58 protein-coding genes (2 of these 58 cut by a window edge) are annotated in these 53,986 nt (G+C 65.7%); 27 read left to right on the top strand and 31 right to left on the bottom strand.

Annotated features, from left to right (window positions below):
• From AC1DUN_RS14550 to trhO, 4 genes are all read right to left on the bottom strand, one after another.
• Positions 1-650, bottom strand: partial view of an alpha/beta fold hydrolase gene (locus AC1DUN_RS14550; RefSeq protein ID WP_477714565.1) — the 5' portion only. 172 nt of this gene lie to the left of the window's left edge; the window shows 650 of its 822 coding nt (coding positions 1-650); its start codon is at positions 648-650; the stop codon falls past the left edge of the window.
• Positions 651-676: 26 nt separating this feature from the next.
• On the bottom strand, positions 677-1,123 hold the full coding sequence (locus AC1DUN_RS14545; protein WP_477714564.1) for a DUF2628 domain-containing protein: 447 nt from the start codon (positions 1,121-1,123) through the stop codon (positions 677-679).
• Positions 1,124-1,204: 81 nt separating this feature from the next.
• Positions 1,205-1,870, bottom strand: coding sequence for a glutathione S-transferase (locus tag AC1DUN_RS14540; RefSeq protein WP_477714563.1), 666 nt, complete (start codon positions 1,868-1,870; stop codon positions 1,205-1,207).
• A gap of 8 nt (positions 1,871-1,878) precedes the next feature.
• Positions 1,879-2,826 carry an oxygen-dependent tRNA uridine(34) hydroxylase TrhO gene (gene trhO, locus AC1DUN_RS14535; protein WP_477714562.1) on the bottom strand — a complete coding sequence of 316 codons (948 nt, stop codon included), beginning with the start codon at positions 2,824-2,826 and terminating at the stop codon, positions 1,879-1,881.
• Positions 2,827-3,099: 273 nt separating this feature from the next.
• Here trhO and AC1DUN_RS14530 point away from each other — a divergent pair, with 273 nt between their 5' ends.
• A complete protein-coding gene (locus AC1DUN_RS14530; protein WP_477714561.1) occupies positions 3,100-4,311 on the top strand; it encodes an extracellular catalytic domain type 1 short-chain-length polyhydroxyalkanoate depolymerase in 1,212 nt (403 codons plus the stop codon).
• Here the strand turns inward: AC1DUN_RS14530 and AC1DUN_RS14525 are convergent.
• The 3 genes from AC1DUN_RS14525 to AC1DUN_RS14515 all read right to left on the bottom strand — a co-directional run bounded on the left by AC1DUN_RS14525 (position 4,283) and on the right by AC1DUN_RS14515 (position 6,140).
• Positions 4,283-5,161 (bottom strand): alpha/beta hydrolase, encoded by an 879-nt coding sequence (locus AC1DUN_RS14525; RefSeq protein ID WP_477714560.1) that lies wholly within the window; start codon positions 5,159-5,161, stop codon positions 4,283-4,285. The genes AC1DUN_RS14530 and AC1DUN_RS14525 overlap by 29 nt on opposite strands.
• A gap of 62 nt (positions 5,162-5,223) precedes the next feature.
• Positions 5,224-5,541 (bottom strand): EF-hand domain-containing protein, encoded by a 318-nt coding sequence (locus AC1DUN_RS14520; RefSeq protein WP_477714559.1) that lies wholly within the window; start codon positions 5,539-5,541, stop codon positions 5,224-5,226.
• 65 nt (positions 5,542-5,606) lie between these two features.
• Positions 5,607-6,140, bottom strand: coding sequence for a hypothetical protein (locus tag AC1DUN_RS14515; RefSeq protein ID WP_477714558.1), 534 nt, complete (start codon positions 6,138-6,140; stop codon positions 5,607-5,609).
• A 283-nt stretch (positions 6,141-6,423) separates the two neighbouring features.
• Here AC1DUN_RS14515 and ompR point away from each other — a divergent pair, with 283 nt between their 5' ends.
• Complete coding sequence (gene ompR, locus AC1DUN_RS14510) at positions 6,424-7,173, top strand: osmolarity response regulator transcription factor OmpR (RefSeq protein WP_477714557.1); 750 nt, start codon at positions 6,424-6,426, stop codon at positions 7,171-7,173.
• A gap of 10 nt (positions 7,174-7,183) precedes the next feature.
• Positions 7,184-8,500: an ATP-binding protein gene (locus tag AC1DUN_RS14505; RefSeq protein ID WP_477714556.1), complete on the top strand. Its 1,317-nt coding sequence runs from the start codon at positions 7,184-7,186 to the stop codon at positions 8,498-8,500.
• Between the two features lie 93 nt (positions 8,501-8,593).
• Here the strand turns inward: AC1DUN_RS14505 and AC1DUN_RS14500 are convergent, their stop codons facing one another.
• Together AC1DUN_RS14500 and AC1DUN_RS14495 are read right to left on the bottom strand one after the other, a co-directional pair.
• Complete coding sequence (locus AC1DUN_RS14500) at positions 8,594-9,268, bottom strand: outer membrane beta-barrel protein (protein ID WP_477714555.1); 675 nt, start codon at positions 9,266-9,268, stop codon at positions 8,594-8,596.
• Between the two features lie 239 nt (positions 9,269-9,507).
• Positions 9,508-10,125, bottom strand: coding sequence for an NADPH-dependent F420 reductase (locus AC1DUN_RS14495; protein ID WP_477714554.1), 618 nt, complete (start codon positions 10,123-10,125; stop codon positions 9,508-9,510).
• A gap of 108 nt (positions 10,126-10,233) precedes the next feature.
• Here AC1DUN_RS14495 and AC1DUN_RS14490 point away from each other — a divergent pair, with 108 nt between their 5' ends.
• From AC1DUN_RS14490 to AC1DUN_RS14465, 6 genes are all read left to right on the top strand, one after another.
• Positions 10,234-11,163, top strand: coding sequence for a LysR family transcriptional regulator (locus AC1DUN_RS14490; RefSeq protein ID WP_477714553.1), 930 nt, complete (start codon positions 10,234-10,236; stop codon positions 11,161-11,163).
• 82 nt (positions 11,164-11,245) lie between these two features.
• Entirely contained in the window at positions 11,246-12,160 is a 915-nt protein-coding gene (locus AC1DUN_RS14485; protein ID WP_477714552.1) for a ketopantoate reductase family protein, read from the top strand.
• Between the two features lie 220 nt (positions 12,161-12,380).
• Positions 12,381-13,136: an SDR family oxidoreductase gene (locus AC1DUN_RS14480; protein WP_477714551.1), complete on the top strand. Its 756-nt coding sequence runs from the start codon at positions 12,381-12,383 to the stop codon at positions 13,134-13,136.
• A 108-nt stretch (positions 13,137-13,244) separates the two neighbouring features.
• Complete coding sequence (locus AC1DUN_RS14475) at positions 13,245-13,649, top strand: cupin domain-containing protein (RefSeq protein WP_477714550.1); 405 nt, start codon at positions 13,245-13,247, stop codon at positions 13,647-13,649.
• Positions 13,650-13,960: 311 nt separating this feature from the next.
• The gene (locus AC1DUN_RS14470) at positions 13,961-14,773 is read left to right on the top strand and encodes a formate/nitrite transporter family protein (protein ID WP_477714549.1); all 813 of its coding nucleotides are present in this window, start codon (positions 13,961-13,963) and stop codon (positions 14,771-14,773) included.
• A gap of 63 nt (positions 14,774-14,836) precedes the next feature.
• A complete protein-coding gene (locus AC1DUN_RS14465; protein WP_477714548.1) occupies positions 14,837-16,582 on the top strand; it encodes a bifunctional protein-serine/threonine kinase/phosphatase in 1,746 nt (581 codons plus the stop codon).
• A gap of 8 nt (positions 16,583-16,590) precedes the next feature.
• On the opposite strand, the gene AC1DUN_RS14460 is transcribed toward AC1DUN_RS14465, so the two are convergent.
• Positions 16,591-17,091, bottom strand: a complete 501-nt coding sequence (locus AC1DUN_RS14460; protein WP_477714547.1) for a hypothetical protein — start codon at positions 17,089-17,091, stop codon at positions 16,591-16,593.
• A 457-nt stretch (positions 17,092-17,548) separates the two neighbouring features.
• Between AC1DUN_RS14460 and AC1DUN_RS14455 the strand changes: the two genes are divergently transcribed.
• Both AC1DUN_RS14455 and AC1DUN_RS14450 read left to right on the top strand, forming a co-directional pair.
• Positions 17,549-18,223, top strand: a complete 675-nt coding sequence (locus AC1DUN_RS14455; RefSeq protein WP_477714681.1) for a Crp/Fnr family transcriptional regulator — start codon at positions 17,549-17,551, stop codon at positions 18,221-18,223.
• A gap of 218 nt (positions 18,224-18,441) precedes the next feature.
• The gene (locus AC1DUN_RS14450) at positions 18,442-18,807 is read left to right on the top strand and encodes a hypothetical protein (protein ID WP_477714546.1); all 366 of its coding nucleotides are present in this window, start codon (positions 18,442-18,444) and stop codon (positions 18,805-18,807) included.
• A gap of 31 nt (positions 18,808-18,838) precedes the next feature.
• On the opposite strand, the gene AC1DUN_RS14445 is transcribed toward AC1DUN_RS14450, so the two are convergent.
• Together AC1DUN_RS14445 and AC1DUN_RS14440 are read right to left on the bottom strand one after the other, a co-directional pair.
• Complete coding sequence (locus AC1DUN_RS14445) at positions 18,839-19,942, bottom strand: Bug family tripartite tricarboxylate transporter substrate binding protein (protein WP_477714545.1); 1,104 nt, start codon at positions 19,940-19,942, stop codon at positions 18,839-18,841.
• A 445-nt stretch (positions 19,943-20,387) separates the two neighbouring features.
• Complete coding sequence (locus AC1DUN_RS14440) at positions 20,388-20,843, bottom strand: EVE domain-containing protein (protein WP_477714544.1); 456 nt, start codon at positions 20,841-20,843, stop codon at positions 20,388-20,390.
• A gap of 152 nt (positions 20,844-20,995) precedes the next feature.
• On the opposite strand from AC1DUN_RS14440, the gene AC1DUN_RS14435 reads away from it, so the two are divergent.
• Both AC1DUN_RS14435 and AC1DUN_RS14430 read left to right on the top strand, forming a co-directional pair.
• Positions 20,996-21,319 (top strand): metalloregulator ArsR/SmtB family transcription factor, encoded by a 324-nt coding sequence (locus AC1DUN_RS14435; protein ID WP_477714543.1) that lies wholly within the window; start codon positions 20,996-20,998, stop codon positions 21,317-21,319.
• A 32-nt stretch (positions 21,320-21,351) separates the two neighbouring features.
• Positions 21,352-22,773, top strand: a complete 1,422-nt coding sequence (locus AC1DUN_RS14430; protein WP_477714542.1) for a DUF2867 domain-containing protein — start codon at positions 21,352-21,354, stop codon at positions 22,771-22,773.
• A gap of 37 nt (positions 22,774-22,810) precedes the next feature.
• Here the strand turns inward: AC1DUN_RS14430 and AC1DUN_RS14425 are convergent, their stop codons facing one another.
• The 16 genes from AC1DUN_RS14425 to AC1DUN_RS14350 form a co-directional block, all read right to left on the bottom strand.
• Positions 22,811-23,485 (bottom strand): alpha/beta hydrolase family protein, encoded by a 675-nt coding sequence (locus AC1DUN_RS14425; protein WP_477714541.1) that lies wholly within the window; start codon positions 23,483-23,485, stop codon positions 22,811-22,813.
• 48 nt (positions 23,486-23,533) lie between these two features.
• Complete coding sequence (locus AC1DUN_RS14420; RefSeq protein WP_477714540.1) at positions 23,534-23,806, bottom strand: YkvA family protein; 273 nt, start codon at positions 23,804-23,806, stop codon at positions 23,534-23,536.
• A gap of 105 nt (positions 23,807-23,911) precedes the next feature.
• Positions 23,912-24,151: a hypothetical protein gene (locus tag AC1DUN_RS14415; RefSeq protein ID WP_477714539.1), complete on the bottom strand. Its 240-nt coding sequence runs from the start codon at positions 24,149-24,151 to the stop codon at positions 23,912-23,914.
• A 42-nt stretch (positions 24,152-24,193) separates the two neighbouring features.
• Positions 24,194-24,403 carry a hypothetical protein gene (locus AC1DUN_RS14410; protein WP_477714538.1) on the bottom strand — a complete coding sequence of 70 codons (210 nt, stop codon included), beginning with the start codon at positions 24,401-24,403 and terminating at the stop codon, positions 24,194-24,196.
• A 126-nt stretch (positions 24,404-24,529) separates the two neighbouring features.
• A complete protein-coding gene (locus tag AC1DUN_RS14405) occupies positions 24,530-25,807 on the bottom strand; it encodes an amidohydrolase family protein (protein WP_477714537.1) in 1,278 nt (425 codons plus the stop codon).
• 11 nt (positions 25,808-25,818) lie between these two features.
• On the bottom strand, positions 25,819-26,556 hold the full coding sequence (locus AC1DUN_RS14400; RefSeq protein ID WP_477714536.1) for a GNAT family N-acetyltransferase: 738 nt from the start codon (positions 26,554-26,556) through the stop codon (positions 25,819-25,821).
• Positions 26,556-27,488, bottom strand: coding sequence for an ABC transporter permease (locus tag AC1DUN_RS14395; RefSeq protein WP_477714535.1), 933 nt, complete (start codon positions 27,486-27,488; stop codon positions 26,556-26,558). Before AC1DUN_RS14395 ends, AC1DUN_RS14400 begins: the two co-directional genes overlap by 1 nt.
• Positions 27,485-28,555, bottom strand: a complete 1,071-nt coding sequence (locus tag AC1DUN_RS14390) for an ABC transporter permease (RefSeq protein WP_477714534.1) — start codon at positions 28,553-28,555, stop codon at positions 27,485-27,487. The genes AC1DUN_RS14395 and AC1DUN_RS14390 overlap by 4 nt, the downstream gene beginning before the upstream one ends.
• Positions 28,552-30,129, bottom strand: coding sequence for an ABC transporter ATP-binding protein (locus AC1DUN_RS14385; protein ID WP_477714533.1), 1,578 nt, complete (start codon positions 30,127-30,129; stop codon positions 28,552-28,554). Before AC1DUN_RS14385 ends, AC1DUN_RS14390 begins: the two co-directional genes overlap by 4 nt.
• Positions 30,104-30,547, bottom strand: coding sequence for a VOC family protein (locus tag AC1DUN_RS14380; RefSeq protein ID WP_477714532.1), 444 nt, complete (start codon positions 30,545-30,547; stop codon positions 30,104-30,106). Before AC1DUN_RS14380 ends, AC1DUN_RS14385 begins: the two co-directional genes overlap by 26 nt.
• Position 30,548: 1 nt before the next feature.
• Entirely contained in the window at positions 30,549-31,511 is a 963-nt protein-coding gene (locus tag AC1DUN_RS14375) for a 5'-methylthioadenosine/S-adenosylhomocysteine nucleosidase (RefSeq protein WP_477714531.1), read from the bottom strand.
• Between the two features lie 24 nt (positions 31,512-31,535).
• On the bottom strand, positions 31,536-32,540 hold the full coding sequence (locus AC1DUN_RS14370) for a BMP family protein (RefSeq protein ID WP_477714530.1): 1,005 nt from the start codon (positions 32,538-32,540) through the stop codon (positions 31,536-31,538).
• A gap of 172 nt (positions 32,541-32,712) precedes the next feature.
• Complete coding sequence (upp, locus tag AC1DUN_RS14365; RefSeq protein ID WP_477663668.1) at positions 32,713-33,357, bottom strand: uracil phosphoribosyltransferase; 645 nt, start codon at positions 33,355-33,357, stop codon at positions 32,713-32,715.
• Positions 33,358-33,411: 54 nt separating this feature from the next.
• Entirely contained in the window at positions 33,412-34,704 is a 1,293-nt protein-coding gene (locus tag AC1DUN_RS14360; RefSeq protein ID WP_477714529.1) for a URC4/urg3 family protein, read from the bottom strand.
• Positions 34,697-36,004 carry a GTP cyclohydrolase II gene (locus tag AC1DUN_RS14355; RefSeq protein ID WP_477714528.1) on the bottom strand — a complete coding sequence of 436 codons (1,308 nt, stop codon included), beginning with the start codon at positions 36,002-36,004 and terminating at the stop codon, positions 34,697-34,699. Before AC1DUN_RS14355 ends, AC1DUN_RS14360 begins: the two co-directional genes overlap by 8 nt.
• A gap of 144 nt (positions 36,005-36,148) precedes the next feature.
• The gene (locus AC1DUN_RS14350; RefSeq protein ID WP_477714527.1) at positions 36,149-37,675 is read right to left on the bottom strand and encodes a helicase HerA-like C-terminal domain-containing protein; all 1,527 of its coding nucleotides are present in this window, start codon (positions 37,673-37,675) and stop codon (positions 36,149-36,151) included.
• An 88-nt stretch (positions 37,676-37,763) separates the two neighbouring features.
• Between AC1DUN_RS14350 and AC1DUN_RS14345 the strand changes: the two genes are divergently transcribed.
• The 11 genes from AC1DUN_RS14345 to AC1DUN_RS14295 all read left to right on the top strand — a co-directional run bounded on the left by AC1DUN_RS14345 (position 37,764) and on the right by AC1DUN_RS14295 (position 47,180).
• Positions 37,764-38,489 (top strand): YebC/PmpR family DNA-binding transcriptional regulator, encoded by a 726-nt coding sequence (locus AC1DUN_RS14345; RefSeq protein WP_074574214.1) that lies wholly within the window; start codon positions 37,764-37,766, stop codon positions 38,487-38,489.
• Between the two features lie 17 nt (positions 38,490-38,506).
• The gene (locus AC1DUN_RS14340; RefSeq protein ID WP_477663672.1) at positions 38,507-38,785 is read left to right on the top strand and encodes a hypothetical protein; all 279 of its coding nucleotides are present in this window, start codon (positions 38,507-38,509) and stop codon (positions 38,783-38,785) included.
• Positions 38,782-40,083: a phosphoribosylamine--glycine ligase gene (gene purD / locus AC1DUN_RS14335; protein ID WP_477714526.1), complete on the top strand. Its 1,302-nt coding sequence runs from the start codon at positions 38,782-38,784 to the stop codon at positions 40,081-40,083. The genes AC1DUN_RS14340 and purD overlap by 4 nt, the downstream gene beginning before the upstream one ends.
• Before the next feature lie 52 nt (positions 40,084-40,135).
• A complete protein-coding gene (hemF, locus tag AC1DUN_RS14330; RefSeq protein WP_477714525.1) occupies positions 40,136-41,053 on the top strand; it encodes an oxygen-dependent coproporphyrinogen oxidase in 918 nt (305 codons plus the stop codon).
• Positions 41,050-41,682, top strand: coding sequence for a nicotinate (nicotinamide) nucleotide adenylyltransferase (gene nadD, locus AC1DUN_RS14325; RefSeq protein WP_477714524.1), 633 nt, complete (start codon positions 41,050-41,052; stop codon positions 41,680-41,682). Before hemF ends, nadD begins: the two co-directional genes overlap by 4 nt.
• A gap of 29 nt (positions 41,683-41,711) precedes the next feature.
• Positions 41,712-42,527 (top strand): ribosome silencing factor, encoded by an 816-nt coding sequence (gene rsfS, locus AC1DUN_RS14320; RefSeq protein ID WP_477714523.1) that lies wholly within the window; start codon positions 41,712-41,714, stop codon positions 42,525-42,527.
• Complete coding sequence (rlmH, locus tag AC1DUN_RS14315; protein ID WP_477714522.1) at positions 42,524-42,991, top strand: 23S rRNA (pseudouridine(1915)-N(3))-methyltransferase RlmH; 468 nt, start codon at positions 42,524-42,526, stop codon at positions 42,989-42,991. The genes rsfS and rlmH overlap by 4 nt, the downstream gene beginning before the upstream one ends.
• A gap of 127 nt (positions 42,992-43,118) precedes the next feature.
• Positions 43,119-43,721 carry a Maf family protein gene (locus tag AC1DUN_RS14310; protein WP_477714521.1) on the top strand — a complete coding sequence of 201 codons (603 nt, stop codon included), beginning with the start codon at positions 43,119-43,121 and terminating at the stop codon, positions 43,719-43,721.
• Between the two features lie 29 nt (positions 43,722-43,750).
• A complete protein-coding gene (gene rng / locus AC1DUN_RS14305) occupies positions 43,751-45,250 on the top strand; it encodes a ribonuclease G (protein ID WP_477714520.1) in 1,500 nt (499 codons plus the stop codon).
• 14 nt (positions 45,251-45,264) lie between these two features.
• Positions 45,265-46,008 carry a polysaccharide deacetylase family protein gene (locus AC1DUN_RS14300; RefSeq protein ID WP_477714519.1) on the top strand — a complete coding sequence of 248 codons (744 nt, stop codon included), beginning with the start codon at positions 45,265-45,267 and terminating at the stop codon, positions 46,006-46,008.
• Positions 46,005-47,180 (top strand): glycosyltransferase family 4 protein, encoded by a 1,176-nt coding sequence (locus AC1DUN_RS14295; protein ID WP_477714518.1) that lies wholly within the window; start codon positions 46,005-46,007, stop codon positions 47,178-47,180. The genes AC1DUN_RS14300 and AC1DUN_RS14295 overlap by 4 nt, the downstream gene beginning before the upstream one ends.
• 13 nt (positions 47,181-47,193) lie before the next feature.
• On the opposite strand, the gene AC1DUN_RS14290 is transcribed toward AC1DUN_RS14295, so the two are convergent.
• From AC1DUN_RS14290 to AC1DUN_RS14280, 3 genes are read right to left on the bottom strand one after another with little or no spacing between them, the layout of a single operon-like run.
• Entirely contained in the window at positions 47,194-48,066 is an 873-nt protein-coding gene (locus tag AC1DUN_RS14290; protein WP_477714517.1) for a glycosyltransferase family protein, read from the bottom strand.
• A 14-nt stretch (positions 48,067-48,080) separates the two neighbouring features.
• A complete protein-coding gene (gene msbA, locus AC1DUN_RS14285) occupies positions 48,081-49,853 on the bottom strand; it encodes a lipid A export permease/ATP-binding protein MsbA (RefSeq protein ID WP_477714516.1) in 1,773 nt (590 codons plus the stop codon).
• Positions 49,850-51,097 carry an O-antigen ligase family protein gene (locus AC1DUN_RS14280; RefSeq protein ID WP_477714515.1) on the bottom strand — a complete coding sequence of 416 codons (1,248 nt, stop codon included), beginning with the start codon at positions 51,095-51,097 and terminating at the stop codon, positions 49,850-49,852. The genes msbA and AC1DUN_RS14280 overlap by 4 nt, the downstream gene beginning before the upstream one ends.
• A 216-nt stretch (positions 51,098-51,313) precedes the next feature.
• Here AC1DUN_RS14280 and AC1DUN_RS14275 point away from each other — a divergent pair, with 216 nt between their 5' ends.
• The 3 genes in view from AC1DUN_RS14275 to tolB are tightly spaced (each overlapping or abutting the next) and all read left to right on the top strand, a layout consistent with a single transcriptional unit that may run on beyond the window.
• The gene (locus AC1DUN_RS14275) at positions 51,314-52,036 is read left to right on the top strand and encodes a glycosyltransferase family 2 protein (protein ID WP_477714680.1); all 723 of its coding nucleotides are present in this window, start codon (positions 51,314-51,316) and stop codon (positions 52,034-52,036) included.
• Positions 52,033-52,905 carry a glycosyltransferase family 2 protein gene (locus AC1DUN_RS14270; RefSeq protein WP_477714514.1) on the top strand — a complete coding sequence of 291 codons (873 nt, stop codon included), beginning with the start codon at positions 52,033-52,035 and terminating at the stop codon, positions 52,903-52,905. The genes AC1DUN_RS14275 and AC1DUN_RS14270 overlap by 4 nt, the downstream gene beginning before the upstream one ends.
• On the top strand, positions 52,902-53,986 hold the 5' portion of the coding sequence (gene tolB, locus AC1DUN_RS14265) for a Tol-Pal system beta propeller repeat protein TolB (protein ID WP_477714513.1). Its footprint extends 217 nt past the window's final position; the window shows 1,085 of its 1,302 coding nt (coding positions 1-1,085); it begins with the start codon at positions 52,902-52,904; its stop codon lies off the right edge, out of view. The genes AC1DUN_RS14270 and tolB overlap by 4 nt, the downstream gene beginning before the upstream one ends.

Genomic DNA, 53,986 nt, shown 5'->3' with positions numbered 1-53,986 from the left:
AGCGTAGGCGCCTGGATCGCCTCCAGGCGTTCCCACGCCGCGGGCTCCTCGGACGCCGCACCCGGGCTGGCGGCACGCAAGGCGGTGCCGTTCATCGAAAGAAAAAGCCGGCGAGCCTCGCCGCTGACCCGATTTGGCGGGCTTAAGGGACCGTCCAGCCAAAGACGTGCCTGGAGTTCGTTCTTGGCATCGAGGTCGCCCCGCGCCGCGGCGTCGCTGATCGCATCCATCAAGGCCCTGACCGGATCGCCATATCGTGCCGCTGGCGCGCCACTGACGCCGGGCGCAACAAGAACCAGGCCGCCGACCCGGTCCGGCCGGGCCAATGCCGCGTCGATGGCAACACGGCCTCCTAAAGAACAGCCGACCAACACCGCCCGGTCATAGCCCAAGGCATCCATCACCGCCCACAGGTCGGCCACATTGGAATGCGGCCTTGCGTGCAAGGTGCGCGATGCCCCGAAGCTCCGGCGGTCATAGCTGGCGACCGGGTGTGTTGTGGCCAGCAAGTCCCACTGGCTTTGCCACATGCGGCTGTCCGCGACGTTGGCGTGCAGGAAAAGCACCGGCATGCTGGTGGCGCCATGGTTTGCCTCGTGCGCCACGGCCAGCATGGCGCCTTGGACTTCAACCGAAGTCATGGTCTTCATGGCCAGGGGTTTTGGTGAAGGGAGCCCTACCACCAGCCGTTTTGCCCGAGCACCATCTTCTTGTAGTAATCGATCTTCGCGCGCACAGCGAAAATGGCCGCGACCCCATAACCCAGGGAGCTGCCGAAGCGGCCCAGGCCAGCCCATTCCAGCAGCATCCCGAGGATCACCACAAGCACCAGGCACACCACAAACAGGGTGATGGCTTTTTTCCACATGCCCTTGGCCAGGTAGTAGAAAGGGCCGAACAGGAAAGGCAGCAGGCCGAAGCCGATCTTCATGCGCTCGCCGAAGCTCAGGGCCTTGAACTGCGGCAGCTTCACGCCACCGGCTTTCTCGATGATCCGGAACCGGGTCTTCCAGGTGTCGGAAACAGGCAAGCTGTCGATGTCCGAGGCAGCAAGCGGTTCAGCCACATCGCCGACGGGTGCTTGCGGCGGCGCAAAAGGGTTGGGTTGCGTGGGCTGGTTCAAAAAATTCCTCCCGGTAGTGGCTGGCATGGCCGCAGGCGCTGCCGGCTGTGGTCCGGTCTGGGCGTCGCTGTGTGCTTTATATCAGCATTGAACCTGGGCGCTCGTGTCCCGCCACGGCGCATGCTTGCCCATCACACCCGCATACAGCGCACCCGCCTCAAAGCCCGCCAGCCAGGCCTGCAGCCTGGGCCAGGCTTGCGCGGCGAACCAAGCGGCATCGGTATGGGCGAACTGGCGCACAAAGGGCAGCAGGGCCATGTCGGCCAGGCTGGCGCGCGCGCCGAACAGCCATCCGCTGCCCAGCATGCCGTCCAGTTTCGCCAGCCAGGCCGCGCCTTCCGTCCTGTGCAGCAGCGCAAACGCCTGCGCGTCACCGGCCGATTCATCGGGATAACGGTTGGGGTATTTGTAGCGGTCCAGGTGGCGCTTGAACTCGCCGTCGTTGCCTGCGACCAGCGCGAGCATCTCGTCCATGGAGGCATGCGGCGGCGCAAGCCAGCTTTGCGGGTCATGGCGCCGCAGCGCCCACAGCATCACGTCCAGGCTTTGGTCTATCACCGTGCCATCCGGCAGCACCAGCACGGGCACCGTGCCCTTGGGCGAGGCGGCCAGCAGCTCGGCCGGCTTGTCGCGCAGCACGACTTCGCGCAATTCGTAGGGCTCGCCGCTCACGGCCAGCGCCAGGCGCGCGCGCATCGCATAGGGGCAGCGGCGAAAGGAATACAGGACGGGCAGGGCGCTGGTCATGACCGCAGTCAGGCGCCGGGCTGGCGCGCGCCTATGTGCGCGGCCTGACGTTTTTCGGCCAGCTCGACCTGGCGCTGGCGCTCGCGGTAGCCGGCTTTTTGTTCGTCGCTGGTCTTGCTGTGGCAGTGCGGGCAGCTCACGCCGAGTTCATACAGCGGCGAGCGGCGGTCTTCTTCGCTGAGCGGGTCGCGGCAGGAGCGGCACAGCGTGAAGCCGCCGGGCTTGAGCCCGTGGCCCACCGAGACGCGCTCGTCAAACACAAAACACTCGCCTTGCCAGCTGCTTTGCGCCTCGGGCACGGTCTCCAGGTATTTGAGGATGCCGCCTTCGAGGTGGTAGACCTCCTCAAAACCCTTGGAGCGCAGCAGCGCGGTGGATTTTTCGCAGCGTATGCCGCCGGTGCAAAACATCGCCACCTTGGGCTTCCTGCCGTCGCGCTCGGCGAGCTTGCCGCCCTCGGCCATCTCGCGCTCCACCCAGCCGGGCAGCTCCGAAAAACTGGCGGTGTGCGGGTTGATCGCGCCCTCGAAGCTGCCTATGGAGACTTCATAGTCATTGCGCGTGTCGACCAGCACCACGCCGGGCTCATGGATCAGCTGGTTCCAGTCCTGCGGCTTGACGTATTCGCCGGCCATCAGCGCCGGGTGGACCTCGGGCACGCCCATGGTCACGATCTCGCGCTTGAGCCGCACCTTCATGCGGTAGAAGGGCATCTGTTCGGCCCAGGCCTCCTTGTGCTCCAGCTTCGCCAGGCGCGGGTCGGCGCGCAGATACGCCAGCACCGCATGAACCCCCTCAGGCAATCCCGCAATCGTGCCGTTAATGCCTTCAGCGGCCAGCAGCAGCGTGCCCTTGACGCCATGCGCCTCGCAATGCGCGAGCAGCGGCGCCTGCAGTGCGGCGAAGTCCGGCAGTTCAACAAATTGGTAAAGGGCGGCGGTCAGGAAACGGGACATGAAGAAAAAGGCGGGTAAACAGGTCAGAGTGCCCCAAAAAGGCATTTTCAGCGGCGTAAGCCAAGTCTCCAATGGTAACGGGGAGGGCTTTCGCACCCTGACAGCTGGATTTTGTGACGAAAGGCACTTTATTTAAGCCAGGCGGCATCGCTTTACGCCCCTGACCGATAGACATTTTGCTGCAATGCAGCAAAATAACCGTGTACTTATAAATCGCACGCCGGCCCGGACCATACCGCCGTCCTCCATGACTCCTCAACTCCACCGCCCTTCATGTCAAAAAGCCTGAGCAGCCTCTGGTTGAAAAGCATGCGCCGCGTCAGCAAAGTCCAGCAGGCGGAGGGATTGCGCCTGTTCAAAAGCCTGTTGCCCAAGGCCGTGCCGGCCAGCAGGCCGCGCAAGCCCCAGCTCAAACTGGTCAAGCCTGCCGCGGCCCAGCCCACCCGGAAAGCGCGCCGGCCTACGGCGGCGCAGGCGCGCGCGGCCGCCGGCCTGCCCGGCACCTGGCGCAAGGCCTGGTTTACCTTGCCGGGGGACGGCCTCTACACCGATGCGCGGCGCATGATGTACTGGCTTTACCTGCCCGCCGCCGCGGCCGGGGCGTCTGACGCTCCCGTGGCGCCGCGCCCGCTGGTGGTCATGCTGCATGGTTGCCGGCAGACGGCGGCCGACTTCGCGGCGGGCAGCCGCATGAATGCGCTGGCCGAACGCAAGGGCTTTGCGGTGCTTTATCCGCAACAATCGGCTGCGGCCGATGCCCATCGTTGCTGGCACTGGTACAGGCAGGCCACACAACGGGGAGAGGGCGACGTCGAGGTGATTGCCGCGATGATTGCCCAGGTGCAGAACAAGCACGGGCTGGACGCCTCGCGCACCTATGTGGCGGGCCTGTCGGCCGGCGCCGCGCTGGCTGCCATCGTGGCCTTGCGCCACCCGCAGCTGATCGCGGCCGTGGGTATGCACTCGGCGCCGGTCTTCGGCACCACACATTCACCCTTCAGCGCCTACCGCGCCATGCAGCACGGCTCGGGCTCGTCCTACGGCGCGGCCGCGCGTTTCTTTGTCAGCCAGCAGCCGGAATTCCCGGGCATGCCGGCCCTGCTGATCCACGGCGACCACGACAGCGTGGTGCGGCGGGTCAATGCCGACCAGCTGGCCGCGCAGTTTGAAATCATCAACGGCCCGGTCCTTGCCGAGGGCGTGTCGCGCGAGGGACCTGTGGTGCGCCGCCATCCCGAGCGCCGCGGCGGCCGGCGGCCGCGCCATGCCTACCAGACTTCCACCTGGTACGCGGGCCGCAAGCCGCAGCTCGTCAAGTGTGATGTCGACATGCTGGGCCACGCCTGGAGCGGCGGCGATGCGAGTCTCGAATTCAACGAACCGCATGGGCCCGATGCCTCGCTGCTGATGTGGACCTTCTTCAGTTACCACCGCCGCGCGCCGGTATTGCCTCAGCCTAAGGACGAGGCAACAGGCCCATCATGAAGCCGTCGACGGCCTCGGTGTAGGCGCCGGGCAGGCCCAGCGTACTGTTGACCTGCTCATGCGTGAGGTCCTGCGGCAGCACGCTCGCGCGCACGCCCTTGGCCGCAACCTTGGCGGCAAAATCGCGCGACTGGGCGCAGGAACCGTCGGCCCGCTGCGTCGAGCACACCAGCAGCATGGGCGTGGCGTCCGCTGCCAGCACGCTGCTGGGTGACACGCTGCGCCAGTAAGCCGGGTCGGCGCCGAAAACCTTGTCGTAAAAACCCATGTGGCGCGCCCGCATGATGCGCTCCAGGTCCAGCGCCGCGCTGTCGAGCGCGACCGTGCCCAGCCAGGGATGGGCGCCGGCCTCGCGCGCCAGCGCCGGCGAGGCTGCCAGCAACGCCACCAGGTGCGCGCCGGCCGAATGCCCCATCAGGATGAATTTCGCCGGGTCGCCGCCCCAGGAGGCCGCCAGACCTTGCGCCTTGGCCAGTGCCGTGGCCACGTCGCGCGCCTGCAGCAGGGGATCGGCCTGCGGCATCAGGCGGTAGCCCACCGAAACAAAGACATAACCCTTCTGTTTGACCCAGTAGGCCACCTTGTTCTCCACCACCTTGGGCATGGCCTTGTTGCCCACCATCCAGGCGCCGCCGTGCACCATCACGATGACGGGCGCCTTCGCGATGCTGCCCGTGGCTGGGGGCGGCAGGTAGACGTCCATGCGCTGGCGCTCGTCCTGGCCGTAGGGCAGGTCGGCGATGCGGCGCACGCCCTCGGGCAGCGCCGGAGCGGCCAGGCTCAAGGTGGCGGACAAAAGCAGCGTCGCGACAAGGCCGGCGCGCTGCGCCCGGGTGGCAAGAAGCGTCATGAAAAATCTCCAGTCAATCAGCGTCCGGTGGGACGGGAAGAATGCAAAACCCTGCATGCGGCTCAGCCGGCCGGCTTGCGCGAGCCTTTTTTCGACACCACAAAGGTCTCGATGTCGGCCAGCGAAATGGCGCCGCTGTGGCGGGTGTCGATGGCATCAAAGTTTTTGTACACCTTGGGCATTTTGGCCTGCGCTTCTTCGCGTGTCAGCTTGCCGTCCTTGTTGGTGTCGGCCGCGTCAAAGCGCTTTTGCAGTTCGGTGCGGGCTTTTTCCAGGCGGCCGGTGTTGGGCGACTGAGCCTGAGTTTGGGCCTGGGCCGCGGCGCCCAGTGCCAGCAGGCCCATGATTGAAAGAGCGCGGAGGTTGAAGGTGGGGGTCATGAAAGTGCTCCAGATAAAGGTTGGAAGGTTTGGAAGAATCCGCTTTGGTGGAAGGCGAGCCTCGTTCAGCGCGAGGGGCAGCTCATGGCCGTGCCCGTCGCGTCGTAGCAGGTCGTGCTGCGTGTGACGCCGCTGGCCTGGTTGTAGGAAGCCGTGCTTTGCACGCTGTTGCCGGTGGCGGCGCTGGTGGCCGTGGTGTTGCGGCTGGCGTTCACGCTGCCGTCGGCGGTCTTGCTGCTGCTGCCGCTGCTTTCCACGCTGCCTTTGGCGCCGGTGGCGGCAAAGCTGCCACTGCGCTCGGCCGAGCCGTCCGCGCTGCGGCTGGCCTGGCCGGTACGCACGGCGGTGGCGCCGTTGGGGCCTGTGGTGGAGGCGCTGCCCGCGGTGCTGGCATTGCCTTGCCCGTCGGTGCTGGTGCTGCGGTTGCGCACCCGTGTGCCGCCGTTCGGGCCCTGGCGGTTGACAGCCGTGGTGGCCGTGACGCCGCCGTCGGCATTGGCTCGCACCACGCGGCGGGCGGACGCTTCGGCATGGGTAGCGGAAAAACCTGCGGCCAGCAGGGCACAGGTCAGGGCGGTGGCGGAAAGCGTGCTTTTCATGGCGAACTCCTGGAAGTTTGAACTGGGGTTTGAGGGCTTTCGGCGCCGCGCAAACCTGTATTGCAGCGCCGTGACGCCACTGTGGCCGCCAGATGTGAACCACGCATGGCGGCAATCGGCCTCTTGATGACAAGGCATGAACAAACCCCGGCTTTGTCATCGTTTGTCATGATTTGCCGGACGGCCGGCCTCGCGCGGGCCGCTACCATGGGGGCATCTTTCTTGCGTCGGGATGATTTCGTATGCTTGTTTCCAAGGCGTTTTTGCAGACAGGTCCGTCACCATGAGCGAGCCGCTGGCCCGGGTCCTGGTGGTCGACGATGAGGCCGACCTGCGCAGCCTGCTGCAGCGCTACCTGGGCGACCAGGGCTATGCCGTGCGCACGCTGGAAGACGCCAAAACCCTGGACACCCTGCTGGCGCGTGAGCGTTTCGACGTGCTGGTGCTCGATGTGATGATGCCGGGCGAAGACGGCCTGGCGGTGTGCCGGCGCCTGCGCGCCCAGGGCGAAACCATTCCCATCGTCATGCTCACCGCCCGCGGCGACCCGGTGGACCGCATCGTCGGGCTGGAAATGGGCGCCGACGACTACCTCCCCAAGCCTTTCAACCCGCGCGAACTGCTGGCCCGCATCCAGGCGCTGGTGCGCCGCCAGCGCATGCTGGGCGCGCACAGCGGTCCGCTGCCCGGCCGGGGCACGGTGCGCTTCGGCGACTTCACCCTGGCGCTCGATGCGCGCCGGCTGGACAAAAACGGTGAGGACGTGCCGCTTACCACCGGCGAGTTCAGCCTGTTGCAGGCGCTGGCCCTGCACCCCAATCGTCCGCTGGGCCGCGACAGGCTGATCGAGCTGGCCTACGGCCGCGACCACGAAGCCACCGACCGCAGCATTGACGTGCAGGTCATGCGCCTGCGCAAACTGATCGAAGCCGACCCGTCGCAGCCGGTGCACATCCAGACGGTGTGGGGCGTGGGTTATGTGTTTGTGCCCGAAGGCGGCGCGGCCAGACACGGCAAGGCGGGCAAGCCATGAGGCTCTTTGTATGACGCTGTTTCCGCGCAGCCTGTTCGGGCGCAACGTGCTGCTCATCGTGGTGCTCGTTGTGGTGGGCCAGCTGGCCAGCGCGCTGCTGGTGCGCCAGCTGATCGTCAAGCCGCGGCTGGCGCAGCTATCGGTGGCGGTGGCGCGCAACGTCGGCGCCATCCGCGCCGGTCTGGCCGCCATGCCGCCGGCCCAGCGCGAGGCTTTTGTGGCGCAATTCAACCACCGTGCCATGCAGGGCATTGCGGAGGACGAGGAGGGCGGCGGCCGCGGCCAGCGCCCGCTCCTGAGCCGGCTCGAGCGGCGTTTCGTCAATGAGGCTTCCCGTGGCATTGCGCTGGAAGGCGAGGGCTCCGAAATCATCTGGCGCCGCGAAGCCGGCGGCAGCCTGGCGGTGCGGCTGCGCCTTGACGGCGCTGACCATTGGGTGACCTTGCCCGGCGTGCTGCCGGCGCGCGAATTCACCGGCGCATGGATCGCGGCCTCGCTCACCAGCGCCTTGCTGGCTTTGCTGGGCGCGCTGCTGATCCACCGCCACCTGAACCGGCCCCTGCGCCGCGTAGTGGCTTCGGCGCACACGCTGGCCGGCGGCGGCAGCCCCCAGCCGCTGCCCGAAGACGGCCCCACGGAAATCGCCGACCTGAGCCGCAGCTTCAACCAGATGGTGCGCAGCCTGGCGCAGGCCGACGACGAGCGCGCGCTGATGCTGGCAGGGGTGTCGCACGACCTGCGCACGCCGCTGACCAAGCTGCGCCTGGGCATAGAGATCCTGCGTGACAAGGCCGACGAAGAACTCATGGCCCGCATGACACGCGGCGTGGAAGAAATGGACGCCATCATCGGCCAGTTCCTGGACTTTGCCCGCAGCACCGAAAGCGAAGCACCGGCATCCGTGGCGCTGGATGCGCTCGCGGCCGAGGTGGCAGCCGCCTCGGCCGGCCAGGGCATGCCGGTGGCGCTGGAGGCCGGCAACGCGCCGCCCGTACCCCTGCGCCCGCGCGCGATGCGCCGCGTGCTCACCAACCTCGTCGAAAACGCCTGGCGCCACGGCCTGCCGCCAGTTGCGATTGCCACCGGCAGCTCGGGCGATTCGGTCTGGATAGAGGTGACGGATCACGGCGCCGGCATAGCCGCCGCGCAGGCCGAGGCCTTGAAACAGCCTTTTCGCCGCGCTGAAAGCACACGCACCGGCCCACCCGGCGCCGGGCTGGGCCTGGCCATCGTGGACCGCATCGTGCGCGCGCATGGCGGCAGGTTTGAACTGCTGCCGGCCGCCGGCGGCGGCCTGTGCGCCCGGATCAGCCTGCCGCGGGCCTGAGGCCGCGCTTGCCAACGATAAAAACAAAAAAGGCCGGCACGCAGGCGCCGGCCTTGGGATCACCCTGCCTTCAGGGTGTTTTCAAAAATGCGCTCAGAGGAAGTGGTAGCGCAGGCCGAAGTTGACCTGGTTCACCGCGCTGCTGCCGGTAGAGGACGTGCCCACGCGGTTGTAGCGTACCAGCTCCGCCGTGGCATCCACATTCGGCGAGATGGCATAGGCCACGCCGGCGCCCAGCGCCAGCGAGGTGTTGGAGCCCGTGGTCGACACATTGGCGGTGGCGCCGGTGCTGGATGCCGTGTCGAGCGAGGTGTGCCACTGCTCGACACCTGCGCGTCCGTAGACCGACCATTGGTTGTCCAGCGGCGCGATGCCCAGCACATGCAGGCCAAAGCCGTGCGCCTTCCAGGTGCCCGAGGCGCTGTCCGCCGCCGGCGAGGCGATAGCCGACTGCAGGTCCGTCGAGCCTATGCGGTCATAGCTGGCCTCAAAGGCCAGGTTGGGGTTGAGGCGGTAGCCCAGGCGCAGGCCGCCCGAGGTGCCCGGCGTGCCGGTCGAGGTGCTGCTGCCCAGCCCCTGGTTGGCCAGGGCGCCGTCAACGCTGCCGCCCAGGCCGGGCGCGCGGCTGGCGGCGATATTGCCGCCGATGTAAACATCCTGTGAGCCCGCTGCCAGCGGCGCCGCCTGTGCCGGTTGCGCCAGCGCGGCGCCCAGGGACAGTGCAGCGGTGGACAGCCACAACAATTTGGATGAATAGGTGAACTTCATGTTTTCTCCGGAAAAAGCCGGCGCATGGCACCGGCAACTTCTGATCTGCCTGGGCGGGCAACGTGTGCTTTTTGTTGCCCAGGCCGCGCAGGACCCTGCGCACCGCCATTGAGCGATGGCTGGGTATAGCGGCGGTCTAGCACCGGTAAACCAACGGTAAAAAAATTGTGACTTTACGCAGTGCTGCACACCGCACCGGGCCTGTTCCGTCAGCGACGGGTCAGGCCTGGCGGTGGCCCTCAAGCGAAATGCACAAGGTTGAGAATTGGCAGCGGGCCGCCCGGGAACTGCGCCAGCCGTGCACCCACGGCCAGCGCGCCCAGGTCTATGCCCGAGAAGCCGAGCCGGGCGATCAGCGCGGCCACGGTGGCTTTGGCGGCCGCGTCGTCGCCTGAATAAAACATCACGCGCTTGCCGCCCCGGTCGGCCGGGTCGGCGGCCAGCAGCGCTGCGGCCAGGTGGTTAAAAGCCTTCACCACGCGCGCGCCCGGCACCAGGTCCGCCACTATTTCGCTCGACAGCCGGCCGTTCAGTTCGGCGGGCTTGAACAGCGGCGCCTCGATAGGGTTGTTGGTGTCGATGACGATGCGGCCGCCGAAATCGGGCAGGCCGGCCAATGCGGCCGGCAGGCGGCCCCAGTTGACGGCGACGAACACGATGTCTTTGGCGGCCGCTGCTTCATGCGTGCCGGCCGTGATGCCGGGAAGTTCGCGCACCAGGTCCTTGAGCGAGTCCGGGCCGCGGCTGTTGGATAGCGTGGCGGGGATGCCATGGCGGGCCAAGAGGGTGGCGATGGCCGAGCCGATGGCGCCGGAACCGATGATGCCGATGCTGGGGGTGTTGACGGGGGTAGACATGAATTCACTCCTTGGGTTGTTGATGGAGTGAATGATGGGATTTCGATTGCCTTTTGATAAGACGGTAATGATTTGAATTATCTTCAAGCATTACTTTAAGATGAGGCCATGGAAACCCTGGCCAACCTCGAATCCTTTGTGCGCAGCGCCGAAAGCAGCAGCTTCTCGGAGGCGGCGCGGCGCCTGGCTTTGACCCCTGCGGCCGTAAGTCGCAATGTCGCGATGCTGGAGCGCAACCTCGGCGTGCGCCTGTTCCAGCGCTCCACGCGCAAGCTGACCTTGACCGAGGCCGGCGAGCGCTTCCTGGCCTCCATCGCCGGCAACCTCGACGCGCTGCAGTCCGCCATCGCGGCGCTTGCCGACGACGGCGGCGCGCCCGCCGGCACGCTCAAGGTCAGCATGTCGCCGACCTTTGGCGTCGAACACATACTGCCGCTGCTGCCGGCCTTTCTGGATCGCTACCCGATGGTGCGCCCCGACTGGTATTTCGAAAACCGCCCGGTCGACCTGATCGCCGAGGGCTATGACGCCGCCATAGGCGGCGGCTTCGAGCTGGCGCCCGGCGTGGTGTCGCGCCCCCTGGCGCCTATCCACCTGGTCGCCGTGGCCTCACCCGCCTATATGGCCGGCCGCCCGCCGCCCACCGATCCCGCGGGCCTGGCCGGGCTCAGCGGTATCGTCATGCGCTCCAGCGCCACGGGCCGGCTTCGCCAGTGGGTGATGCGCGACGCGGCCGGCGCCGAAATGCCGGCCGTCCAGGCCGAGTCGGTGCGGGTGAACGACCCGACCGCCATGCGCACCGCGGCGCTGCTGGGCCTGGGCGTGACCTTGCTCGCCGTGCCCGACGTGCTGCCGCAGCTGGAACGCGGCGAACTCGTCAGGCTGCTCCCGCGCTGGTATGTGGATGCGGGTGCCATCTCGATTTATTACGCCACGCGCAGCCAGATGCCCGCCAAGACCCGCGTCTTCATCGATTTTGTGGCCGAAGCCTTCGAACGCCATCAGCTGGCCCGGCGCTTTGCCGGCAGCCTGGGTTAGGTTTGCCTCCCACCGCCAGCAGACAGGGCGGACTTGAAACACAATCGCTGTCTTCACATCTCCCTCGCATCAGAAGGCAGTCATGACCCAATCCCTCAAAGTCGCCGTGATGGGCGCAGGCGCCGTCGGTTGTTATTTCGGCGGCATGCTCGCGCGCGCCGGGCATGAGGTCGTGCTGGTCGCGCGGCCCCAGCATGTGGCGGCGATTGAACGCGACGGCCTGCGCATGGAAACCCGCATGTTCGACGAGCATGTGCGCCTGGCCGCCAGCAGCGACCCGGCCGCCGTCAAAGGTGCCGACCTGGTGCTGTTCTGCGTCAAGTCCACCGACACCGAATCGGCCGGCGCCTTGATACGCCCGCATCTCGCCGCCAACACCCTGGTGCTGTGCCTGCAAAACGGCGTGGACAATGCCGACCGCCTGCGCGCGGTGCTGCCCGAAACTGCCGTGGCCGCCGCCGTGGTTTATGTCGCCACCGAAATGGCCGGCCCCGGCCACCTCAAGCACCATGGCCGTGGCGACCTGGTGATCGAGCCTTCGGCCTTGAGCGATACCGTGGCGCAAGTCCTGGTTGCCGCCGGGGTGCCCACCGAGATCTCGGCCAATGTGCGCGGCGCGCTGTGGGCCAAGCTTATTCTCAATTGCGCCTACAACGCCGTGTCGGCCATTGCCCAGCTGCCTTACGGCAAGACGGTGCAGGGCGTGGGCGTGATCGACGTCATGCGCGACGTGGTCGCCGAATGCCTGGCGGTCGCCAAGGCCGAAGGCGTGCAGGTGGCGGGCGACGTGCATGCCGCCGTCGACAAGCTGGCCGGCAGCATGCCCAACCAGTACGCCTCCACCGCGCAAGACCTGGCGCGCGGCAAGCCCACCGAGATCGACTACCTCAACGGCCTGATCGTCAAGCGCGGCGAGGCGCTGGGTGTGGCCGTGCCCGCGAACCGGGTGTTGTGGGCCATGGTCAAGCTGCTAGAAGGAAAAGCCGCAGCGGCTTGAGCAGCGATCTGGCCGATATGGCGGGTGGAGCCTTCCAGCAGCCGGCGGGCCCCCATCCCTAGCTTCCCTCAACGGGGGAAGGAGCAAGAGGCAGAAGGCAGGAGTGAGGGGGCAGGGCGCAGGCGTCACAAACCGGCAGCGTCAATCGTCATAGAGGCAGGTGGTACTCAATTTCGAGCCACTCAACCTCCACCCTCACTCTGGACCAGAAAGCACACCCATGAAAATCGTCGTCATCGGAGGCTCAGGCCTCATCGGATCCAAACTCGTCAACATCCTTCGCCAGCGCGGCCACGAGGCCATCGCGGCATCGCCGGCGTCCGGCGTCAACACCCTCACAGGCCAGGGGCTGGCCGAGGTCCTCGCGGGCGCCCATGTGGTGGTCGATGTGGCCAATTCGCCTTCATTTGAAGACAAGGCCGTGCTGGAATTTTTCCAGACCTCGGGCCGCAACCTGCTGGCGGCCGAAGCGGCTGCCGGTGTTTTGCACCACATCGCACTCTCCGTCGTCGGCACCGACAAACTGGTGGAAAGCGGTTATTTCCGCGGCAAGATCGCCCAGGAAAAACTGATCCGGGCCGCCAGCGTGCCCTACACCATCGTCCACTCCACCCAGTTCATGGAATTCCTGGGCGGCATCGCCCAGTCGGGCACCGAGGGGCAGACGGTGCGGCTGTCGCCGGCCTTTGTGCAACCCATTGCGTCGGACGACGTGGCCGTCGCGATGGCCGACTTCACGCTGGGCGCGCCGGCCAACGGCACGGTCGAGATCGCCGGCCCGGAAAAGGTTCGCCTTTCGGACCTCGTCCAGCGTTTCCTCACGGCAAGCAATGACCCGCGCAAGGTTGTCGCCGATCCGCAGGCACGCTACTTTGGCGCCGCGCTCAAGGACGACACCCTGGTGCCGGCCGGCAAGGCGCGTTTGGGTGGCATCCGGTTTGAAGAGTGGTTCAGCAAGTCGCAGGCTCGCACCTGAACAGCGAGAGGGCAGGGCGCCGGTGTCACAAACCGGCGCCGCCAATCGTCATAGAGGCAGGTGCACCTCAATCCCGAGCCACCTCCGCAACCCTATGAAGAAGCCATCATGAACAAGACCTGTGTTTCCCTGTTTCTCGCCAGCGCCGCCTTGCTTGCCCAACCCGCCATGGCCGCCGGCCCCGAGGGCGTGACCGTCAAGCCGGTCATGGCCAAGGACCTGTCCGATCTTCCCGGCAAGGAAGGCCTGATGATTACGGTGGACTACGCCCCCGGCGCCGCCGACCCGGTGCATCGCCATCACGCGCATGCCTTTGTCTATGTGCTCGAGGGCGCCATCGTGATGCAGGTCAAGGGCGGCAAGGAGGTCACCTTGACAGCCGGCCAGAGCTTTTATGAAGGCCCCAAGGACATTCATACCGTGGGCCGCAACGCCAGCGCCACCCAGCCCGCGAAGTTCCTGGTGCTGCTGCTCAAGAAGAAAAAAGCCGAGGTGCTGGAGCTGGTGAAGTAGGCACCAAAATGTTGAGCCGCCACGGCCCGGCGCACGCATTTGGGGCAATGAACCCTGCTTGCCGGCGCATGCGGGGGCAAAACAGCCGGTTTCAGGCCACATTCCCAACGGCACAGTAGTTGCTTTGAGTGATCCGCCCGGCTAATGACGGCCGGGCAAGGCGCGGCCTATACCTATGTAGGGGCCGTTGCCCGGCGGATCAATGGATAACGACGTCCACTTCCAGCCTCCCATTTTTGGGGGCGCCTGGGGGTGGATTTTTTTTGGCCTTTTCTTTTTTAAGGCCGATAACCCAAAAACTCGAGGAACGTATGGCTTATCTAGTGCCTTCGGAATTTGTGACCAAGATGGTGGACGCGGGGGAGTCCAAGATATTCATGTCCACCCGCGACACCGTTATCCGGGCCTATATGGCCGGCGCCATCCTGGCCCTGGCGGCCTGGTTCGCCGTCACCATCAATGTGCAGACCGGCCAGCCCCTGCTGGGCGCCGTGCTGTTCCCGGTAGGTTTTGTCATGCTCTACCTGTTCGGCTTTGATTTGCTGACCGGCGTCTTCGTGCTGTGCCCGCTGGCGCTGATCGACAAGCGCCCGGGCGTCACCCTCAAGGGCGTGCTGCGCAACTGGGGCCTGGTCTTTACCGGCAACTTCCTGGGGGCGTTCACGGTGGCCGTGATGATGGCCATCTACGTCACCAATGGCTTCTCGACGGAGCCCAGCGCGGTTGGCAAGGCCATAGGCGTGGTGGGCGAGAACCGCACGCTGGGCTACCAGAAGTACGGCGCCAACGGCATGCTCACGCTCTTTGTGCGCGGCATGCTGTGCAACTGGATGGTGTCGGCCGGCGTGGTCGGCGCGATGATCTCCACCCAGGTCAGCGGCAAGGTGATCGCCATGTGGATGCCCATCATGCTGTTTTTCTACATGGTGTTCGAGCACTCCATCGTGAACATGTTTTTGTTCCCCTCGGGCTTGCTGCTGGGCGCGCACTTCACCATCATGGACTACCTGCTCTGGAACGAAATCCCCACGGTGCTGGGCAACCTGGTGGGCGGCCTGGCCTTTACCGGCTTGACGCTGTACGCCACGCACGTTAAAACCGGACCGGCTCGTAACTTCAAATAATCCGCTTCCACAACAAAAGCCCTCGCGCAGGCAAGTTGCGCGAGGGCTTTGTCGCCACCCCCTATGTCCTCTGAACTGAAGATCTCGGCAGGCCAGTATTCGGACAAGGGCCGCAAGGAAACCAACCAGGATTTCCACGGCATCTACGTGCCGCAGGAGCCGCAGCTCAGCGCCAAGGGCATCGCCATCGCGCTGGCCGACGGCATCAGCAGCAGCGCCGTCAGCGACGTCGCCAGCCAGTACGCCGTCACCGGTTTCCTGGAAGACTATTACTGCACCTCGGAAGCCTGGTCGGTCAAGACATCGGCCGAGCGCATCCTGAGCGCCACCAATTCCTGGCTGCATGCGCAGACGCAAAAAAGCCCTTACCGCTACGACAAGGACAAGGGCTATGTGTGCACCCTGAGCGCCATGGTCATCAAGTCGGCCACCGCGCATATTTTTCATGTGGGCGACTCGCGTATTTACCGCCTGCGCGGCAAGTCGCTGGAGCAGTTGACCCACGACCACCGCGTGTGGATTGCCCAGGGCCAGAGCTATTTGGGCCGCGCGCTGGGCTTCAAGCCCCAGCTGGAAATCGACTACCAGACCCAGCAGGTGGAGCAGGGCGACATCTTTTTGCTGGCCACCGACGGCGTGTACGAACACGTGACCGAGCACGACATGGCCGGCATCATCCACCGCCATGCCGATGAGCCCGGCGGGTTGGACATTGCCGCAAAGTCCATCGTCGACAAAGCCTTTGAACGCGGCAGCGGCGACAACCTCACAGCCCAGATCGTGCGCGTCGATGCGCTGCCCCGCCGTGAAGCCGGCGAGATGCTGCAGCAACTCTCAGGCCTGCCGCTGCCGCCCATGCTCGAGGCCAGGACGCAGTTTGACGGCTACACCATTGTTCGCGAAGTGCAGGGCAGCAGCCGCAGCCATATTTACCTGGCCACCGACAAGGACACGGGCGCGCTTGCCATCCTTAAAACGCCCTCGATAGACCTGGGCGGCGACCCCGCCTACCTTGAGCGCTTTTTGACCGAAGAGTGGATCGCCAGGCGCATCAACAGCGCCCATGTGCTCAAGCCCTATGTGCCGACCCGCAAGCGCCACTATGTGTACGTGGCCACCGAATACATAGACGGGCAGACGCTGGCCCAGTGGATGATTGATAACCCCCGGCCCGCGCTGGAGTCGGTACGCGGCCTGGTCGAGCAGATCGCCAAAGGCCTGCGCGCCTTTCACCGGCTGGAGATGCTGCACCAGGACCTGCGGCCCGAGAACATCATGATCGACAACACCGGCACCGCCAAGATCATCGACTTCGGCGCCACCCGCGTGGCCAGCCTTGCGGAGCTTGACGGTCCCGGCGGGCGGGATGACATCCTGGGCACGGCCCAGTATTCAGCGCCCGAGTATTTCCTGGGCGAGGGCGGCACCACCCGCTCCGACCTGTTTTCGCTGGGCGTCATCACCTACCAGATGCTGACCGGGCGGCTGCCCTATGGCGCCGAAGTCGCCAAAAGCCGCACCCGCGCCGCGCAAAACCGGCTGCGCTACGACTCCGCGCTGCGCGACGACCGCGAGATTCCGGCCTGGATAGACGATGTGCTGCGCAAGGCCGTGCACCCCGACCCGGCCAAACGTTATGGCGAGCTGTCGGAGTTTGTCTATGACCTGCGCCACCCCAGCCAGGCCTTTATGCACAAGACGCGCCAGCCGCTGCTGGAACGAAACCCGTTGGCGTTCTGGAAAGGGCTGTCGCTCATCCTGGCCGCGGTCATTGTGGTGATGCTGGCCCTGAAATCGACGACCGGTTAGCCCGGGTCTTAGCGGCTGCCGCCGTAATCCGCCAGCAGCCCGGGCAGCGCACGGTCGGCGATCTGCAACTGCTCGGGGCTGAACTGGGCCAGCAAGACTTGCGCGGTGGCGTCCAGCGTGGCCAGCATGTTGGAGCGCCTTTGCGCGTCGGCCAGCAGATACTGGAAGGCGTCTTTCGCGGTTTGCTCATCCACGATGCGCGGGCCGGCCGGGCCGCTGGTCGCCATGTCCAGGAAACGCCCGCGGAAATTCTCCCAGGCCGGGCCCTGCTCGCGGGTGATCTGCAGCGCCACCCGCAGGTCAAACAGCCGGCGGCTGACCTGCTCCCAGCGCGACTGCACGCGCGGCGCCTGCGGGCCTTCCGCCTGGGCCTCGCCGGGGCGGTGGGGGCGTGCGCCCCCGGTGTTGTACGCGCCCCCGGTGCTGTACTGGGCATGGCTGGCGCAAGCCAAACCCGCCAGCAGCAGGGCGGCAGCCCCGGCTCGCCAGTGTGCCGATGAAATATGCATGTCCTCTTCCTGTGGTTGATGCGCGGCCTTGCGCGCCCCGCCTATTTTCGGGACGCTTGCGCGTCCGGCGGGTAGTGCTTCGGTAAAGCCAGAGTAAACCACAGCCGCCTGGAGGCGGACGGCTTCGCCTTGCGCGCCGTGCCGTTCAAGAACCCGGTGCCGGCGCCGCGTGCGTCCAGGCGTGTCAACGGCCCCAGCACCTGCGCCTACACCGGGAAGCGATGAAACCGTTCCCGCCCCTGTGCGCTGCCGCACATACACCCCGGTGAGCGCTTCGTATGCTGGAACCAGGGCTTATTCAGCGGCATACCGTCAGCCGCTAAAGACAGGTCCGTCACCTGGTTCCCCATTGCCCATTTCTCTGCCTAAAACCAAAAAGCCCACCGCCTCCTCCGCGCACCCCAAGGCCGTGGTCCCCAGCTCGAGTGAAATCAAGCTCAACCGTCTGCTCGCCGCATTGCCCGACCAGGAATTGAAGCGCTGGCTACCGCACCTCGAACCGTTCGACATGCCGCTGGGCCGGGTGCTGTATGAGTCCGGCATGACCGAGCACTACGTGTACTTTCCGTCTTCGGCCATCGTCTCCCTGCTGTACGTCATGAAAAACGGCGACTCGGCCGAGATTGCCGTGGTCGGCAACGAAGGCCTGGTCGGTATCTCGCTGTTCCTGGGCGGCAATGCCACGCCCAGCCGTGCCGTGGTGCAAAGCGCGGGCACGGGCTTTCGCATGAAGGCGCAGTTCATGAAGGACGAGTTCGACAAGTCGGGCCCCGTCACGCATCTGCTGCTGCGCTACACCCAGGCGCTGATCACGCAGATGTCGCAGACGGCGGTCTGCAACCGGCACCATTCGCTGGACGAACAGCTGTGCCGCTGGCTGCTGCTGAGCCTGGACCGGCTGCCCGGCAACGAGCTCGTGATGACCCAGGAACTGATCGCCAACATGCTGGGCGTGCGCCGCGTCGGCGTCACCGAAGCGGCACTCAAGGTGCAAGACGCCGGGCTGATCAGCTACACGCGCGGCCGTATCAAGGTGCTGGACCGCCTCGGCCTGGAAAAACGCTCCTGCGAGTGCTACCAGGTCGTCAAGGAAGAATACGACCGCCTGCTCCCTATGCAGATGGCGGCGTAAAAGGCCGCTATCCAAGCCATCCAGGCGGTTTCGGGACGTTGATGTGGCGCCCCGTCCTACGGTGGCGTGGCTTTTATGCGGCTAAGTCCGCTGGCGGACCGACGGTGGCTTGCCCAGCTTCTATAAACGGACCAAGGCCATAGCGACCGAGCCTCGGCCGCGTGTGCGTTTGACCGTCGCCGCAGCGCCCTGCGGCTTAGATTTGTGGAGGTGACCGCATGAAGCGACCAACACCCTTGCCCGGCATCACGGTGCGCAAAGCCTTTGGCTTCATCAACCTGAACCGCCTGTTTGAATCCCGTGGCCCCGCAGCTGCCACACCCATGGCTGAAGTCCGCAAGCTGCAGCCTTCGCCTCGGATCCTTCCGCGGAACTCGCCCGACCAAGGGCTGGCCCTGACGGAAGATTGGGACATCATGTTCCGCGCCATCCAGGTGCGGCTTGTGAAGGTGGTCGGCGACCGCCTCGACGCGGCGCCCGCGCCGGCACCGGACGACGCGGCCGGCCGTGTGCAGGTCTGCGTGCTGGAGTGCGTCACGGCCATGGCCCAGCTGCATGCGGCGCTGAAGCGCCAGCGCGGCTAGGGCCGCTCAGCTCAGCTCAGCTCAGCTCAGCTCAGCTATCCGCCCGTATACCCCGCAGCATGATGATGCCGCCCAGGTTGCGCGTGTCGGCGCGCATGCGGGTGCGCAGGCCTTCGGCCGTGGAGGGCGCCGGCTGCCAGCCCACCGTGATCAGGCGCTGGCGCGTGTCGCCGGTCTTGAGCGCGTCTATCACCGCCGCGCCCAGCTTGTCGCGCACCGCGGCCGGCAGCGAGGCCGGGCCGGCCAGCGCGGTGAAGAGCTCCATGTCCGCGCCCATGATGCCCACCTCGCGCAGCGTCGGCAGCTCGGGCGCCAGCATGCTGCGCTGCTCCGAGGTCACGCCTATGACCTTCATCTTGCCGGCCTTGACCTGCTGCATCGCCAGGCCAGGCGGCAGCAGCGCCGCCTGCAGCTGGCCGCCCAGCATGGCCGTGATGATTTGCGGGTTGCCGGGGTAGGGCACATGCATCACGCCCAGGCCGCCGCTGCGGCTCTTGATCAGCTCCATCCCCAGGTGGCCCGGCGTGCCCGCGCCCGGCGAGCCGTAATTGGCCTTGTCGCCCTGGTTGCGCAGCCAGGTCAGCCACTCCTGCGGCGTGCTGCCCTGCGCGAAATTGCTCACCACCAGCACCATGGGCGTCGTGCCAATCAGCGCGATGGGCGCCAGGTCCACGGCGGGGTCGTAAGGCGCCATCGGGTTCAGTAGCTTGGCGATGGTCAGCTGGCTGTTGTTCATCACGCCAAAGGTGTGCATATCGGTGGCCTTGGACACCTGGTCGGCCGCGATGATGCCCGAGGCGCCGGCCTTGTTCTCCACAATCACCGGCTGGCCCAGGGTTTTTGACAGCTGCTCGCTGATGGAGCGCGCCGACAAGTCCTGCACCGATCCGGGCGGAAAGCCTATCAAGAGGCGTATCGGTTTGGTCGGCCACTCGATGGCCACCGGTGCCGCGGCGGCAGGCTTTGCGGCCGCGGGCTTGGCGAGCGCCAGCTTGCCGCTGGCCGCGTTGCCTTGGGAGGGATTGGCCTGGGCCCAGGCGCCGGACGATGCCGCCGCCAGCAAAACCGCCTGCGTGATGGCTTGGCTAATGGCCAGCGCGCGCTGTGACAGAAGCCGTGAGAAAAGTCGTGTCATGGGAAGCCCTCTGTTGGAGTGAAAAAACCTGACCGCTGTGGGACTCATGACCAGACAAGTGATGGCAATTGCCGCGCCGCGGCATGCCGTGTGGCCGTGCCCGCAGCCAATGCTGCGGGCCGTCCACCGCTCCCCCTCTTGCTGTCAATCCCGCCCCTGTGATGCGAACCATTGTGTTGAGCGGCCCGTGCAACGGTCAACCTGTTAGCCCTGACAGGGTTTGGCGGTTAAAGGGGGTGGGCGTGGGGAGGGCGGGCGTGATGAAACGCTATGTATACAGACGAAATGCCGGCCGGGGCGGCCGGTGTCAGGAATGACAGTGGCTAGTTGGGCCGCGGCCGGGTTGTGGCGTGTTTGTCACGCGCGAAAGTGCGGGGGCGATGCCGGTTTTGGTGCGCCCTAAGCCATTGGTATGCCCACCGCCTGCGGCATGAAGAACTAAGGCTTAGCGCCCGACAATCGCCTTCCAGTGCTTGGGCTCCACCGGCGTGATCGACAGCCGGTTGCCCTTGCGCAGGATGATGAGGTCCTCGAGTTCGGGCCGCGCGCGCAGCTCGGGCAAGGTGATGTTGGGAATCTTTTTGACCACCTGCACATCGACCAGCAGCCAGCGCGGCTCCTCGCGTTTGGACTTGGGGTCGTAATAGGGTGACTTGGCATCGAACTGCGTAGGGTCAGGGTAGGCCGTGGACGCCACGCGCGCGATGCCCACAATGCCGGGCTCGGCGCAGCTCGAGTGGTAGAACAGCACACCATCCCCAACCTTCATCCCGTCACGCATGAAGTTGCGCGCCTGGTAGTTGCGAACGCCTACCCAGGGGACTGTCGAATTTTTCGCCGCGAGCGCGTCGTCGACCGAGCATTCTTCGGGTTCGGATTTCATGAGCCAGTAGCTTGTCATGGGGGACCTTGATACCTGGGGTTGGGACGGAGGAGAGCTTAGCGGATCGACAGGGCAAAGAAAAGCCGATGCCGTAGCCGCAGCTGCTTGACAGTGCAGAACTTCTTGAATAAAGTCATTAACAAATAAGTTAATAATTAAACAAGAAGCAAATGGCCGCCTCCCTCGACAAAATCTTTGAAGCCCTCGCCTCGGGTCCCAGGCGCCAGATCCTGGCCTACCTGACCGAGAAAGAGCTCAGTACCACTGAGCTGGCTGAGCGCTTTGCCATGAGCACGCCGGCGATTTCGCGCCACCTCTCGGTGCTGGAAAACGCCGGCCTGGTGAGCAGCGAGCGCAGCGGCCAGTTCGTGCTCTACAAGCTCAACGGCGACAGCCTGGTCAACAGCCTCACGGGCTACGCCTTTGAACTCTGTCCGGTCGCGCGACCCCTGAAGCGGGAACGTGCCCCGGCCAAAACACAAAAAGCCAAGTAAGTAACGGGAACAAAAACAGGAAAGAGGGACTCATGCTGAATCTCACGCAGGTGGTTGAAACGTTTCCATCGGTTCGCATTCCATCCGAATCGGGCGGCCTGGCCGTCGAGGTGTCCTTGATCGCGCAGATCGGCCACGGCGCCGGCAATCATCTGTTTGCCAGCGTGGCGTCCCGGCAGCGGCAGCACAGCGCTTTTGTCGACGAGCTCGACGAACCCTCGGCCAAGCTGGGCGGCACCGACTTCTCCAAAGGCGATGCCACCTCGCTGTATTCCTTTGTGGTGGGCCCCAAGGGCCATCCGTTTCACCGCCATGCGGGCCACCGCATTTTCACGGCCGTGTCGGGCAGCGGCGGGGCGCAGCTGCGTTTTTCGAGCGCGTCGGAGCAGCAAATTCAGGAAGACCCTCACAACTTCATGCGCGCGCTGCGTTTTGTGAACATACCGCCGGACTGCCTGTTCACCGTGCGCTTTGGCGGGGAAACCTGGCACCAGTTCGCGGCGCTTTCGCGCAAGTCCCTGCATCCGGTGTTTTTTGCGCTGTCCTGCCATACCAATGAGCTGGGCGGTAATCTGCCGCAAGCCCTGAAAGAAAAAGTATTGAACAACGAGGCCAGCATCCCGGCGCTGACGGAGTTGTTGCCCGATGCGGTGAAGGCGCTGCTTCAGGCCAAGGACTTCAAGGCCGAGGCCGTGCCGACCACGACCTTGTCACTCGACGCCCCGCCCGGGACCTTTCATCGGGTGGTCTGCAACACCGTGCGCAGCGGCGCAGGCATGATGCGCGGCCTGTGGGGTTCGTGGAAGGGGGCCTCAGGCTTTCTGTCGCATGGCGGCTCCGCACGAAGCGTGAAAGAGCTCAGCAGTCCGCCGGCCGATTCCTTGCTGCTGGAGCAGTTGAGCGGCTTGCGCATCCACCATGAAGACACTTTTCGTCTGCGCGTGACCGGCACCAACTTCGGGAACACCAACGCCACGAATCTGCTGGCAGCGGTTCTGGAGGGCTTTTTGCTCAATGCGCCCAGTGGTGTTTCCAACCTGATGGCGCTGCGCAACGTGCTGGTCAAACCCCTGGGCCTGCGCACGTCGCCCTTGGGTTGCCCGGTCTCATCCCTGTTATCGCCGGACACCAGCAACCTGTTTGCCAACCGCTATCCGGTGCTGGCCCAGAGCGCCAACCCCGGCGACAGCAAGGCCCAGGTCATCCTGGGCGCCAACGACAAACATTTGCTGTTCAGGTCTTGCGTCAGCGTGGAAATCGTCGACAAGCACCATGTGGATGTGATGCTGGGCACGCGGGTCCATTGCAAGAATTTCTTTGGCCGCTTTTACATGGCTGCGATTGACTATGTGCATCGCCATTACGTCACGCCCACCATGCTGCGGCTGGCGGTGGAATATGCGGTGGTGCAGGAAAAAGAGTCGCCTGCACCCACCAAACTGGTGACGGCTTAAGGTGCCATCGTCCGGTCGCTGACGACCTATTGCAACGCTAGCGCTTTGTCATCCACGCAGCCATGGTGTCGCACAGTTCGTCGCGCACCCGTGCATCGGTACGGCCTGAACGCACCAGCACATGGAAGGCGTGGTCGGCGCCCTCCACGATGTGCAGGCTTGCCTTGTTGCCGAGGTTTGCCGTGGTCTGCGTGATCAGGTCCAGATCCGCGAGGGCATCGCGTGTGCCTTGCAGAAACAGCATGGGCAGCTTGACGCCCGCCAGGTGCGCGGCGCGTTCGGTGGACGGTTTGCCGGCCGGGTGCAGTGGAAAGCCCAGCAGCACAAGGCCCTTGACTCCAGGTAAGGGCTCGGCCGCCTGCGCCTGCGTGCTCATGCGCCCACCGTAGGACTTGCCACCGGCAAACAGCGGCACACCCGGCAGATGCCGCGCCGCTTCAGCGACCGCCGCCCGAACCGCCGCACGCGCGACGGCGGGGGAGTCGGGGCGCTTAGCACCTTGTTCCATGAACGGAAAATTAAAGCGCAAGCTGGCAATGCCGCGTTCCGCGAGGCCCTGGGCGATGGCCTCCATGAAGGCGTGGTGCATGTCCGCGCCTGCGCCGTGGGCCAACACATAACAAGCCTTGGCGCTGGCGGGCCTCTGCAGCAGGCCGGAAGTGCTGCCGCCGGAGGGGAGGGCAATGGTCAGTGAAACAGGGCGTGTGGGCATGGCCGGCGTGCGCGGGGTTGGGCTACGCCATTACAGCACCGCCCGTGTTCAGCGGGAAGGTTTTGCGACCGGATCGGCGATCCCGGGCGGCAGGCGATTGAGCAGCCAGCGGATGGCCAGCGGAACCAGCACCAGGTCGTCGGCGATGCCGATGACGGGCAGGACGTCGGGGATCAAATCAATGGGGGAGAACAGGTAGAGCGCAATGGCCGCGGTGCCCCATTTCAGCCAGGCGGGCGCTTCGGGGTGGCGCAGGGCGGTCCACAGCCGCCGCGCGTCGCCGCGTATCAGAACCCAGAGCAGGGTCAGGCGTTTGAACATGAAAGCTCCTCGGGTGAAGGTGCGGGCCCGGCGGGCCGCTGGCATTCATATGGCGATGCCTGCATGGGCTGCAAGGGAGCTGACAAGGCGTTACATTCGCGCCGCTCAGTGCGCCAGATCGGCCACCAGCTTGTCGGCCGCCTGGGCGGCCTCGGCGCGCGTGAGCCAGGTCCTGCCGCTGTCGTCATGCAAAGGCGGCAGCGATTCCACATGCACCACGTCGATGTACCAGGGGCCGTCAGGCATATGGCACAGCCTGGCCATGTAATGCCTGCCGTTGGCGACGCCGGGGACGTATTCCTCGATCGGCTCCTGTTCTTCTGGTTCTTCTGCTTCCGGGTCCATGGTGTTTCTCTCCAAATCCCGATTATCCGCAACCGGGTACGGCTAGTCCTTGAGCTCCACTCCGAGCGCCGCGAGCTTTCTGGCGTAGGCATCCCTGCGTTTAGCGGCTTTGTCCGCTGTCTCGACGGCCATCTGGATCGCCTTGGGGCCTTTGGTCGCGACGGTTTTGATCAAGCCGAATTTGTGAGCGGCTTCGGCCTCCGCCCTTCTGAAAGTGGCGATGAGTTCCGCGTGGGCGATGGATGAAGTCATGGCTCGATCTTCAAGGTAAAAGTCTTGTTTTGTGATTTTTCTTGAAAACATCTTCTTCAAGGTAAAAGTGGCGTTTTGCACTTTTACCTTGAAGTTCGCTGTCCGGGCTGGTTGGCCGGCTGGGCCCTAGCGGGACAGCCTGAAACCGGTGGCGGCCGGCCGCCCCGGTAGCTGCAACCGGGTGGAAACCTCCGGTGTTTCGGCCAGCAGCGTTCCCTTCTTCCACACCTTGAGCCGATTCGCCCGCAAACGAATCGCCTCCACAGCATCCCGCGCCTGCAGCAGCACAAAACTCGCGTCACAGCCCACCTCCAGCCCATAACCCCGCAGGTGCATGACCTTGGCGGCATTGACCGTCACCGCATCAAAACACTGGCGTATGCCTTTCTGGCTGGTCATCTGCGCCACATGCAGGCCCATGTGGGCGACTTCCAGCATGTCGCCCGAGCCCATGCCGTACCAGGGGTCCATCACGCAGTCGTGGCCGAAGGCGACATTCACGCCGGCGGCCATGAGTTCGGGCACGCGGGTCATGCCGCGGCGTTTGGGGTATGTGTCGTGGCGGCCTTGCAGGGTGATGTTGATCAGGGGGTTGGCGATGACACTGACACCGGACTCGGCGATCAAGGGCAGCAGCTTGGAGACGTAGTAGTTGTCCATGCTGTGCATAGAGGTGCAGTGGCTGCCATTGGCGCGGCCTTGCAGGCCCAGGCGCTGGCTTTCAAAGGCCAGGGTTTCGATATGGCGCGACAGCGGGTCGTCGGATTCGTCGCAGTGCATGTCGACCAGCAGGCCGCGCTCGGCCGCGATTTCGCAGAGCAGCTTGACGCTGGCCGCGCCCTCGGCCATGGTGCGTTCAAAGTGCGGGATGCCGCCCACCACCTCCACGCCTTTGTCCAGCGCGCGATTGAGGTTGTCGACGCCGCCTTGGGTGCGCAGCACGCCGTCCTGCGGGAAGGCGACCAGCTGCAGGTCTATATAGGGCGCGACCTGTTTTTTGACGTCGAGCAGCGCATCGACGGCCAACAGGCTGGGGTCGCTGGTGTCGACGTGGCTGCGTATGGCCAGCAGGCCCTTGGCGACGGCCCAGTCGCAGTAGGCGAGGGCACGTTCCATGAGGGCCTCGGCCGTCAGCAGCGGCTTGAGTTCGCCCCATAGCGCGATGCCTTCGAGCAGCGTGCCGCTTTCATTGATGCGCGGCAGGCCGTAGCTGAGCGTGGCGTCCATGTGGAAGTGGGGGTCGACAAAGGGCGGGCTGAGCAGATAACCGCCGGCGTCCACCGTTTCGCGGGCCGGTGCCTGCAGGCCGGCCTGGACGGCGGTGATCTTGCCGTTTTGCACGGCGATGGAGATGCCGGTGCGGCCGTCGGGCAGCGCGGCGTTGGTGATGAGCAGGTCTAGCATGGCGTGGCCTTTCAGCTGCGATGTTGCTGCGGGTCGGCGGACCAGCGCGCGCGGGGCAGGCGGTAGATGCAGCAGCGCCGTTCGGGGTTGCCCTCGGGATAAGCCCAGTGGTCGAATTCGTCGGCAGGGCTTTCCTGCATGCCCAGGCGCTGCATGACGGCGCGCGAGCGGGTATTGCGCAGTGTTGTCATCGCGACGATCTCCTGCAGGCCCAGGGATTCGAAACCGGCGCGCAAGGACAGGCGTGCCGCCTCGGTGGCCAGGCCCAGGCCCCAGAAGCGCTGCGCGAGCCGCCAGCCGATTTCCACGCAGGGGCCACAAGGAAACTCCGGGTCGGGAATATGGAGGCCGGTAAAGCCCGCGAATTGCGGCGCCGCTGCGCCTTCGGCCAGGTAGTCCATGGCCCAGAAGCCCCAGCCGCGCTCTTCGATCTTGCGGCTCATGCGGTCTATCCAGGCGTCGCTCTGCGCGCGGCTGAGCGGCGCCGGGAAGTGGCGCATGACCTCGGTATCGGCCGTCATGGCGGCAAAGGGCTCGCGGTCGGCGTCCGTCCAGGGGCGCAGTTGCAGGCGCGGGCTGGCCAGCAGGGATGGTGCGATCAGGGTGGCGCTGCCGGGTGCCCAGGCGATGGGCTCGGCTTCCAGGCCGCCGGCCAGGGCATCTTGCAGGAGCTGGCGTTCGGCCTGTTTGCGGGCGGTTTTTTCATTGAGGAAAGCCGGGTCTGTGCTTTCTGTTTGGCGGCTGCGCATCAGCGCTCTCCCTTGCGATAAAGTTTCATCAACGCCTGAGGATACGCCGCCTTGCGTGCCACCAGCACCAGCGCGAGTATGGACAGCAGGTAGGGCAGCATCAGATAGATCTGGTAAGGCACGTTGACCAGGCCGGACGTCTGCAGGCGCAGCTGCAGCGCGTCAAAAAACGCGAACAGCAGGGCACCCAGCAAGGCCTTGCCGGGCCGCCAGGAGGCGAACACCACCAGCGCCACACAGACCCAGCCGCGGCCGTTGACCATGTTAAAGAAAAAGGCGTTGAAGGCCGACAGCGTGAGGAAGGCGCCGGCCACACCCATCAAGGCCGAGCCGGCGACGATGGCGGCCGTGCGTGTGGCCGCGACGGAGACACCCTGGCCTTCGGCGGCCTGCGGGTTCTCGCCGACCATGCGTATCGCCAGGCCGGCCGGCGTGCGGTACAGCAGCCAGGCGACCAGCGGCACCAGGGCCAGGGCCAGCAGGGTCAGCGGGGTTTGCGCGGCCAGTACGTCAAGGCCCGTGCCGTCCAGCCAGTGCATGGGCGCAAAGGGCGTGACGGTGGGTGGCGTGTCGACCTTGGGGAAGCTCACGCGGTAGCCGTAATAACTGAGCGAGGTCGCCAGCAGGGTGATGCCCAGGCCGGCGACATGCTGCGACAGCGCCAGGCCCACAGTGAGGAAAGCATGCAGCAGGCCGAATACCGCGCCGGTCAGCGCCGCCACCACCACACCCAGCCACAGCGGCGCGCCGGCGTAGACAGCCAGCCAGCCGCTGAAAGCGCCCGCGACCATGATGCCTTCGATGCCGAGGTTGAGCACACCGGCACGCTCGCAGAGCAGCACGCCCAGGGTGCCGAGGATGAGTGGGGTGGCGATTCTCAGGACGGCAATCCAGAAGGGAGCGGCGGCGAGGACGTCCAGCAGTTCGGTCATGGTTTGCGTCCCCACACCAGGCGATATTGCGTCATCAAGGTCGCCACCAGCACCGAAATCAGCGAAGCCGCGACGATCACATCGGCAATATAGGTAGGCACGCCGACCGCGCGGCTCATGGTGTCGGCGCCCACCAGCACGCCGGCCACAAACACGGCGGCGGCGACCACGCCCAGGGGATTGAGCGCGGCCAGCATGGCGATCACGATGCCGGTGTAGCCATAGCCGGGCGACATGTCCAGGGTGACATAGCTGGTGCGGCCGGCCACCTCGATGGCGCCGGCCAGGCCGGCCAGCGCGCCCGACAGCAGGGCCACCAGCACCACGGTACGGGTGACGGGCACGCCGGCAAAGGCCGCGGCCCGGGTGTTGGCGCCCATGGCACGTATGTCAAAACCCAGCACGGTGTATTTGAGCAAAGCCCACAGCGCCACGGCCAGGCCCAGGGCCCAGAACAGGCCGGTGTGTATGCGCGTCTGCTCAATCAGTTTGGACAGCTCCAGATCGCCCAGCAGCGCCACGCTTTGCGGCCAGCCCATGGCGGTCGGGTCTTTCATGGGGCCGTCCAGCATGGCCGAGACAAACAGCAGCATCACAAAATTGAGCAGCAAGGTGGTGACCACCTCGTCAACGCCCAGCCTTGCCTTGAGCAGCGCCGGCCCCAGCAGCAGCAGGGCGCCGGCCAATGCGGCGGCCAGCAGCATAAGGCCGAACAGCAGCCAGACCGGCAGCCCAAAACCCGTGCCGCCATGCAGCCCGCCCACGGCCACGGCGGCCAGCGCGCCGGCATAAAGCTGGCCCTCGGCGCCTATGTTGAAGAGCCGCGCCTTGAAGGCCACGGTGGCGGCCAGACCGGTGAGGATCAGCGGAATCGCACGGGTCAGGGTTTCGCTGAGCGCAAAGACCGAACCAAAGCCGCCCTTGAACAGCAGGCTGTAGGTCTGCCCCAGCGGCGCGCCGGCCCACAGCACCAGCAGCGCGCTGACCAGCAGGGTAAAGGCGATCGCGGTTATGGGGGCCAGCAGCAAGGCGAGCTTGGACGTCTCGGTGCGCTTTTCCAACCTCATGCCGGAACCTCATTCGCAGTTTCAGCGCCTGCCATGGCCAGTCCAATCGCCTCACGTGTCCAGGCTTCGCCGGGCAAGGCTTCGGTGAGCCGTCCCGCGTGCATGACCGCGACGCGGTCCCCCAGCGCGATGACCTCGTCCAGGTCGTCGGAAATCACCAGCACGGCCGCGCCGGCATCGCGCGCGGCAATCAGCTGTTGCTGCACATAGGCGACCGCGCCTATGTCCAGGCCCCAGGTCGGCTGGTGGGCAATGATGAGCTGGGGTGGCTGCGCTGTGGCTTCCGTTGAAGGAGCGACCAGGGCCCGGCCCAGGATCAGTTTTTGCATATTGCCGCCTGAGAGCGACCTGGCCGCCATCTGCGGCCCGCCGCCGCGCACGTCAAACTCGCGCACAATGCGCGCCGCATGCGCTTGCGCGGCCTGGCGTTTGACCCACAGCGCTCTGGAAAACGCCGGGCTGCGCAGGCGTTCCGATACGGCGTTTTCCCAGACGCAAAGGTCGCTGACCACACCCACGCCATGCCGGTCTTCGGGGATGCGCGCCACGCCTTGCGAAACCAGCCAGGCGGGCGAGGCTTTTAAAGGTTGGCCCTGCAAGGTCACCGTGCCCCGGCTGGCCTGGCGCATGCCGCACAGCAGCTCGGCCAGCGCGAGCTGGCCGTTGCCCGAGACGCCGGCAATCGCGACGATTTCGCCGGCCCTGAGCTGCAGCGAGACGCCGTCCAGCCGGTCACGGCCCGCGTCGGCCGTGCTGACGGCATCCAGTGTGCAGACCGCCGCGCCCGTGGCCGGCGCGGGCCGGCGCTGCGTGGCCGCGACGGCATGGCCCACCATCCATTGCGCAAGCTGCGCCTGGCTGGTGCCGGCGGCCGGCGCCTGGGCCACGAGCTTGCCGGCGCGCAGCACGGCTACGCGCTGCGAGACGCGCAGCACCTCGGCCAGCTTGTGGCTGATAAAGATGATGGACAGGCCCTGGGCCACCATCTGGCCCAGGGTGTCGAACAGCGCCTCGCTTTCCTGCGGCGTCAGCACGGCCGTGGGTTCGTCAAGGATCAGGATGCGCGCGCCGCGGTACAAGGCCTTGAGGATTTCCACGCGCTGGCGCTCGCCGACCGAGAGGCTGCCGACCTTGGCGTCCGGCGCGACCGGCAGGCCGAAACGCTGCGCTACCGCTAGCAATTTGGCGCGCGCCGCGCCGCGGCGCGAGAACAGCTGCCACAGCGGCTCGCTGCCCATCATCACGTTGTCGAGCACGCTGAGGTTGTCGGCCAGCGTGAAGTGCTGGTGCACCATGCCGATGCCGGCCTCGAGCGCCGCGCGCGGGTTGCCGGGCGGCAGCGGCCGGCCGAAGATCTCTATGCTGCCTTCGTCGGCCGTGTAGTGGCCGAACAAAATGGACACCAGCGTGGACTTGCCGGCGCCGTTCTCGCCCAGCAGCGCGAGGATCTCGCCGGCCTGCAAGTCCAGCGAAATCGCGTCATTGGCGAGCAGCGGGCCGAAGCGTTTGCTGATGTTGGCAAGGCGCAGCACCGGCGGCTGGGTGTTCTCAGCCGAGGGATGTCCAGTGGTCATGCCGGTCACGCCGCTCCTGGCGGTAGTTGGTGATTTCCAGACGGAGGCCATCGGGGTCGCTGAAAAAGGTCGCCCAGTAGTCCGGTGCGTATTCGCCGTGCTGGTGCGGCTCGCTGGCGTTGATGCCTGAGGCCTGCAGCAGCCGGGCGCATTCGACCACGTCTTCGACCGTGTCCACGCGCAGGCAAAAGTGGTGAAGGCCGGGCGAGTAGGGGTCGTGCGCGGCTTGGGAGCGGGCCGGCCGCAGGACATAACCGAAGTAGCGGTTGAAATACTGGATGTGCGGGTCACCGCCAATCGTGAAGGTGTTTTTGCGGCAGCGGAGCACCGTCAGCATGAGTTTGTCGTAGAACGCTTCCGACGCTGCCATGTCGCTCACGGCGATGTAGATGTGGTCGATCCCGGTGAGTTCGGGCATGCTATTTCCAGGCTGCGAGAAATGCCAGCAGCACCTTTGCCGAATTGTCGGCGGCGATACCCATAAAGGTCACCATCTCATTGGCGCCTTCGCCGCCGCCGGCCAGGTCGCTGAGCGAGCGGAAGGCGATATAGGGCACGTTGTTGCTGTAGGCCACCATGCCGACGGCGGCGGTTTCCATGTCCAGCACATTGGCCCCAAAAGTCTTGAAAGCGTATTCGCGGAAGGCGGCGTTGTCGACAAAGGCCTGGCCCGAGACGCCGTTGCCGCCGACCAGCAGTTGCGGCTTGTGCGTGAGGCAGACGCCGGCGTTACAGGATTCCAGCGCGATGGGCCCCAGGCCGCGCGCCGTTTCCAGCATCCCGGCATCGACCTCAAACCAGAACTTGCGCACCGGCGCCGGGCTGGCGGCCGTGCGGGTTTCGACGGGGCGCGGGTGCAGCATGCCGAAGGGCGCCAGGGTCTGGGCTTCCATACGCGGCGGTATGGTGTAGCGGCCGGGCGCGGTTTCGCGCGCCATCAGCACCTCGAGGTACTGGCCCCACTGGGCCGGCACGCTGACGTCGCCTATGTGCAGGCTGGGATCCACGCCGCCGGCAATGCCGCTGAAGACAATGCTCTGGATGTTGAAGCGGTCCAGCACGAGCTGGGTGTTCATGGACGCATTGACCATGCTGATGCCCGAGAGAAACAGCACGACCGGCTTGCCCTGCAGTGTGCCGGTGCTGAACTCGACGCCGTTGACGCGGTGCCGCGCCGGGGTTTGCAGCTGCCGCAGCAGCAAGGTGAGTTCGGGCTCGAAGGCCGAGATCACGGCGATGCGCGGCGTTTCATCGAGCCGCACCGGCGTGCCGGTGGCCGGCGCGGTGGCGCAGCCGGCCAGGCCGAAAGCCAGCAGCCCGGCGATGGCAAAAGCCGCCAGCCAGGACGGGAGCATGCGCCGCAGGCAAACAGGGATATGCATACGGCGCTTCTCCGGAGCCCAGGCTTATTTGGCGGTGGACTTGGGCTGGCTGTCGTCGACCTTGACGCTGTATTTGCCGTCGAGGATGTCTTTTTCCTTGGCCTTGACCTTGGTGACGATGGCGGCGGGAACCTTCTTCTCGAAGGTGCCCAGCGGGGCGAGTTCGGAGCCCTTGTGCTTCATCATGGAGTAGGGGCCGTAGTCTTCGGCCGTGAACTTGCCTTCCTTGACGAGCTTGATCGCGCGGTCAATGCTGGGCTCCATATTCCACAGCGCCGAGGCGACCACGGTGTCGGGGTATTTGTCCTGGGTATTGATGACGTTGCCTATGGCCAGCTTGCCTTTTTCCTTGGCGGCATCGCTCACGCCAAAGCGCTCGGCGTACATCACGTCGGCGCCCTTGTCGATCATGGCGAAGGCGGCTTCCTTGGCCTTGGGCGGGTCAAACCAGCTGTTGATGAAACTCACGCTGAACTCGACCTTGGGATTGGTTTCTTTCGCGCCGGCCATAAAGGCGTTCATCAGGCGGTTGACCTCGGGAATCGGGAAGCCGCCCACCATGCCTATCTTGTTGCTCTTGGTCACGCCGCCGGCAATCATGCCCGTCAGGTAGGCCGGCTCCTGGATGTAGTTGTCGAACACCGAGAAGTTGGGCGCCTGCGGCTTGCCCGACGAGCCCATCAGGAAAGAGACCTTGGGGAAATCCTTGGCAACTTTGCGGGCCGCGGCCTCGACGGCAAAGGCCTCGCCGACGATCAGCGTGTTGCCGGCGGTGGCGTACTCGCGCATCACGCGCTCGTAGTCGGCGTTGGAGACGTTCTCGGTGGCCTTGTATTCAATCTCGCCGCGCGCCTCGGCGGCTTTGAGCGCCTTGTGCAGGCGGCTGACCCATTGCTGTTCAAACGGCACGGTGTAGAGCGCGGCGACCTTGGTCTTGGCCTGGGCGAACGCCAGGCCGGGCAGGGCAATGGCGGCCGCGGTGGCGAGCAGGACGAGTTGGCGGCGCTTGAAACGGGCAGCTTGAAACATGGGACTCTCCGGGTTGGTGGGTTCAGGAAAAACAGCGGCAAAAAATCAAGAGATCACCGGCCTCCGCTTTTTCAAGCAGGGGCCGCGGAACCGGCTTTGCCGGGCCGCTGGCGCCGTCCCCTGCAAGGGGAGAAGGCGCTACACGCAGTGAGCGTCCGACAGGGGTGTTCATTTATTTCGTACCAAAGATTCTGTCGCCTGCGTCACCCAGACCGGGAAGGATGTAGCCGTGGCTATTCAGCTCGCGGTCTATCGCAGCGGTGTAGATGGGCACGTCGGGGTGCGCGGCCTGCAGCGCCTTGATGCCTTCGGGGCAGGTCAGCAGGCAGACAAACTTGATGGATTTGGGATTGAGTTCCTTGAGCCGCTCGACGGCTGCGATGGCCGAATTGCCGGTGGCCAGCATGGGGTCGACGACGACGATGTCGCGCTCTTCCATGTCGTGCGGCATCTTGAAGTAGTACTCGACGGCCGTCAGCGTCTTGGGGTCGCGGTACAGGCCGACGTGGCCCACGCGCGCGCCGGGCACCACGCTGAGCATGCCTTCGAGGATGCCGTTGCCGGCGCGCAGGATGGAGACAAACACCAGCTTCTTGCCGTCTATGACCCTGGAGGTGGTTTTTTCGAGCGGGGTTTCGATCTCGATCTCCTGCATGGGCATGTCGCGTGTGACCTCATAGGCCATCAGCATGCTGAGCTCGTTGAGCAGGGTGCGAAAGGTGTTGGTGGAGGCGTCCTTGCGGCGCATCAGGGTGAGCTTGTGCTGCACCAGGGGGTGGTCTACCAGGTGGACTTTGTCGCTGCGGGTGGTTGTCATGTGTGTGTATGCCTCTTCATTCTTGTGCCTTGCCCGGTTTGCAGAGCGGAAATCTCAGAAAACCGTGCCGTCGCTTTCGATGTTCAGGGGCGGCAAACCCTGATGCAATTGCTGTGCCAGTGCGCGCCCCGCGGCCCAGGTGCCGCCTTCGAGCACGCGGGCCAGCGGCATCTGTTCGGCCGTCAATCCTAACTGCTCGCGCACCATGGGCGCGAGTTCGTCGAGCAGGGCAACAGTCAGCGCGCGCCATTCCACAATCAATTCATCACCGGCCTGGTGCAGGCGCCGGGCCTGGGCCGGGTCCTTGAACAGCAGCACGCCGGCGTCCAGGAACAGGCCCCCATTGCGGTACTCGGGCAGGCCGGTCAGGGCGTCCAGGCCGTTGACCTGCACGCCGGCCCATTCAAAGGGCTCGAGCAGCGAATAGGTAAGCCACTGCGAGAGTTTGTGGAAAGGCATCCAGCCATGGCTGGGGCCGCTGTCAGCCTCGCCGGCCGCGGGGTGGCGCCAGCAATCGCCCAGCGGGATGTTGCCCAGCATGTTCTGCGCCGGCCAGATGGACGACAGGCCGGTCAGCAGGATGGACAGCAGCTCATGCGCCTCGACGGTGTTTTTGCCGGGCAGCACCAGCACTTCAAACAAATGCCCGGGGCGGCCGCGCGGGCCGAAGAGCGCGGGCTGGTCCTGCAGGGCCTGGCCCAGGCGGCGCAGCAGCGCGGCGCGGCCTTCCAGGCCCACCAGCGGGTTGCTTTCAGTGACCTGGAAGGCGGCGGCCAGCTGTTCGGCCGTGACGGCCTTGAGGCCGGCGGCATCGGCCTGCAGCGGATACTGCGGGTCGCTGGAGAACATGCCGGCCATAAAGGCATGGAAGCTGGCCACGCCCAAGCCTTCGGAGCGGCTGTATTCGCAGCCGGGCCGCTCGCCCTGGGCGGCTTCAAGGTAGCGCCACTGCGGGCCGGCGCCGGCGTCGAGCAGCACGCTGACCAGGGCCAGGTCTATCTGCGCGCGTGCGCGCCCGGCCGGCGTGGCCGAGGCCAGGGCTTCATTGAGCAGGGCGGGGCGCTGGACGCCGCCGGCCTCGAAATGCCGCCAGCGCGAGTGGTAGGGAATCTCCAGGCTGGGGTAGCGGGCGCGCGTGATTTCGGCGACCAGGCTGGCGGCGGTGGCCATGGCGCCGTCGTTGACGCTGAACCAGGCTGATTCGCCGCGGCGCGCGCGTGCCAGCAGGGCGCGGGCGCGCGAACGTATGGTGGCGGTGGAGCGCAACTCGGCGGCGGCACCTATGCCGCGCAGGTTGCCGGCGATGGTGTAGTTGGCGTTGGCCGGTGGCGTGTTGGCTTCAGGCATCCAGCCCCCGGCCCTTGGCTTTTTTGAGTTCCTCGGCGTCGGGCACAGCGCCGGGCGTGAAATAGCCGGCGGCCATCTTGGCGTCCATCTCGACCTGGGCGTCGGCCGGGATCAGGCCTTCGGGGATGTTGACGCGCTCGACGACTTCGATGCCGGCGCGCGTGATGGCGTCGTATTTCATGTTGCTCATGGAGACCAGCCGGTGGATCTTGCGTATGCCCAGCCAGCTCAGCACATCGGGCATCAACTCCTGAAAGCGCATGTCCTGCACACCGGCCACACATTCGGTGCGCGCGAAGTACTGGTCGGCGGTGTCGCCGCCGACCTGGCGCTTGCGGGCGTTGTAGACCAGGAACTTGGTGACTTCGCCCAGCGCCCGGCCTTCCTTGCGGAAGTAGGCCACCAGGCCCACGCCGCCGCGCTGCGCGCCCTGTATGCATTCCTCAATCGCATGCGTGAGGTAGGGGCGGCAGGTACAGATGTCGGAGCCGAAGACGTCCGAGCCGTTGCATTCGTCATGCACGCGGGCGGTCAGTTCGATCTCGGGATTGGCCAGGTCGCGCGGCTTGCCGAAGATGTAGGCGGTGAGGCCGCCGATAGGAGGAAGAAACACTTCCAGGTCGCTGCGCGTGACGAGTTCGGGGTACATGCCGCCGGTTTCCTCGAACAGCACGCGGCGCAGATCGGTCTCGCTGCAGCCGAAACGCCGGGCGACCTCGGGCAGGTACCAGACCGGCTCGACCGCGACCTTGGTGACCACGGCCGCGCCGCCGGCCGTGAGGTATTTGCCGTCGGCCTTCAGGCGCCCGGACTGCAGGGCTTCTATGACCTCGGGCAGGATCACATGGGCTTGCGTCACCGCGATGGTGGGGCGTATGTCGTAGCCCGCGGCCAGCTCGGCCGAAAAAACGTCGGCCACCGTGGCGCCCCAGGGGTCCATGGCGGCGATGCGGCCGGGCTCGCTCCACTGCGGGTAGGGGCCGATGATGTCGGTGGGCGAGGTGTTGGTGAGGTCGGCCTTGTGTTTGGCCGACAGCGCGCCCGAGGCGACGGCCAGCGCGCGGTAGACGCTGTAGGAGCCGCTGTGCGTGCCGATGACGTTGCGGTGGCTGCGCTTGGTGGTGGTGCCGACCACCGGCCCGCGTTCGGCCGGTGTGGCCGCGCCCCAGTGGATGGGCAGCGCGCCGAAGCCGCCTGCGTGGGAGGTCAGCCGGATGTGGGAAGCCGGGGAGGGGCTGGAAGCGGTGGGCGGGGAACCGGAAGGCGAGCCGGACGATGGGGCGGCAACTTCAGCAGGCATTGCGTATCCTTCAAAAAAACCAATGTAGCGATGCGTGCCGGGCTTGACAAGCCCGGCTTGCGCCGGGTCGCCAATTTGCGACAACTGTATTGCTCCTTCTCCCTCTGGGAGAGGGAGAAAGAGGAGGCGGAAAGAGAATTCGCCTCAGCGTTTCTTGCCGCCGAAGATGCTGCCCAGCACGCCGCGAATGATCTCGCGGCCCACGGCCGAGCCCATGGTGCGCACGGCCGACTTGGCCATGCTTTGCGCCAGGCCGTCGTGTTTGCCGCCGCGCGGGCCGGTGGTGCCGAAGAGCACGTCGTTGAGCCCGCCCAGGATGCCGCCGGAATCGCTGGTGCCGGCCGCACCGCCCTGGGGCGCCTTGCCGGCTTCGGCGGCCGCCACTTCGGCGCGGCCCTTGATTTTTTCGTAGGCCGACTCGCGGTCCACGGCTTTTTCATAAACGCCCGCGACCAGCGAGCCCTGGATCAGCGCCTGGCGCTGCTGCGGCGTGATGGGGCCGATCTGGCTGCCGGGCGGCAGCACATAAGCGCGTTCGGTGACGCCGGGCCGGCCCTTGGCGTCGAGCAGGCTGACCAGCGCCTCGCCCACGGCCAGCTCGGTGATGGCGGTCTCGATGTCCAGGCCGGGCTTTTGCCGCATGGTCTGGGCCGTGGCCTTGACGGCCTTCTGGTCGCGCGGCGTGAAGGCGCGCAGCGCGTGCTGCACGCGGTTGCCGAGTTGGGCCAGCACCGAGTCGGGGATGTCCAGCGGGTTCTGCGTCACGAAATACACGCCCACGCCCTTGGAGCGCACCAAGCGCACCACCAGCTCGATGCGCTCGACCAGCGCCTTGGGCGCTTCGTTGAACAGCAAATGCGCCTCGTCGAAGAAAAACACCAGCTTGGGTTTTTCGGGGTCGCCGATTTCGGGCAGCTGCTCGAACAGCTCGGACAGCATCCACAGCAAAAAGGTGGCATACAGGCGCGGCGAGTTCATGAGCTTGTCGGCGGCCAGGATGTTGATCACCCCCTTGCCGTCCACCGTCTGCATGAAGTCGCTGATGTTGAGCATGGGCTCGCCGAAGAATTTGTCGCCGCCCTGGCTTTCGACCTGCAGCAGGCCGCGCTGGATGGCGCCCACGCTGGCGGCGCTGACGTTGCCGTACTGGGTGGTGAAGTCGCCGGCGTTGTCGCCCACGTACTGCAGCATGGCGCGCAGGTCTTTGAGGTCCAGCAGCAGCATGCCGTTGTCGTCGGCGATCTTGAACACCAGGTTGAGCACGCCGGCCTGGGTCTCGTTGAGGTTGAGCATGCGGCCCAGCAACAGCGGCCCCATGTCGGAGACGGTGGCGCGCACCGGATGGCCTTGTTCGCCGAAGACGTCCCACAGCGTGGCCGGGCAGACCAGCGATTCGGGAATCTCTATGCCGCGCTCCTTGAGGACGGCGGCCAGTTTGGCGCCCACCGTGCCGGCCTGGCTGATGCCGGTCAGGTCGCCCTTGACGTCGGCCATGAAGACTGGGACACCGATTTTGGAGAAATTCTCGGCCAGGGTCTGCAGCGTGACGGTCTTGCCGGTGCCGGTGGCGCCGGTGATCAGGCCGTGGCGGTTCGCCAGGCCGGGCAGCAGCTCGCACTGGGTGTCGGCATTGCGGGCGATGAGCAGGGGGAGGGCGGTGGTTTCGGCCATGGGGGTGTACGGTGGGTGAAAAAGTAAAATGCGGTTTGTAGATTAAATCAATTAATCACCGAAAAGCATCGAAAAAGGGGTTTGCGTCGTGGCTGGTCATAGTAAATGGGCGAATATTCAACACCGCAAGGGCCGACAGGACGAAAAACGCCAGCGTATCTGGACGCGCGTGATGCGCGAAATCATGGTCGCGGCCCGCATGGGCGGCGGCGACCTGGGCACCAACCCGCGGCTGCGCCTGGCGGTGGACAAGGCCAAAGCGGCCAACATGCCCAATGAAAACGTCAAATACGGCATCGCCAAGGCCACCGGCAGCCTGGAAGGCGTGCATTACGAGGAAGTGCGCTACGAGGGCTACGGCATAGGCGGCGCGGCCATCATCATCGACTGCATGACCGACAACAAGGTGCGCACCGTGGCCGAGGTTCGCCACGCATTCTCCAAGCACGGCGGCAACATGGGCACCGAAGGCTCAGTGGCCTTCCAGTTCAAGCACTGCGGCCAGATTATTTTTGCGCCCGGCACCAGCGAGGACAAGATCATGGAAGTGGCGCTGGAGTCCGGCGCTGACGACGTGATCACGCATGAGGACGGCGCCATCGAGGTGCTCACGCCCTACACCGGCTTTGAGGCCGTGCGCAACGCGCTGGAGGCCGCCGGCCTCAAGCCCGAGATCGCCGAGGTCACCATGCGCGCCGACAACACCATAGAGCTCAGCGGCGAGGACGCCCGCAAGATGCAAAAACTGCTGGACGTGCTGGAAGACCTGGACGACACCCAGGACGTGTTCCATAACGCGGTCCTTGAAAACTGAACGCCAGGAGTGGGATGATGGATGATTCCGAACGGCTGGCCCGCATCGAAACCCTGCTGCAGGAGGGCAACCGCCTGCGCAGCGAGGCGATCGCCCTGCAAAAGGAATCGCTGGAAATGCAGAAATCGCTGGTCGACGAAACCCGCGCCAACATCGTGAAAGCCGGCAAAGTCAACGACCAGGCGCTGGACATCCAGCGCCGCGCCAGGGTGGCCGCCAAGGTCATTTTTGGCATCGTATTTATTCTTGTTGTGTACCTCAGCTATTTGCTGTTTTTTAGATTGAACCTCCCGTGAAAGTTCTTGTTATTGGCGGCGGCGGCCGTGAGCACGCGCTGGCCTGGAAACTGGCGCAGTCCCCGAAAGTCCAGGCGGTGTATGTCGCGCCCGGCAATGGCGGCACCGCGCTGGACGCCCGGCTGGAAAACATCGCGATCACCGACGTGAAGGCGTTGCGCGAATGGGCGACGGCCGAAAAGATCGCGCTGACCGTGGTCGGCCCCGAGCAGCCGCTGGCCGCCGGCGTGGTCGACGAGTTCCGCGCACACGGCCTGCGGGTTTTCGGCCCGACCAGGGCGGCCGCGCAGCTCGAAAGCTCCAAGGCTTTTTCCAAGGCCTTCATGAAGCGCCACGGCATTCCCACGGCCGAATACGAAACCTTTAGCGACGCGGCCGCGGCCCACGCCTATGTGGACGAAAAAGGCGCGCCCATCGTCGTCAAGGCCGACGGCCTGGCCGCCGGCAAGGGCGTGGTGGTGGCCATGACGCTGCAGGAAGCGCACGAGGCCATCGAGTTCATGCTCGCGCCCAACCCGGACTTCAACCCGCTGGGCGTGACGCACAACGAGGGCGGCGCACGTGTGGTCATCGAGGAGTTTTTGCAGGGCGAGGAAGCCAGCTTCATCGTGATGTGCGACGGCAAGAACGTGGCGGCCATGGCCACCAGCCAGGACCACAAGCGCCTGCTGGACGGCGACGAAGGCCCCAATACCGGCGGCATGGGCGCGTACTCGCCGGCCCCGGTGGTCACGCCCGAGGTGCATGCCCGCGCCATGCGCGAGATCATCCTGCCGACCATCAAGGGCATGGAAAAAGACGGCATTCCTTTCACCGGCTTTCTGTACGCCGGCCTGATGATCGACGCCGAGGGCAAACCCAAGACGCTGGAATTCAACTGCCGCATGGGCGACCCGGAAACCCAGCCCATCATGATGCGGCTCAAGACCGACCTTTATGACGTGATGATGGCCGCGACCTCGGGCGCGCTGGACCAGATCGAACTCGACTGGGACCGCCGGCCCGCGCTGGGTGTGGTGATGGCCGCGCACGGCTACCCGCTGAACCCGCGCAAGGGCGACGCCATCCACGGCCTGGTCAAGCCCGCCGACGCGCCCGAAGACGCCATGGTGTTCCACGCCGGCACCCGCAAGGACGGCGACGCGACCCTGACCGCGGGCGGCCGCGTGCTCTGCGTGACGGCGCTGGGCAGCACGGTGAAAGCGGCGCAGCAGCGCGCCTACGAAGTCGCCCAGGGCATACGCTTTGACGGCGCGCAGTACCGCAAGGACATAGGCTGGCGCGCGCTCAAGCCCTGACCACCGCTCGGGGGCCGCTGTGCGGCTTCCGTTCCCCGGGGAACACCTCAGCATGACCGATATTTCAAGCGTTAGAGACTTTCTGCTGGCGCTGCAGCAGCGCATCACCGGCGCCATTTCCGCCATCGACGGCCAGGCCTTTGTGGCCGACCGCTGGCAGAAGGAGCCGGGCGAGCCGCTGCAGGGCAACGGCCTGACCATGATCCTGGAGCAGGGCGCTGTGTTCGAGCGCGCCGGCTGCGGTTTCTCGCATGTGCGCGGGCCCAAGCTGCCGCCCTCGGCGACGCAGCACAGGCCCGAGCTGGCCGGCGCGCCCTTTGAGGCCCTGGGCGTCTCGCTGGTGTTCCACCCGCGCAACCCCTATGTGCCGACGGTGCACATGAATGTGCGCATGCTGGCTGCGACGCCGGCCGCTAGCCCCGATGCGCCGGTCTGCTGGTTCGGCGGCGGCATGGACCTGACGCCGTATTACGGTTTTGAAGAGGACGCGGTGCATTTCCACCAGACCTGCAAGGACGCGCTGGCGCCTTTCGGCGAGGACAAATACCCGCGCTTCAAGCAGTGGTGCGACGAGTATTTCTACCTCAAGCACCGGCAGGAGCAGCGCGGCATAGGCGGCGTGTTTTTTGACGATTTCCAGGAACTGGGTCCGGAGCGCAGCTTTGCCCTGATGCAGGGCGTGGCCGATGCCTTTTTGCAGGCCTACCTGCCCATTGTGGAGCGGCGCAAGGACACGCCTTACGGCGAGCGCGAGCGCGAATTCCAGCTCTACCGGCGCGGCCGCTATGTGGAATTCAACCTGGTCTGGGACCGCGGCACGCATTTCGGCCTGCAGTCGGGCGGGCGCACCGAGTCCATCCTGATGTCCATGCCGCCGCTGGCGAGCTGGTCCTACCAGCGCGGCGTCGCGGCCGGCAGCCCCGAAGAGCGGCTTTACACCGAGTTTTTGCCGAGGCGGGACTGGCTTTGAGCACGCAGCCGCTCCCGCCGGGCAGGCGCATAGGCGTTTTCGGCGGTGCTTTCGACCCGCCGCACAATGCCCATGTGGCCCTGGCCGGGGCGGCGATCGCGCAGTTCGGCCTGGACACGCTCTATGTGGTGCCCACCGGCCATGCCTGGCACAAGTCGCAGGCCCTGAGCGCGCCGGCGCACCGCCTGGCCATGGCCAGGCTGGCGTTTGAGTCCATCCCCCATGTCCAGGTGGACGAGCGCGAGGTGCAGCGCCCCGGGCCGACCTTCACCATAGACACGCTGCTGGCGCTGCAGGCCGAGAACCCGGGCGCCCGGATTTACCTGTTTATAGGCGCCGACCAGTTCGCCGCCTTCCGGCAGTGGCACCGCTGGCAGGACATCCTGGATATTGCTATAATTTGTATAGCTGGTCGCGCACAATCCATGCCGGCCCAGCCTCAGTTTGAGGCCTATGAAAGCCGCAGCAGCCGTTTTACGCTGCTCGATCTCCCCCTGATGCCTGTGAGCGCCACCCAGATTCGCCAGTTGACGGCCTCGGGCGCGGCGACTGCCGGGGAAATTACCCGCTTGGTCCCTGAAGCCGTTGCACGTTATATTTCACTGCACCAGCTGTACCGTTCCCATTAATTCCTTACCTTATCGAAGCACATCACTGCATGACCTCCACCACCGCCAAAACCTCCGCCGCCGCCGACAAAAAGGATGTGCAGAAATTGCAGCGCGCCATCATCGATGGCCTGGAGGACGTCAAGGCGCAGGACATCCAGGTCTTCGACACCGAACACATCACCTCGCTGTTCGAGCGCGTGATCGTGGCGACGGGCAGCTCCAACCGCCAGACCAAGGCGCTGGCCGCCAGCGTGCGCGATGCGGTGCGTGATGCGGGCTTCGCCAAGCCGCGCATCGAGGGCGAAGACAACGGCGAATGGATCATCGTCGACTGCGGCGCCGCCGTGGCGCACATCATGCAGCCGGCCATACGCCAGTACTATCACCTCGAAGAGATCTGGGGCGACAAGCCCATCAAGCTCAAGCTGGGCGCGCCCGCGCCGCTGGTGAAAGCCTCCAGGGCCGACGTCGAGCCCGAGGCCAAGCCCAAGGCAAGCCGCGCCGGCGCAAAAACGGCTGCCAAGCCGGGCGCGAAGACCGCGGCCAAATCTGCGGCAAAAGCACCGGCCAAGGCGCCCGCCAAAACCGCTGACTCCAGCTATGTAGGCCGGGTCGGCAAGAGCAACGACTGGACCGCCAAGCGCAATGCGACCGCGACGGCGGCCGAACCCGCCGCCAAACCGGCCCGCGCCGGCGCCAAGGCCGCGACCGCTAAACCAGCCGCCAAGCCCGCGGTGAAGACGCCCATCATCAAGGTGCCGGCACCCAAAAAGGCCGTCGCGCGCAAGACGGCGGCCAAAACAGCTGCCAAGACCGCGGCCAAGAAACCCGCCGCCAGGAAAACCGCTCCCCGGAGCAAATGAGGCTGACGATCGTAGCCGTCGGCCAGAAGGTGCCCGACTGGGCGCAGACGGCCTATGAGGACTACGCCAAACGCTTTCCGCCGGAAATCAAGGTCGAGCTCAAGGCCGTCAAGACCGAGCCGCGCGCCTCCAAGACCCTGGAAAACCTGCTGTCCGCCGAGCGCGGCCGCATAGAAGCCAGCATCGCGCGCGGCACCCGTGTCGTGGCGCTCGATGAGCGCGGCACGGCCGTCACCACCGTGGCCCTGGCCGAAAGGCTGAAAGCCTGGCAACTGTCGGGCGACGACGTCGCCATCGTGATAGGCGGGCCCGACGGGCTGGACGCCGGCTTCAAGCAGGCCGCGCACGAGCGGCTGCGCCTGTCGGACCTGACCTTGCCCCATGCCATGGTGCGCGTGCTGCTGATTGAGCAGCTTTACCGGGCCTGGAGCATCACGATTAACCATCCTTATCATCGCGAATAATGGCCCCCACGCTTGTCGCTTCGCGTACTGCGCTGCCCCCCGAGGGGGCGCTGCGCCTGCGGCCCGGCAAAGCCGGTTCCGCGGCCCCTGTTGGTCTGAATACCCGAATACCTGAATAAGCTCTTGTATGGCTGAATTTATCTACCTCGCCTCACAAAGCCCGAGGCGGCGGCAACTGCTGGAGCAGCTCGGCGTACGCCACGAACTCCTGCTGCCGGACGCCGATGAAGATGCCGAGTCGCTGGAAGCGGTGCTCAAAAACGAAGCGCCCGCCACCTATGTCCAGCGCGTCACCGGCCTCAAGCTCGACGCGGCAGTCGCCCGCATGAAGCGGCGCAAGCTGCCGCCGGCGCCCATACTCTGCTCGGACACCACGGTGGCCATGGGGCGGTTGATTTACGGCAAGCCGGACGACGCAAAAGACGCGGCCCGCATGCTGCGCGAGCTCTCGGGCGGCACGCACCGCGTGCTGACGGCCGTGGCCGTGCAGGCCGGGCGCCGCCGTTTCGAGGCGCTCAGTCGCTCGAAGGTCAGTTTCGACGAATTGACGCCCGCCGAGGTCCGCAGCTACGTCGCCAGCGGTGAACCCATGGGCAAGGCCGGCGCCTACGCGGTGCAGGGCAGGGTGGCCCAACATATCAGCCGGATAGACGGCAGCTACAGTGGCATCATGGGGCTTCCGCTGAGGGAAACGGCGCTTTTGCTGAAAGCCGCCGGCTTCCGGCTTTAGCCTCTCCACACACATTTTTCAGGACCCCCATGCAACAAGACATCCTGATCAACTGGTCGCCCCAGGAAACCCGGGTGGCGGTGGTCGAGCACGGCGCGGTGCAGGAGCTTCACGTCGAACGCACCCTGGAACGCGGCCTGGTCGGCAATGTCTACCTGGGCAAGGTCGCCCGCGTGCTGCCCGGCATGCAGTCGGCCTTTATCGACATCGGCCTGGACCGCGCGGCCTTTCTGCACGTGGCCGACCTCATGAGCAGCATCAACAGCCGCCATGCCGACAGCGACGCCCAGGCCGCCGGCGGCCTCACCTCGCCGGCCATGGCTTCGCTGCAGCCTATCGAAAAGCAGCTCTTTGAAGGCCAGGCGGTGATGGTGCAGGTCCTCAAGGACCCGATAGGCAGCAAGGGCGCGCGCCTGACGGCGCAGATCAGCATCGCCGGCCGCCTGCTGGTGTTCCTGCCGCAGGACAACCACATCGGCGTTTCGCAGAAAATACCGCCCCGCCAGCGCGAGGAGCTGCGCCAGCGCGTGCAGGCCCTGGCCGGCGACATGGGCGGCGGTTTCATCCTGCGCACCAACGGCGAGGACGCGACCGACGCCGAGCTGGCCGAGGACATCACCTACCTGCGCAAGACCTGGGCGCGCATCAAGGATGCCTCGCTGCGCATGCCGCCGGCCTCGGTGCTGCACCAGGACCTGAACCTGCTGCAGCGCGTGCTGCGCGACCTAGTGGTGGAGGGCACGCAGACCATACGCATAGACTCGCGCGAGCAGTTCGACAAGCTCAGGACTTTCGCCGCGGAATTCATGCCGGCCACCGAGCAGAAGCTGCAGCATTACGGCGGCGAGCGGCCGATTTTTGACCTCTTCAACATCGACGAGGAAATCGCCAAGGCGCTGGGCCGGCGCGTGGACCTCAAGTCGGGCGGCTACCTGATCATCGACCAGACCGAGGCGCTGACCACGGTGGACGTGAACACCGGTGGTTTTGTCGGGGCGCGTAATTTCGACGACACGATCTTCAAGACCAACCTGGAAGCCTCGCAGGCCATTGCGCGCCAGCTCAGGCTGCGCAACCTGGGCGGCATCGTGATCGTCGACTTCATCGACATGATCAAGGAAAACCACCGCGAGGCGGTGCTGGCCGAATTCCAGAAGCAGCTGGCGCGCGATCGCATCAAGACCACGGTCAACGGTTTTTCGGCGCTGGGCCTGCTGGAGATGACGCGCAAGCGCACGCGCGAATCGCTGGCGCACCAGCTCTGCGAGCCCTGCAGCGCCTGCAAGGGCAAGGGCGTGGTCAAGACCGCGCGCAGCGTGACTTACGACATCCTGCGCGAAATCCTGCGCGAGGCGCGCCAGTTCAACCCGCGCGAATTCCGGGTGGTGGCCTCGCCCAAGGTGATAGAACTTTTCCTCGACGAGGAAAGCCAGCACCTGGCCAGCCTCAGCGATTTCATCCGCAAGCCGATTTCCCTGCAGGCCGAGGCCGCGATGGCGCAGGAGCAATACGACATCGTCCTGCTCTGATCTTTTCTTTCTTCATGCCGACCCTGAACCGCCAACCCATTCCCATCCTGGTCTACCACCAGATCGCCGAGGCCCCGCCCAAGGGCAGCAGCCCGTTTCGCGGGCTCTATGTGGCGCCCGCGGCTTTCGCGCGGCAAATGGCCTGGCTCAAGCGCCTGGGCTACACGGGCCTGTCCATGGGCGGCCTGATGCCTTATTTGCGCGGCGAGCGCAGCGGCAAGGTGGTGGGCATCACCTTTGACGACGGCTACCGCAACAACCTGACCCATGCGCTGCCGGTGCTGGTGAAACACGGGTTTTCGTCCACCTGCTACGCGGTCGGCGGGCTGCTGGGCAAGACCAACATCTGGGACGAGCGTATCGGCATCCCCCAGACGCCGCTGATGGACGAGGGCGAGATCCGCCAGTGGGTGGCCGGCGGGCAGGAGATAGGCTCGCACACCCATAGCCACGCCAACCTGCTGGAAACCGACGAAGCAGGCTGTGTCGAGGAAATGGTGCTGGGCAAAAGCGGGCTGGAGGCGGTCACGGGCAGCCCGGTGGCGCATTTTTGCTATCCCTTTGGCCACTTCAATGCCGGCCATGTGGAAATGGCGCGGACGCTGGGCTTTGCCACTGCCACCACCACCCAGCGCAGCCGCTGCCATGAAGGCATGGACCTGCTGCGGTTGCCGCGGGTGCCGGTGCTGCGCTCGACCACCTTGCCGGTGTTCTGGCTCAAGGTCGCCACGGCCTACGAAGACCGCCGGAAAAAATGAGCCAGCCTCTACCCCGGAAACTGCGCATCGCCGTTTTCAACCGGACTTTCTCGCCGACGGGCGGCGGCGCGGAGCGTTATTCCATCGCCCTGGTCGAGCAGCTGTCGGCCCGGCACGAAGTACATGTGTTCGCGCAGGAAATCGACCACCAGTGGCCGGGCGTGACGTACCACAAGGTTTCGGCCCCGCTGCGCAAGCCGCGCTGGATCAACCAGCTGTGGTTTGCCACGGCCAGCTGGTGGGCGACGCGAAGCGGCTTCGACGTCGTGCATTCCCACGAAAACACCTGGCATGGCGAGGTGCAGACGGTGCACGTGCTGCCCGTCAAGCACAGCCTGTTCCAGGGGCGCCGCGGTGTGCGCCGTGTCCTGCGCTGGATCAAGGTCGTGACCAGCCCGCGCCTGCTGGCCTACCTGGGGCTGGAGCGTGCGCGGTATGCGCCCCAGCCGGGCCGGCAGGTGGTGGTGACTTCCGAAAGCCTGCGCCCCATCATGGAGGCCGCCTACCCGGCCAGCCGTGCCGCGCTGTCGGTGGTGACGCCGGGCATCACGATGCCGCAGCTGCCCATCAGCGCAAGCCGCAAAAGCGAGGCGAGGGCCCAGCTGGGTTTGCCGGCCGCGGGCACTTGCCTGCTGTTTGTCGGCAATGACTACCGCAAGAAAGGCCTGGAGGGCCTGCTGCGGGCCTTGGCCCAGCTGCCGGATGAGGTGGTGCTGGCGGTGGTGGGCAACCCGGCCCACATCGCCGAGTTCCGCGCGATCGCCGACACGCTCAAGCTGGGCGCGCGCGTGGCCTTCCTGGGCGCGCTCAAGGATGTCAGCCCGGCCTACGAGGCGGCCGATGCCCTGGTGCATCCCACCTTCGAGGACACGTTTGCGATGGTGGTGCTGGAGGCCATGGCCCACGGCCTGCCGGTGGTGGTCAGCGGGCCCCGGTACTGCGGCATTGCCGGGCTGCTGGCGCAGGGCGCCAATGCGCTCATGCTCGACGACCCGCGCGATGCGGGCGAGCTGGCGCGGGTGCTGGGGGRCTTGCTGGGCCAGCCGGCGCTGCGGGAAACCCTGTCGCGCGGCGCTGCGGCCTTTGCCGAGCGCTACCAGTGGCGCGAAATCGCGCTGCAGCAGGAGGCGTTGTACTTCTCAGCCATCGCGGCCAAGGGTTTGTCGCGCTGAATGGCGTACGGCTTCAGGCGACGAGCTTGAAGTGCTTGCGGCTGAAGTCCAGCCCGGTCAGCGTCTCCACCTGGCGCATGAAGTGGTACTTGTTTTCCTTGGGCGTGGGTTTGTAGGCCGGGTCTATGTTGAGCACCGGCTCGGCTTCCGTTGCCAGCCATTGCTTCACCGCCTCGGGGTGGGTGCCGGTGAAGGGGGCGAGGGCGCGGCGGTCGAACTGGCTGTAGGTGATCTGCGCGGCCCGGGCTTCGCCCCAGTACTTGCTGACCTGGTCCAGCTTCTTTTGCATTTCCTCGTTGCGGCGTATCCAGCCGTAGTGGTAGATATGGGCGTTGGCCAGCGCGGCCTGCGGGTTGCGCCCGCGCTTGTGGCGGGTGGTGACCAGCCAGTACTGGCCGTCGGGCGCGTAGCTGCGTATGGTGTTGCGGATCAAACGGCATTCGCGGCGGTACCAGCCGGGGCTGATGGAAATCCAGTCGGGCGAGCCGTAGAAGTGCAGGTAGTCGAAGACCAGCGCCTCGACGGCCGGGTTGTTGTGGTGGCGCTCGACGCTGGCGCGTATGGCGGCCAGTTCGCCCTCATGCACGACTTCATCGCCTTCCAGGTAAAAAGCCCAGTCGCCGGTGCACGAATACTGCGCGATCATTTTTTGCTGGGCATAGACAAAGCCGCGGTCGGCCATGCGCTCGTTCCACAGGGTCTCGATGATGCGGATTTTCGGGTCGCCAATGGCTTTGACGCGTTCCAGCGTGTCGTCCTCGCCCTTGCCCACGGCCACGACGAATTCATCGACCAGGGGCAGCAGCGAGCGTATCGAGGCTTCAAAAGGAAAGCCCAGGCCCACGCCGTTGCGAATAAAGGTAAAGCCGCTGATAGAGACTGGCATCGGGGAATGACTTTCTAGGCTGCGCCCTGGAAGCCCAGGCGGTAAAGGTGGGCGTAGGCGCCGTTATTTTGAAGCAACTCTGCATGGCTGCCTTGCTCGACGATGCGGCCGGCGTTCATCATGATGATGCGATCGGCGTGCTGGATGGTGGACAGCCGGTGGGCGATGATCAGTGAGGTGCGGCCCGAGGCCAGCCGCTGTATGGCCTCCTGCACGGCTTTTTCCGACTCCGTGTCCAGGGCCGAGGTAGCTTCGTCGAGGATGAGCACCGGCGCATCCTTGTACAGCGCCCGGGCAATCGCCAGGCGCTGGCGCTGGCCGCCGGACAGCTGCATGGCGTTGTGGCCGAGCACGGTGTCTATGCCTTGCGGGAGTTCCTCAAGCAACTGGCCCAGGTTGGCGGCGGCCAGGCAGCTGACCACTTTTTCGCGGTCGAAGGACTGGCCCAGCGCGACGTTGAAGGCCATGCTGTTGTTGAACATGACGACGTGCTGGCTCACGAAGGCGAACTGCGAACGCAGGGATGCCAGGTTCCAGTCCCGCAGCTCGGTGCCGTCCAGCCTGATGCTGCCGGCGCTGTAGTCGACAAAGCGCGGCAGCAGGCTGGCTAGCGTGGTCTTGCCGGAGCCGGATGACCCCACCAGGGCCACGGTCTCGCCGGCGCGTATCGACAGGCTCACCTGGTCCAGCGCCGGTGGCGCGTCCGGCTTGTAGAGCACGCTCACGCCGGACAATTCGATGTCCCCGGCGGCCCTGGCCTGGGTGAAACCGCCGCTGCTTTCGTCCTCGACCAGGTCGACCAGGTCCAGCCCGCGCTCCAGCGCCGCCAGCCCGCGCGTGATGGGCGTGGCGCCGTCGGACAGGCTTTTGATGGGCGCGATCAGCAGCAGCATGGCCGTCACAAAGGCCACAAAGCCGCCCACCGTGGTGGTGTTTTCCGAGCCCTGCAGCAGCGCGATGGAGATCACAGCCGACAGGGCCATGGCGGCCAGTACCTGGGTGATGGCGCTCATGCCGGCATAGGCGACGGTGGATTTGATGGACAGGCGGCGCAGCGTGTTGCTCAGTCCCTCGAAGCGCGAAGCCTGGCCGGCCTGCGCGCCGTGCAGGCGCACGTCACGGTGGGCCAGCACGTTTTCTTCCACGACATAGGCCAGGTTGTCGGTGGCGACCTGGCTTTCACGGGTCAGGCGGTAAAGGCGCCGCGTCAGCAGCTGGATCACCAGCGCGACGGCCGGAAACAGCAGGGAGACGATGAGCATCAGCTTCCAGTTGAGGAACAGCAGGTAGGCCACCAGCGCCGCCAGCGTGAGCACGTCGCGCGCCAGCTTCATGACCGCGTTGATCATCATCGACGAGCCGTTGAACACCTCGTAGACCACGGTGTTGGCCAGGGCGCTGGAGGACTGGTCCGCGAACAGCGACAGGCGCGAGCTCAGCAGCTTGCCGAACATCGCGCGGCGCAGCGACTGCAGGCCCTCGTTGGTGACCTTGGCCAGCGCGTACTGCGCCACAAAGCCGGAGATGCCGCGCACGGCGAACAGCAGGATCAGGGTCACCGGCACCAGCCACAGGTCCAGCGCGCCCTTCTGGAAGCCGCGGTCCAGCAGCGGCTTGAGCAGGGCCGGCACAAAGGGTTCGGTGGCCGAGGCGACGATGGTCGCGCCCACGGCCAGCGCCCAGCCCGTGCGCGAGCCGCTGAAGTAGGGCCAGACCCGCGCGAGGCGGCGCCACAGGCTCAGCCTGGCGGCCGCGGCGGGGGCTTGGTTATCGGTGGGAGAGCTCACGTTACGTGTTGGGGTAGGGGCGGCACGGTGGGTTTGCTCAGTCCCAATGCCAGCAGCAGGCCGATCAGGACGCAGAAGAAATCGCCGATCAGGCCGTCGTAAAGGGTGGAGTTGAACAGGCAGGCCACAGCCAGCGCCAGCAGGGCGGATTGCGCGGCCCGCGCGTGGGGTACTTCCATCTTCAGGGTGTCGCGCAGCACCGAGAGCATGAAGCCGGCGATCAGCAGCAGGCCTGGAACGCCGAGCTGCACGCCCCAGAGCAGGTATTCCTGGTGCGGGTTGCCATTGGGTGCTATATCGCTGTGGGCCGGATTTTTCTGGCGCTCCATCCGGTTGTACTCGGTGCTCCAGCTGCCTATGCCCGCGCCCACAAGCGGCTTTTGAGCGACAAGCTGGGCGGCGGTTCGCCAGAACGTGAGCCGCACGCCCGATGAGGTGTTGGTGTCCTGCTGCGGCGAATAGGCTTGCACTTCCGTCTTGAGCAGCGTGAGCCTTTCCCGCATCGTCGGGGAGCTCGCAAACAGCACCAGTATCAGCACAAAGGGCAGGGCCACCGCGGCGATGCGGTATTTTTTGGGAAGCTGCCACATGATGGCCAGGGACAGCAGGGCAACGCCGACCGCCTGGCCGCTGCGGCCGGCCAGCACGAAGAACACGTTGGCCAGGGAGGCCAGCGCCACCACGGCGGCGGCTTGCGGACCGTAGCGGCCAGGCACCATGCCCCGCAAATGCCAGCACACCGCGGCGAATACGGCGCTCATGATGCCCTGGTCGAGGTATCCGGAAAAGACGGTGTAGTGGCTCAGCGTCGTGCGGGAACTGGCCCAGGCCACCGGCAGGTGGGCAAAAAGCAGCCACGAACTGGCGACCACCAGCAACTGTGCGAGCGCAAATGCGGCCAATGCGCAACTCGCCTCGCGGCGGTCCCGGATCAGGGTCATCATGGCGATGATGATGGCGAGTTTGCCGTACTTGGCGAGCGAGCCAAGGGCTTCCTTTTGCGGCGCGACCGTCCAGAGCAGGCTCAGCGCAAACGCCACCAGAACCAGCAGCACGGCCGCCGGCGTCCAGGTTTTTAGCAGGGAGGCGCCGTTCTTCGGCAGATTCCTGGCGAGCAAGGGGAAGGCCAGGAAGCAGGCCAGCAAGAACAGCTTGGCGACGCTGATGATGGCGATGGACAACCCCACGGAGGCCGCCGCCAGGCAGATGATGGCGAGCCGGATATTGATTGTTTTTGTTCGCAAAGTGGTCTGGGGTTGCCGTAGGGTTGCCCGCATTATCGGCGATTCCGTTTCCCGCCAAGGCCTTGAATGCCGGGGGGCTCTGCTATGCTGTCAGCGCGTCAAGCGGCGCCGGTTTCACTGGCAAAATCACGGGCGGTTTCCTTCTTCTCCTCATTGCAAAGGCATTCGTTGGCAAGCTTGTCCGTCACAGTCATCACCCACAACGAGGCCCACAACATGGAGGCCTGCCTGCGCTCCGTGAGCTTCGCGGACCAGGTGGTGGTGCTGGACTCCGGCAGTACCGACAACACCGTGCAGATCGCCCGATCCCTGGGCGCCGAAGTCAGCGTCAGCCCTGACTGGCAGGGCTTCGGCATCCAGAAGAACCGGGCGCTGGCGCTGGCCACCTCGGATTGGGTGCTGTCCCTGGACGCCGACGAGCGGGTGACGCCCGAGCTGCAGCTAGAAATCCTGGCCTGCCTGCGGGCCCCGGCCTTCGATGTGTATTCCTTTCCCCGGCTCTCGAGCTATTGCGGGCAGTACATGCGCCATTCGGGCTGGTACCCCGACCGGGTCACCCGGCTGTTCCGCCGCACGGCGGCCCGCTTCAGCGAGGACCTGGTGCATGAAAAAGTGCTGGCCCAGGGGCCGGTCGGCCAGCTGCGCTCGCAGCTGCTGCACGAGAGCTTCCGCAACTTCGAGGCGGTCCTGGACAAGGCCAACCGCTATTCCACGGCGGGCGCGCAAAGCCTGCAGGGCAAGGGCAAAACGGCCTCGGTCGGAAAGGCCATAGGCCACGGCCTGTGGGCCTTTATACGTACCTATTTTCTGCGCCTGGGTTTCCTCGACGGCCGGATGGGCCTGGTGCTGGCCATCTCCAACGCCGAGGGCACCTATTACCGCTACCTGAAGCTGTGGCTGCTGCAGCGGGGCGCCAAGGGAGCGCCGGCCGGGCGATGAAGATCAGCTTTATCGTCCTGACCTACAACCGCACGGATGCCTTGCTGGCCGTGTTGCGGTCGCTGGCTGCGCAGTGCGGTGAAGGCCATGAGGTGCTGGTGGCCGACGACGGCTCGCGGCCCGAACAGGTGCGGATGCTGCTCGCGCAGTGCCCCGCGTTCAAGTGTCCGGCCCGCCACATCTGGCACCCCGACGTGGGCTTTACCGCGGCGCGGGCGCGCAACCTCGGGGCCAGCCAGGCCACGGGCGACTACCTGGTCTTTCTGGACGGCGACTGCGTGCCCAACAAGGCTTTTGTGGCCGCGCACACGCGGCTTGCCGAAAAAGGCTGCTTTGTGAACGGCAGCCGGGTGCTTATCAGCCAACGTCTGACAGAACGTGTAGTCAATGGCGCTATCGACCTGCCCAGCCGTCCTGTATGGTTCTGGCTGGGGGCGCGGCTCTTGGGGGGCAGCAACAAATTATTGCACCTGCTCCCCTGGCCGCGACGTTTATTCAGGGTAAAACCGGACTTTCGCTGGCACGGCATACGCAGCTGCAACCTGGGTGTCTGGCGCGCGGACTTTGCCGGTGTCAACGGATTTGATGAAACCTTCGAAGGCTGGGGGCATGAAGATGCCGACCTCGTGCTCAGGCTTCACCACCTGGGCGTCCACCGAAAAAACGGTTTCATGGGCACCGAAGTTTTCCACCTCTGGCACCGCGAGAACCCGCGCGACCAGGAGTCCATCAACAAAAAAAGGGTGCTTGAGCGCATGAAAACCGATGTGGTCCTGGCCGACAAGGGGCTTCGTGAACTTGATTCTTCCCCCGGCGTCAAATCCACCGTCAAAATAACCCCCCTGAACGGATCCAACTCTTCCCTATGAGCATTGCACCTTTCACTGCACCTTTTCTTCGCCGCCGCACCCTCGTCAGCCTGCTGGCGGCCGGCGCTTTCCCTGTTCTGCCGGCTTTCGCGCAATTTCGCGTCGAGGTGTCCGGTGTCGGCCTGACCCAATTGCCCATTGCCGTCGCCGCGTTTCGCGGGGATGCGCAGGCGCCGCAAAAAATCGGCGCCATCGTGCGGGCCGACCTCGAGCGCAGCGGCATGTTCCGCCCGGTCGACACCACCGGCGTCACCGCCGACGAGAACACCCGCCCGGACCTGACGGCCTGGCGGCAAAAGGGCGCGGACTCCATGGTCACGGGCAGCGTGAGCTTGCTGGCCGACGGCCGCTACGACGTGCGTCTGCGCCTCTGGGACATCGTGCGCGGCCAGGATCTGGGCGGGCAGAGCTACACCGTGGGCCCGGCCGACCTGCGCCTGTCGGCGCATCGCATTTCCGATTTTGTCTACGAAAAACTGACCGGCGAGAAGGGCATTTTCTCGACGCGCATCGCCTATGTGACCAAGGCGGCCCAGAAGTACAACCTCTGGGTGGCCGACTCCGACGGGGAGGGTGCGCAGTCCGCGCTGACCAGCCCCGAGCCCATCATATCGCCGGCCTGGTCGCCCAACGGCGCGCAGCTGGCCTATGTGTCGTTTGAATCGCGCAAGCCGGTGATCTACGCGCACGACGTGGCCAGCGGCAAGCGGCGCCTGCTGGCCAACTTCCGCGGCTCCAACAGCGCGCCGGCCTGGTCGCCGGACGGCAAGCAACTGGTGGCGACGCTGAGCCGCGACGGAGGCTCGCAGCTCTATGCCATAGGCCTCAATGGCGGCGACCCCAAGCGGCTGACCCAGTCTTCCAGCATTGACACCGAACCCGCCTTCTCGCCCGACGGGCGCTATATCTACTTCGTCAGCGACCGAGGCGGCGCGCCGCAGATCTACCGCATGGGCCCGAACGGCGGCAATGCCGAGCGCGTGACCTTTACCGGGAGCTACAACATCTCCCCCGCGATCAGCCCCGACGGGCGCTGGCTGGCCTACATCTCCCGGGTGGGCGGCGCCTTCAAGCTGCACGT

This window comes from Polaromonas sp. P4_F6 (genome assembly GCF_056401275.1).
Note: the sequence above shows the minus strand (reverse complement) of the source record. Positions and strands in the feature narration are given on the sequence as shown.

What these genes read in the sequence shown, in the direction of transcription:
- AC1DUN_RS14540 (WP_477714563.1), bottom strand. Translation starts at nt 1,870, where the DNA reads ATGACCAGCGCCCTGCCCGTCCTGTATTCCTTTCGCCGCTGCCCCTAT.
- trhO (WP_477714562.1), bottom strand. Translation starts at nt 2,826, where the DNA reads ATGTCCCGTTTCCTGACCGCCGCCCTTTACCAATTTGTTGAACTGCCG.
- AC1DUN_RS14530 (WP_477714561.1), top strand. Translation starts at nt 3,100, where the DNA reads ATGTCAAAAAGCCTGAGCAGCCTCTGGTTGAAAAGCATGCGCCGCGTC.
- AC1DUN_RS14525 (WP_477714560.1), bottom strand. Translation starts at nt 5,161, where the DNA reads ATGACGCTTCTTGCCACCCGGGCGCAGCGCGCCGGCCTTGTCGCGACG.
- AC1DUN_RS14520 (WP_477714559.1), bottom strand. Translation starts at nt 5,541, where the DNA reads ATGACCCCCACCTTCAACCTCCGCGCTCTTTCAATCATGGGCCTGCTG.
- AC1DUN_RS14515 (WP_477714558.1), bottom strand. Translation starts at nt 6,140, where the DNA reads ATGAAAAGCACGCTTTCCGCCACCGCCCTGACCTGTGCCCTGCTGGCC.
- ompR (WP_477714557.1), top strand. Translation starts at nt 6,424, where the DNA reads ATGAGCGAGCCGCTGGCCCGGGTCCTGGTGGTCGACGATGAGGCCGAC.
- AC1DUN_RS14505 (WP_477714556.1), top strand. Translation starts at nt 7,184, where the DNA reads ATGACGCTGTTTCCGCGCAGCCTGTTCGGGCGCAACGTGCTGCTCATC.
- AC1DUN_RS14500 (WP_477714555.1), bottom strand. Translation starts at nt 9,268, where the DNA reads ATGAAGTTCACCTATTCATCCAAATTGTTGTGGCTGTCCACCGCTGCA.
- AC1DUN_RS14495 (WP_477714554.1), bottom strand. Translation starts at nt 10,125, where the DNA reads ATGTCTACCCCCGTCAACACCCCCAGCATCGGCATCATCGGTTCCGGC.
- AC1DUN_RS14490 (WP_477714553.1), top strand. Translation starts at nt 10,234, where the DNA reads ATGGAAACCCTGGCCAACCTCGAATCCTTTGTGCGCAGCGCCGAAAGC.
- AC1DUN_RS14485 (WP_477714552.1), top strand. Translation starts at nt 11,246, where the DNA reads ATGACCCAATCCCTCAAAGTCGCCGTGATGGGCGCAGGCGCCGTCGGT.
- AC1DUN_RS14480 (WP_477714551.1), top strand. Translation starts at nt 12,381, where the DNA reads ATGAAAATCGTCGTCATCGGAGGCTCAGGCCTCATCGGATCCAAACTC.
- AC1DUN_RS14475 (WP_477714550.1), top strand. Translation starts at nt 13,245, where the DNA reads ATGAACAAGACCTGTGTTTCCCTGTTTCTCGCCAGCGCCGCCTTGCTT.
- AC1DUN_RS14470 (WP_477714549.1), top strand. Translation starts at nt 13,961, where the DNA reads ATGGCTTATCTAGTGCCTTCGGAATTTGTGACCAAGATGGTGGACGCG.
- AC1DUN_RS14465 (WP_477714548.1), top strand. Translation starts at nt 14,837, where the DNA reads ATGTCCTCTGAACTGAAGATCTCGGCAGGCCAGTATTCGGACAAGGGC.
- AC1DUN_RS14460 (WP_477714547.1), bottom strand. Translation starts at nt 17,091, where the DNA reads ATGCATATTTCATCGGCACACTGGCGAGCCGGGGCTGCCGCCCTGCTG.
- AC1DUN_RS14450 (WP_477714546.1), top strand. Translation starts at nt 18,442, where the DNA reads ATGAAGCGACCAACACCCTTGCCCGGCATCACGGTGCGCAAAGCCTTT.
- AC1DUN_RS14445 (WP_477714545.1), bottom strand. Translation starts at nt 19,942, where the DNA reads ATGACACGACTTTTCTCACGGCTTCTGTCACAGCGCGCGCTGGCCATT.
- AC1DUN_RS14440 (WP_477714544.1), bottom strand. Translation starts at nt 20,843, where the DNA reads ATGACAAGCTACTGGCTCATGAAATCCGAACCCGAAGAATGCTCGGTC.
- AC1DUN_RS14435 (WP_477714543.1), top strand. Translation starts at nt 20,996, where the DNA reads ATGGCCGCCTCCCTCGACAAAATCTTTGAAGCCCTCGCCTCGGGTCCC.
- AC1DUN_RS14430 (WP_477714542.1), top strand. Translation starts at nt 21,352, where the DNA reads ATGCTGAATCTCACGCAGGTGGTTGAAACGTTTCCATCGGTTCGCATT.
- AC1DUN_RS14425 (WP_477714541.1), bottom strand. Translation starts at nt 23,485, where the DNA reads ATGCCCACACGCCCTGTTTCACTGACCATTGCCCTCCCCTCCGGCGGC.
- AC1DUN_RS14420 (WP_477714540.1), bottom strand. Translation starts at nt 23,806, where the DNA reads ATGTTCAAACGCCTGACCCTGCTCTGGGTTCTGATACGCGGCGACGCG.
- AC1DUN_RS14415 (WP_477714539.1), bottom strand. Translation starts at nt 24,151, where the DNA reads ATGGACCCGGAAGCAGAAGAACCAGAAGAACAGGAGCCGATCGAGGAA.
- AC1DUN_RS14410 (WP_477714538.1), bottom strand. Translation starts at nt 24,403, where the DNA reads ATGACTTCATCCATCGCCCACGCGGAACTCATCGCCACTTTCAGAAGG.
- AC1DUN_RS14405 (WP_477714537.1), bottom strand. Translation starts at nt 25,807, where the DNA reads ATGCTAGACCTGCTCATCACCAACGCCGCGCTGCCCGACGGCCGCACC.
- AC1DUN_RS14400 (WP_477714536.1), bottom strand. Translation starts at nt 26,556, where the DNA reads ATGCGCAGCCGCCAAACAGAAAGCACAGACCCGGCTTTCCTCAATGAA.
- AC1DUN_RS14395 (WP_477714535.1), bottom strand. Translation starts at nt 27,488, where the DNA reads ATGACCGAACTGCTGGACGTCCTCGCCGCCGCTCCCTTCTGGATTGCC.
- AC1DUN_RS14390 (WP_477714534.1), bottom strand. Translation starts at nt 28,555, where the DNA reads ATGAGGTTGGAAAAGCGCACCGAGACGTCCAAGCTCGCCTTGCTGCTG.
- AC1DUN_RS14385 (WP_477714533.1), bottom strand. Translation starts at nt 30,129, where the DNA reads ATGACCACTGGACATCCCTCGGCTGAGAACACCCAGCCGCCGGTGCTG.
- AC1DUN_RS14380 (WP_477714532.1), bottom strand. Translation starts at nt 30,547, where the DNA reads ATGCCCGAACTCACCGGGATCGACCACATCTACATCGCCGTGAGCGAC.
- AC1DUN_RS14375 (WP_477714531.1), bottom strand. Translation starts at nt 31,511, where the DNA reads ATGCATATCCCTGTTTGCCTGCGGCGCATGCTCCCGTCCTGGCTGGCG.
- AC1DUN_RS14370 (WP_477714530.1), bottom strand. Translation starts at nt 32,540, where the DNA reads ATGTTTCAAGCTGCCCGTTTCAAGCGCCGCCAACTCGTCCTGCTCGCC.
- upp (WP_477663668.1), bottom strand. Translation starts at nt 33,357, where the DNA reads ATGACAACCACCCGCAGCGACAAAGTCCACCTGGTAGACCACCCCCTG.
- AC1DUN_RS14360 (WP_477714529.1), bottom strand. Translation starts at nt 34,704, where the DNA reads ATGCCTGAAGCCAACACGCCACCGGCCAACGCCAACTACACCATCGCC.
- AC1DUN_RS14355 (WP_477714528.1), bottom strand. Translation starts at nt 36,004, where the DNA reads ATGCCTGCTGAAGTTGCCGCCCCATCGTCCGGCTCGCCTTCCGGTTCC.
- AC1DUN_RS14350 (WP_477714527.1), bottom strand. Translation starts at nt 37,675, where the DNA reads ATGGCCGAAACCACCGCCCTCCCCCTGCTCATCGCCCGCAATGCCGAC.
- AC1DUN_RS14340 (WP_477663672.1), top strand. Translation starts at nt 38,507, where the DNA reads ATGGATGATTCCGAACGGCTGGCCCGCATCGAAACCCTGCTGCAGGAG.
- hemF (WP_477714525.1), top strand. Translation starts at nt 40,136, where the DNA reads ATGACCGATATTTCAAGCGTTAGAGACTTTCTGCTGGCGCTGCAGCAG.
- rsfS (WP_477714523.1), top strand. Translation starts at nt 41,712, where the DNA reads ATGACCTCCACCACCGCCAAAACCTCCGCCGCCGCCGACAAAAAGGAT.
- rlmH (WP_477714522.1), top strand. Translation starts at nt 42,524, where the DNA reads ATGAGGCTGACGATCGTAGCCGTCGGCCAGAAGGTGCCCGACTGGGCG.
- AC1DUN_RS14310 (WP_477714521.1), top strand. Translation starts at nt 43,119, where the DNA reads ATGGCTGAATTTATCTACCTCGCCTCACAAAGCCCGAGGCGGCGGCAA.
- rng (WP_477714520.1), top strand. Translation starts at nt 43,751, where the DNA reads ATGCAACAAGACATCCTGATCAACTGGTCGCCCCAGGAAACCCGGGTG.
- AC1DUN_RS14300 (WP_477714519.1), top strand. Translation starts at nt 45,265, where the DNA reads ATGCCGACCCTGAACCGCCAACCCATTCCCATCCTGGTCTACCACCAG.
- AC1DUN_RS14290 (WP_477714517.1), bottom strand. Translation starts at nt 48,066, where the DNA reads ATGCCAGTCTCTATCAGCGGCTTTACCTTTATTCGCAACGGCGTGGGC.
- AC1DUN_RS14275 (WP_477714680.1), top strand. Translation starts at nt 51,314, where the DNA reads ATGGAGGCCTGCCTGCGCTCCGTGAGCTTCGCGGACCAGGTGGTGGTG.
- AC1DUN_RS14270 (WP_477714514.1), top strand. Translation starts at nt 52,033, where the DNA reads ATGAAGATCAGCTTTATCGTCCTGACCTACAACCGCACGGATGCCTTG.